We start from the raw sequence: 57,671 nt of genomic DNA on the forward strand, positions 1-57,671 counted from the left end.
CTTCTCCTATGACGCCCAGGCTTGGTTCGGTCGTGACTATGACCGTCTGGTGATCAAGGCTGAGGGTGATCTGCTTGAAGGCAAGGTGCCGGAAGCCCGTACGGAAGTGTTGTGGGGGCATGCCTTCGCGCCGTTCTGGGACACCCAGTTGGGTCTGCGTAGCGACAGCGGCGGCGGGTCGGAGCGCCGTTGGCTGGCTGTAGGGGTGCAGGGACTGGCGCCTTACTGGTTCGGGGTCGACGCGGTGGCCTACATTGGCGAAGGCGGTCGGACGGCGCTGCGCCTGGGGGCCGAGTATGAAGTCCTGCTGACACAAAAGCTGATTCTCCAGCCACGCGTCGAATTCAACATCTATGGGCAACCGGATGAGGCGCGCGAGATCGGCAGCGGTTTGTCCAACGGCACGGCCGCGCTGCGCCTGCGCTACGAAATCAATCGTCAGCTTGCTCCTTACATTGGCGTTGAGTGGAAGGGCAAGTACGGCGCCACCGCCGATCTGGCGCGCACCGCCGGCGAGCGCACCGAAGAGTCGCGCTGGGTGGCCGGTGTGCGCTTCTGGTTCTGAACTTCATCCGCACGTTTCACGTTTTTCATCTTTTTCAACTTCATCAAAAAGGCAGTTTCAACATGCAAAAATCTCTTTCCATTCTTCTGCTCGGCGTGGCACCGGTTCTGGCGATCGCCGCGGGCGATCATGGTGGTCATGACATGGGCGCCATGAACGGCAACATGGCCGGCATGCATCAGGGCGAGCACAACTCGGCCGCCGGGCGGGCAGGCGACCCGGCCAAGGTCAGCCGCACCATCGAAGTGACCATGGACGACACCATGCGCTTCAGCCCGAACCAGGTTTCCGTCAAGGCAGGCGAGACGATCCGCTTCTTCGTCAAGAACGCCGGCAAGGTGCCGCACGAGATGGTGATTGGCACGACGAGTGAGCTCAAGGCGCATGCCGAGATGATGCGCCAGATGCCCGGCATGAAGCATGCCGAAGCCAATATGGTCAATCTGGCAGCGGGCAAGCGCGGCGGCATCGTCTGGCAGTTCGACAAGGCGGGCGAAGTCGATTTCGCATGTCTGATCCCCGGCCACATGGAAGCCGGCATGAAAGGCCAGATCAAAGTCGCGGATAACTAAACAGCCAGCAATGAAGATGGCCATGCACACACCCATTGAATTCAACCGCCGACGCTGATTGGCGGGGCGCTTGTGCTGCCACTGGCTGGGGCATGGGCAGCACAAGCGCCCCAGCGTCGAGGTCTGGAAAGACCCAGGCTGCGGCTGCTGCAAACAAAGCTGCCTACAGCGTGTTGCTGCTCAAAAAAGAGGGCAATTCCACGGTTTACCAAATGTATGAAGGAAACAAATCATGAAATCAATGAGGCAACTGCTCATCCTCGTATCGATCGCGTCGGCCGCGGCCTTCGGCAGTGCTTTCGCGCAGGCCACGATGGACCACAGCAAAATGGGCGGCATGCAGATGGTGGCCAGCAATGAAATGACCCAGGGAGAGGTCCGCAAGATCGACAAGGACGCCAAGAAGATCACGATCAGGCATGGCGAGATCAAGAACCTTGAGATGCCTCCCATGACCATGGTGTTTCAGGTCAGGGATCCGGCTTTGCTGGAGAAGGTCCAGACCGGCGACCAGGTTCAGTTCAAAGCCATGAAGGACAGTGGCTCACTGGTGGTGACCGATCTCCAGCCTGTCAAGTAATAAGTAATGCCGTGATTCCGGCAGGCCGGCAGGTTTCAATGGCCCAGGTGGCGGCGTTGAAGAAGGCAACTCGCGCGCCATGTGGATCAATTTGAGTTAAAGATTGACGAATATGGGGGCGTAAGAACTTTTGTGTAAACGGTCAATTGGCAGGAAACTGCTGCGCTCCCATGGAAATGCAAATCAATGACCGTCACGAACGAACTGATCGACAGCCTGCTGGCTGACTACAAAAAACCTGAAGACCTCATCGGTGAGAACGGCCTGCTCAAGCTGCTCACCAAAAAACTGGTGGAACGCGCCTTGCAAGCCGGGATGGCCGAGCACCTGGGCCACGCCAAGAATAACACGGGGGCCAACCCGGCAACACCCGCAACGGCAAGAGCAAGAAAACCCTCAAGGGCGACTTTGGTGAGCTGCCCATAGAAATCCCGCGGGATCGGCATGGCAGCTTCGAGCCGCAGATCATCCCCAAGCACCAAACCCGTTGGAGCGGCTTTGACGAGAAGATCCTGTCGCTCTACGCCCGCGGCATGACCGTGCGAGAAATCCAGAGCCACCTGGAAGAAATGTACGGTGCCGAGGTCTCGCCCACGCTGATCTCCTCGGTGACGGATGCCGTGATGGACGAAGCCAAGGCCTGGCAGGCGCGTCCGCTGGACGCGCTGTACCCCAGTCTACCTGGACTGCATCCATGTCAAAACCCGCGATGCCGAGGCTGTACGGGCCAAAGCCGTGTACCTGGCGCTGGGCATCAGCATGACTGGCGAGAAGGAAATTCTGGGCCTGTGGATCGCCCAGACCGAGGGTGCCAAGTTCTGGCTGCTGGTGGTCACCGAACTCAGGAACCGGGGCGTGCAAGACATCTTCATTGCCTGCGTGGATGGTCTCAAGGGCTTTCCTGATGCCATCGAGGCGGTGTACCCCAAGACGGCCGTGCAGCTGAGCCTGGTGCACATGGTGCGCCACAGCCTGAATTACGTGAGTTGGAAGCTGCGCAAGGCGGTGGCCGCTGACCTGAAGACCGTCTATGCCGCATCCACCGTGGATGAAGCATCCATCCGACTCAATGAATTCGAGGACAAGTGGGGTGCGGACTACCCGACCATCGTCAAATCCTGGCGCAGCAACTGGGCACGCATCACATCGTTCTTCGACTACCCGCCGGAGATACGGCGCATCATTTACACGACCAACGCGATTGAGTCAGTGAACATGAGCTTGCGAAAGATCACCAAGAACCGGGGTTCCTTCCCCAGTGACGACGCGCTGCTGAAGTTGTTCTATCTGGCCCTGGCCAACATCAGCAAGAAATGGACGATGCCGCTGCGGGACTGGAAGGCTGCATTGACCCGGTTTACCATCCAGTTCGAGGAGAGAATGCCCAAGCCTTAACACTCGCCCCGTTTACACAAAATTCGGGACACCCTCTTTGTTACCGCACGTCCGGTCGGCTGCGGCGACAAATTTGATAGCTCTGACCATCAGAAAAGCGTAGCAAATAGCGGAGACTTGTGGGGTTTAGATGCGAACCCGCCGTCTATGATGTCCTAATATCTCTCTGGTGATCAGTTATCGCTTTGAAGACTGTTGTAAGCCAAAGAAGGCGGGGAACTCCATGAATCTTGCACTAACTCCATTGAGCTCAATACAAGCCGTTGTCGGAATGAGCCAACCGCTCGTTAAGAGCCCGAGTGCTGTTGGCGCCGGATTTGCCGACGCAATATCCCAGGCATTGAAGGACACGAGTGCCCTCCAGAAAGAGTCTGGGCGCCTCACCAAGGAGTTCACCCTCGAAAACCCAACGGTAAGCCTGGAGCAGACTATGCTGACAGGGGTCAAATCGAATATTTCCTTCCAGGCGAATTTGCAAGTTCGAAACCGTTTAGTTCAGGCCTACACAGAAATTTCAAATATGCAAATTTGAGCGGTCAGCGTTGAAGATACTTGCTTCTGGAGGTAACTGGTGATCTTCGCTAGCCCTCTTTCTCCCATGAATATGAGAGACACGCGCGTCCCCAGAGCAACACCTGCGGCTCACACTTATCTGACTGCAGGGTAAGTCGGCGCTCAAACGGTGCTAGCCGTAGGCATGCCGAACTGCGCAATTTTTCGTAGAGCATGGTGATCACCACCGAATTTGCAGATCGCCTCACAATGTTCGCGCAAGTCATCAAACGGTAAATAGCCGAACTTGCCAGTGTGAGTCAACCCACTAAAAGAGGGGCGCGCAAGATGCGCCATGACCTCCTGCCCTCGCGATTTGGGTGCAGCGATATAACAATGACATGCGTCATGGTCCATCCCGGAAACCAAGTCTCTCATTCGCAATATGCCCGAGTAGATGGATGTGCTTTTTTCAACCTCGAATGCCGCTACGATCCGATTCGAAGTACGGCCCAACCAGAGCACGTCAATCAGTCCAACGGTATCTCGTACTGCGAGGCTACCGCTTAAGACAGGCATCTCCGGGATGGTCATTTTCGCAAATGAGTCGCCGCAGCACGAACGGTGTCGGTCATTTCTTGCAACGTGGACATCAAGTTCAAGCGTGCGCCCCATGCGAATCAGTATACGGTCACGCGCCAAGCGCGACTGCTTTAGTGACGACGAGGGAAGGAACGCGCTCCCCGCCGATCAGGCGAGGACACGCCACTGCGGGCGTTCTAAGCGTTCGAAAGGTGGCGACGTAAGACGCGCCCAATAGTCCGCTATGTCTAGGGACGAACTGGACATCGGCGGGAAAGTCACCTCTCCAGGCAGGGCTGATGAACACCCGGCATGGCAGGATACGCAATCAGGGTCGCCAGCACCAGTTTTGGCTGGATCGGGTGCTGCTTCTTTTCCATCAGCAGCCTTGTGCTGATGGTCATGATGGCCGAAGTGCCTGGCCGCCGCACCGGTTTCGTGCTGGCAATACACGCTTACTGCCGCCCAGCTGAGTTGCAGCGGGAGCAGGATCAGCAGAAGGATGGGGAGCCAGCGGCGCATGGTCGGCATTCTAGCGGGTCTGGCCCACACCTTGCACAGCCCCTGCACAGCCAGGAGAAAGCTTGGAGTGGCCGAGCTGAAGCAGGTCCGTGGCGCGGACGGAGCCGGAACCCGTCATCGAGGGTCTGCCGCGGTGTTCCATGATGTTCTTTCAGGGTTTGGTCTTCAACAGGCGCAGGCCGTTGAAGACCACGATCAAGCTCGCGCCCATGTCGGCGAACACGGCCATCCACATGGTGGCGCTGCCCAGGACGGACAGCACCAGGAAGACCGACTTGATACCCAGGGCCAGCACGATGTTCTGCCACAGCACCGCGCGCGTGCGCCGTGACAACCGGATGAGTTCCGGGATGCGCCGCAGGTCGTCATTCATGATGACCACGTCGGCCGCCTCCATGGCCGTGTCCGTGCCCGCTGCACCCATGGCGATGCCAATGTCGGAGCGTGCCAGGGCCGGGGCATCGTTGATGCCGTCGCCTGCCATCGCGGTGGGGCCGTATCGACCTTGCATGTCCTCGATGGCTATCAGCTTGTCTTCGGGCAGCAGGTTGCCGCGGGCATCGTCGATGCCGGCCTGCCGGGCGATGGTCTGCGCGGTGGCCGGGTTGTCGCCCGTCAGCATCACCGAGCGCACCCCCAGGGCATGAAGCGCGGCCAGGGCCTCGCGTGAACTCTCCTTGATGGTGTCGGCCACGGCAAAAATGGCCAGTACCTGGCTGTCCATGGCCAGCATCGTCACGGTGCGACCTTGGGTCTCGTGTTCCGCCAGCCGTGCTTCGATGGCCGGACTGCACAGGCCCTGCTCTTCGATCAGGCGATGGTTGCCCAGGATCAGCGTCTGCCCGTCGTTGCGGGCCTGGATGCCCCGGCCGGGCAAGGCCATGAACTGCTCCAGTTGTCCATTGCTTCGATCCAGACCTTGCGCGATGGCCTTGGACACGGGGTGATCCGAGTGGGCCGCCAGGTCACCCGCCCAGCGCAGCACCTGTGTTTCCTGGAGCAGCGAGGGCAGCACCTCGGTGGCCACCAGTTTGGGCTTGCCTTCGGTAATGGTGCCGGTCTTGTCCAGAGCGATAACCTTGATCTTGTGCGCGCCTTCCAGGTAGACCCCGCCCTTGATGAGGATGCCGCGTCGCGCTGCTGAGGCCAGGCCGCTGACCACCGTGACCGGCGTGGCGATGACCAGGGCACAGGGGCAGGCAATGACCAGCAGGACCAATGCCTTGTACAGGCCTTCGGTCCAGCTCAATCCCATCAGCCAAGGAGACAAGATGGCCACGGCCACGGCGAACGCGAACACCGCCGGCGTGTAGATGGCCGCGAGCTTGTCCACGAACTGCTGAGTTGGCGCGCGGCTACCCTGGGCCTGTTCCACGGCCTGGATGATGCGGGCCAGCGTGGTGTTGCTGGCGGCGGCGGTCACGCGCACTTCCAGCGCGCCAGTGCCGTTGATGGTGCCTGCGAAGACCAGGTCACCAACCGCCTTGTCGATGGGCATGCTTTCGCCTGTCACGGGCGCCTGGTTGACCGCGCTGTTGCCATCGACGACCATACCGTCAAGCGGAATGCGCGCGCCGGGCTTGACCCGCACTATGGCATTCAGCGCCACGTCGGCAGCAGCCACCAGTTGCCAGTCGCCGCCGGGCTGGCGAACCTCAGCCGTATCCGGCGTGAGATCCAGCAGGCTTTTGATGGCGTTGCGTGCCCGGTCCACGGCCTGCGCCTCGATAAGTTCCGCGATGGCGTAGAGCGCCATCACCATTGCCGCCTCCGGCCACTGGCCGATCAAGAAGGCGCCTGTAACGGCCACTGTCATCAGCGCGCTGATGTTCAGCCGCCCCTGCCGCAAGGCGGCAAATCCCTTGCGGTAGGTAGAGAAGCCGGCCAGCCAGATGGCCGCCGCCGCCAGGGCCATGCCGGCTCCTTTGTAGACAGCTGTCTCAGGCGCGAAGAAGTCCAGCAGCTCGGCCGCGATGGCGAGCAGCAGGGACGCACCCAAGCGCCACAAGCCTTCGGACATGGGCGCATGCGGGTCGGCCTGCTCCTCCACCGTCACGGGCTGGGGATCGAAGCCGGCTTGGCGTAAGGCCGCGAGGGCGCGCGGCATGGTCTCAGCCGGCGCATCGATGCGCAGGGTGCGTGCGGCGAGCTGGAAACCAAGACCGCGCACACCGGTGATGCCGGCCAGTGCGTGCCGGATTTCGCTTTCTTCGGACGCACAGTCCATGGTCGGGATGCGGAACACCGCACCATCTCCGCCAGGCTGCTCAACATTGGCCTTGGATGACGCGGGCGCCACACTGCAGGCGCTGCTACAAGCACATCCGGGGTTTTTGCCTTGTTCTGGGATTTTCTGAAATTGCATTTCCACTCCTTGTTGGGTTTGATTGGGAACCCTGTAGCGGCTTTAGAGTCAAGCCCGTAAGATGCAATAATCTTGGTCTGATTCTGCCTTGCCATGCTAGAAGCTTTTCGCGTCTCTTCTTTGTTCATCCTCACCGCTTTGGCGGAGATCGTGGGCTGTTACCTGCCCTGGCTGGTGCTGGTCCAGGGCCGCAGCCCTTGGCTGCTGCTGCCTGCGGCGCTGGCACTGGCGTTTTTTGCCTGGCTGCTCACTCTGCACCCGCAGGCTGCCGGCCGCACCTATGCGGCCTACTGTGGTGTCTATGTGATGATGGCCCTGCTTTGGCTCTGGCGTGTCGATGGCGTTACGCCCACGCGCTGGGATCTTGCAGGCGGCGCCATCTGCCTGCTGGGCATGGCCCTCATTGCTTTCCAACCCCGCACGGCCGGAGCCTGAGATCGGGAGTCGTTACATGAAGATCGGTGATCTGTCGAAATTGACGCAAACCCAGGTCGAGACCATTCGCTACTACGAGCGCGAAGGCCTGCTGCCCAAGCCGGCCCGGACCGAGGGAAATTATCGGATTTACGGGCACGGCCATGCCGAACGGCTGGCGTTCATACGGCACTGCCGCGGCTTGGACATGACACTCATCGAAATCCGGCAACTGCTGCATTTCAAGGACGCGCCGCAGGAGAACTGTGGCGAAGTCAACGCTCTGCTGGATGCCCACATCGGCCATGTAGTGGCTCGCATCCGTGAATTGCGCGCCCTAGAGAAGGAGCTGAAAGCCCTACGTGAGTGTTGCCGCGAAGCCCTGCAGGCAGCAAATTGCGGCATTCTCAGTGAGCTCTCCCGGCCCCTTGAGCGCAGGGCCGGATCCATTACCGGGCATGTGCACAGAACCCATAGCGGCTGAGCTAAGGAATCATCTCAGTGAATCGCGCCGCATACTACCTGCAACAATCAAAGCCATGAGCAACCTTGATCATTACTTGGTTGCTGCTGAGCGGGAAAATACCCGCCGTAGTTATGACTCGGCCATTCGGCACTTTGAGGTCGAATGGAAAGGGCTGCTGCCGGCGACAGCCCGCACCTTGGCTGAATACCTCTCCCACTTTGCCAGCACTTTGTCGATCAACACCCTGCGCCAGCGCCTCGCGGCGCTGTCGCGTTGGCACACCGACAACGGATTCCAAGACCCCACCAAATCGCCGCTAATCCGTCAGGTGCTCAAGGGGATTCGGACGTTGCACCCAACGACCGAGAAACGCGCACGCCCCCTGGAGGTGGAAGCCTTGCATCAGATGGACGAATGGCTAGTTTCCTCTATCGGCCATGCCGAATCCTCGGGCGACCGGTTGGCCTTGATGCAGCACACGCGCAATCGCAGTCTCGTACTCCTCGGATTTTGGCGCGGATTTCGTGCAGATGAATTGGCACGCCTGCGCGTGAAGGATGTGCAGATCACGCCCGGTGAAGGCATGACCTGCCACCTGTCGCGTAGCAAGGGGGACCGCCAGCTGGCTGGCCGAACCTATCCTTGTCCGGCCTTGTCGCGACTGTGCCCAGTCACAGCTTACGAAGCCTGGATCCGCCTGTCCGGGATTTCTGACGGGGCGGTCTACCGCAAGATTGACCGATGGGGAAAGCTGGCCGATGACGGCTTGCATCCCAACAGTCTGATCACGCTCCTGCGCAAAATCCTCCAGTCGGCGGGCATTGCCGCCGCGGATGAATACAGCAGCCACTCCCTGCGCCGAGGTTTTGCGGGATGGGCCCGTTCCAGCGGGTGGGATTTGAAGGATCTGATGGAGTATGTCGGCTGGAAAGACATCAAATCAGCCATGCGCTATCTGGAGGGGGATACCGCATCCCTGCAAGAGCGTTTCGAGCGTGGTTTGGAATCGCTGACGCCGGTAGACAGTTCCCTCACGTCGCCGCAATCCACCACCCAAGAAAATCCGGTATCCCGCGCCACAGTCCAGGTGACCATGGCCTTGGATCGCTTCACACCGCAGTCCCGCGGCTTGACTCGTGCACGTCGACTGATTGAAGAAATCTGCTTTGCCCGCTATGCCATGCAGAGCCTGGATGCGCGGGGAACCCGCTATGAACTGACGGTTCCCTGCCCGAGCCGGGAGGAATTGGACGAGTCCATTTATGCCATGCTGGACGAGATGTACCGGATCGCCAATGACAACCAATGCTCACTGGAAGTGTCCCTGCACGAACCGGCGACTGATACTTATTGGGATTGAAGCCGCGCTGCAAATAGGCATCCGATCCGGCCCAGTCCAGCCCGCCCATGACGACAATCACCGAGACAGCCTATCCATGCCTGAAATCCGACCCCACCGAAAGAGAGCTGACCGAGGTCTACACCCCCACTGCGCCTGAAAAATCGTTTGTAGCCAGCATTGCCAAGCGGTCAATACCGCAGGTCGCTGCTCTGATTTATCTCAAGGTCTTCCAGCGGGCAGGAACCTTCATTCGCCTGGATGAGGTGCCCCCCACAATCCGGGAGCACATCGTCAAGGCCTGTGGCGTGCTCAGGCCCCCCACTTGGACCGAACTGCGCCGATTCGACGCATCTGGCCCTCGAACGGCCATGATCAAAGCGCTCAGACGGTTTCTGAACGTTCGCCCCCTCGATGAGGCAGGCAAGGCATGGCTCGAACAGGTGGCGGATCAGGCCGCCGAAACCAAGAACGCAGTCGCCGACATCATCAATGTGATGCTGGAGGAACTGGTACATCACCGCTATGAACTGCCGGCGTTCTCCACCTTGGACCGCATGGCATTCCGGGCCCGGGAAGCCAGCAACAACCGCAATTTCTCGGCCATCGCCAGGCAGCTCACGCCCCAGGCTACAAGGTTGATTGACGGACTGCTCAAGACGGCCCGCGGCGAATCCGTCTCACCTTGGCAGTTGCTCAAACGTGAGCCCAAACGACCGACCAACAAGGAAACCCGCGAATACATCCAGCATATCCGGCGCCTGCAACACCTGGTGGACCAGTTGCCCAAGCCGGAGGTGCCCATCCCGAAGCTCCAACAGTTCAAGGATCTGGCTCGTGCGCTGGATGCCTCCGAGATGGCTGAGCTCAAGCCGATGAAGCGGCATGCTTTGGCCGTGATCTTCATCCGTGCGCAGCACGCCCAGGCATTGGACGATGCGGCGGATCTTTTCATCCGCCTGATGCAGAACCTGGAAAACAACGCGCGGCAAAAGCTCCTGCAGTACCAGCAGGAGCGGGTCCTGAAAACGGACATGCTGATCGGCCAGCTCAAGGAGATCCTGGGTGCCTATCAACTCCATGGGTCCGACACCCAGCGGGTAGAAGCTATTGGCTCCACGCTGGTGGCCGAGGTGGAAGATCTCCTGGACGAATGCGAGCAGCATCTGGCCTATGCCGGGCGCAACCATTTCCCGTTCATGGTCCAGCCCTACAAAATGGTCCGGGCGCAGCTGATCAACTGCATCGAGATCGCAGCCCCGCAGTCCAGCAGCGAGGATCAGGTCATCGTGAAGATGATCTCCGTCCTGTATGCCTTGCGCAGCAACCGGGCCGACATGGTGTCACTGGAGTCCCTGGGTCTCGACGAGGAGCGGGACTTCCGGTGGATGTCCGCCCAGTGGCGCAAGCTGGTGCTGGTCAAGCCAGCCGACGGCAAAGGCAAGGCCGCCTGGATACAGCGCCGGTATTTCGAACTCGCGGTCATGCATGCTGTCAAGGACGAGATCAAATCGGGCGATCTGTTCATCAAGTATGGCGAGCGCTACGACGACTACCGGGAGCAATTGGTCGATGACCAGACCTTTGCCGCGGAGGTGGACGACTACGGGGCCGTGACGGGAATCGAGACCGATCCTGCAACGTTCGTGGCCAAACTCAAGGCGGCCATGCTCCAGCGTGCGACCGAGGTGGACGCTGCTTTCCCGGAAAACGCCCATGCCGACATCGTTGACAGCCGACTCATTTTGAGAAAACCCCCGCGCTCGGAGGAGATCGAGGCCGTCAGGGAGGTCGACGCCCTGATCACAGAGCGGATGGAGCCCGTCAGCATCGTGGACGTGATGATTGACACCGAACGCTGGCTGGATCTGCACAAGCTGTTCCGTCCCTTGGCTGGCACCGACAGCCGCCTGGAAGATCGGCGCATGCGTGTCATCACCACGCTGTTTTGCTACGGCTGCAATCTGGGCCCGGTGCAGACCGCAAAATCCATCAAAGGCCTGAGCCGCCGGCAGATCACCTGGCTGAACCTCAAATACGTCACCGATGATCTTCTGGACAAGGCCATCGTGAAGGTGATCAATGCCTACAACAAATTCGAATTACCGGGGTATTGGGGCACCGGCAAGCATGCATCGGCTGATGGCACCAAGTGGAACCTCTACGAGCAGAACATGCTGTCGGAATACCACATCCGCTACGGCGGGTACGGCGGCATCGGCTACTACCATGTGTCCGACAAGTTCATCGCCTTGTTCAGCCATTTCATTTCCTGCGGGACGTACGAGGGCATCTTTATCCTGGACGGGTTGATGAGCAATCAGTCCGACATCCGGCCGGACACGATTCATGGGGATACCCAGGCACAGAGCTACCCGGTGTTCGCTCTGGCGCATCTTCTGGGCATCCAGCTCATGCCCCGGATTCGTGGGATTTCTGATCTGAAGTTCTTTCGGCCGCAACGCGGGATCGTCTTCAACAACATCAATGATCTGTTCGGCGATGTGATCGACTGGAAGATGATCGAAACCCATCTGCCGGCCATGCTGCGTGTCGCCGTTTCCATCAAGACCGGCAAGATCACGCCATCGGCCATCTTGCGGCGTCTGGGCACCTACAGCCGAAAGAACAAGCTGTACTTCGCTTTCGTGGAATTGGGCAAAGTCATCCGGACCATGTTCCTGTTGAGCTATATCGGCGACGTCAACCTGCGCAAGGTCATTCATGCCGAGACCAACAAGAGCGAGCAGTTCAACAGCTTCGCCGGCTGGTCGTTTTTTGGTGGGGAAGGCATCATCGCGGAAAACATCCGCCATGAGCAGCGCAAGGTCGTCAAGTACAACCACCTGGTGGCCAACATGATCATCCTGCACAACGTGGCTGGAATGAGCAGGGTCCTGAAAGAGCTCCGGGAAGAGGGCACGGAAATCACGCCAGAAGTTTTGGCCGGGCTGGCTCCATTCAGGACAGCCCATATCAACCGGTATGGGGATTACACGCTGGATTTCCGCCGAAAGAGCGAGCCACTCGACTTCAGGATGTCGATAATCTCTGACAAATCAATAACTTAGGTTGTTTTTAGCGGGGATTTACATGAATCCCGGCCGAGCCTCTGATTGTGTCACCGCAGGCGCGAACGCGGCCTGAAGCTCCCGCCCGCTTGTCAAAGCGGCTTGACCTGCCCCAGGTCCGGCTTGTCCAGCCAGGCCTGGAATTCGTCGGCCAGTTGCCGGCTCATCTGCACCGCGGTGCCCCAGGCCTTGACGCGGCCGGCCAGGTCGTTGCCGTAGTGTGTGAAGTCATTGCGGTCGGGCAGCTTGCCGTTGGGCAGGGTCTTGATCCATTCCGGGTCGGGCGCCAGCAGCACCATGGTGTCCAGGTGATGCGTGGCACGGTGGCGCCACTTCAGCCCTTTGTCGAGCCAGCCCGGCACCACGGCTTGCTGGAAATGCGGGTAAAGCACCAGGCCTTTTGAGCCTCCAGCCCTTTCCTCGTCTGCGCCAGCCGCTTCCAAATTGATAGCATGATGCGCTGCCGTGTAATTGAGGTGCAGGTGGTAATCGGTGATGCCGCCATCCCAGTAAGCCCCGGCTGGTGCGCCGTTGATGTGCTGCACGGCACGCAGCACAAAGGGAATGGAACAGCTGGCCTGCAGGGCCGACATGAAGTTGGCTTCGCTCAAGGCGACCCGACGCGTGCGGTAGTCGTCGGTGGCAAATGGCAACTCGGCCCCCGGCGAGGAGAACACCACGCGCTCCAGCCAGGCCCCCATGGCCTTGCGGTGCACCGTGTTGGCAAGAAAGGCGCCGAGGTAACCCAGCGGTGTGCGCAGGGCATGTTCCCGCCCCAGCAGATGACGCCCCCGCGAGGTGAGGATGTGCAGGTGGTAGCGCGGGTGGTTCAGTACCTCCTGGACACGCCCGCCATAAAACGCCTGCAGGTTCTGCCCAAAACGTTCGCTGATGAGCTCGGCCGGTGGGCGCTTCTGCCCCGGCTGCAATTCGTAGTGCTGACGGATGTAGTCGTGCTCCAGCCGCTCGAAAGCCGCCACCGGCTTGTCCAGACAGGCCGTGGCCATGCGCCAGGCGCCGATTGAGGCGCCCACCAGATCCACGGTGTGTGTCGTCGAGGCCAGCCAGTCGCCAAAGATGAAACGGTCGAGCGCACCCAGAATCAACCCCTTGGGTCCGCCAGCTGCTGCCGGAATGGTGACCACATCACGGGCCTGCAGGCCGCCTTGTTCCAGATGGCGCCGCGCCTGCGGGCCGGCATAGATGCGTAGCGCTTTCATGTGATCGATCAAAAAGGCGGTTGTCTGTCAGGCGCGCGTTGAACTCAGGAATAGGCCGACCAGTCGAACGGGTCCTGCTGCAGCACCATGTCGATGTCCAGCCCCAGCACATCCCCCACTTCACCGGGAAAGGTAACGGCCATGGCCCGTTCGCTGAGGTTGGCCTCGCGCGCGCGGGCGCGCCAGGTGGCCAGGTGGATGATGCCGGCCAGCGGCTCGTAGACATGGTTCTCGAACGGTGCGTACTGGTGTTCCAGCGCATCGACGATTGCTTGCGGGAACTGCCGGCGCCGGGCATAGGCGGCCCCGACCTGGGCATAGCTGTAGCCGAACTGCTTGAACTCGGCCCGGGCACGTTTGATGTCCAGTGGCGGCACTTCCTTGTCCAACGCCGCAATGTCGACCGCCATGCCGACATGCATCACCAGCTCGCCCACGGCGTGAATCAGGCCGCAGGTAAAGGCCGCACCCTGGTTCTGCCGCACCACGCCGGCCAGGGAGCGCGAGAGCTTGGCCACATTCAGGCTGTAGGCCCAGAACTGCTGCAGGTTGATGCCCGGCACCGCCTTGAGCGACGCCGCGGTGGCGGCCTCCGCCGCCATGGCCCGGATATGGGACAAGCCCAGAATGGCCAGGGCTTCCGGCACGCTGTTGACCTTGCCCGGCAGTTTGAAAAACGGCGTATTGGCCGCCTGCAACAGGCGCGTGGTGAGCGCCGGGTCGGTGCTGATGAGTTGCGACACCTGGCGCAGGTCGGGCTCCTCGCGGTCCAGCTCTCCCAGCAGCAAGGCGATGACCTTCGGGATGCTGGGCAGGACGATGGGCTGCGCCAGCAAGGCGCTCAGCTCCATGACGACGGTCTCCGTTGATAGTTCCTGCCCATGGGCTGATTATGGCTTGCCCGACTGTCTGCGCCCTGACGGCCCTCAGCGCTTGAGCTTGGCGAAGGCCGAGGCCATGGCCGACTGCGGTGCCGGCTCGTTGTAGCGACGCGGCTGCTGGCCGCGCCCGGCGCCTTCGAAACGGTTCTCGCGCGGTCCATCACGCCGCGCCGGTGCCGCATCGAGCTTCATGGTCAGGCTGATGCGCTTGCGTGCCACATCCACTTCCAGCACCTTGACCTTGACGATGTCGCCGGTCTTCACCACCTCGCGCGCGTCGTTGACGAACTTGTTGCTCAGCTGGCTCACATGCACCAGGCCGTCCTGGTGCACGCCCAGGTCAACAAAGGCGCCGAACTGGGCCACGTTGCTGACCGTGCCTTCCAGCACCATGCCCTCCTGCAAATCCTTGATGTCGTCCACGCCGTCGTTGAAACGCGCGACCTTGAAGTCCGGGCGCGGGTCACGGCCGGGTTTTTCCAGCTCGCCCAGGATGTCCTTGACGGTGATGACGCCAAACTGTTCGTTGGCAAACAGCTCAGGCTTGAGCGTCTTGAGCATCTCGGCACGGCCCATCAGTTCAGCCACCGGCTTGCCGGTCCTGGCCAGGATCTGTTCCACCACCGGGTAGGTTTCCGGGTGCACGCCGGTCATGTCCAGCGGGTTGTCGCCGCCACGGATGCGCAGGAAACCAGCGCTTTGTTCAAAGGTCTTGGCGCCCAGGCCGGTGACCTTGAGCAGGTCCTGCCGGTTGTGGAAGGCGCCGTTGGCCTCGCGCCAGCGCACCACCGCCTTGGCCACACCCGCCGACAGGCCGGAGACACGCGACAGCAGCGGCACGCTGGCCGTGTTGAGGTCGACACCGACCGAGTTCACGCAGTCTTCCACCACCGCGTCCAGCGTGCGCGCCAGCTCGCTCTGGTTGACATCGTGCTGGTACTGGCCGACGCCGATCGACTTGGGGTCGATCTTCACCAGCTCGGCCAGCGGGTCCTGCAGACGGCGCGCAATGCTGGCCGCACCGCGAAGGCTCACGTCCACGTCGGGCATTTCCTGCGATGCGAATTCACTGGCGGAATAGACCGAGGCACCGGCCTCGCTGACCACCACCTTCTCGATCTGGCGCTCGGCCTTGGCCGCGAGCTTGATCAGGTCGGCCGCCAGCTTGTCGGTCTCGCGGCTGGCAGTGCCGTTGCCAATGGCGATCAGGTTCACGCCATGTTTCTCGACCAGGCGCGCCAGCGTGTGCAGCGAACCTTCCCAGTCACGCTTGGGTTCGTGCGGGTAGACGGTGGCGGTGTCGACCAGCTTGCCGGTGGCATCGACCACGGCCACCTTGACGCCAGTGCGGATGCCCGGGTCCAGGCCCATCACCACGCGCGGGCCGGCGGGCGCCGCCAGCAGCAGGTCGCGCAGATTGTCGGCAAAGACCTTGATGGCCACTTTCTCGGCGTCTTCACGCAGGCGGGCAAACAGGTCGCGTTCGGTGGACAGGCTGAGCTTGACGCGCCAAGTCCAGCCCACGCACTTGCGCAGCAGGTCGTCAGCGGGCCGGCCCTGGTGGCTCCAGCCCAGGTGCAGCGCGATCTTGCCCTCGGCCAGCGACGGTTTGCCCGGTTCGGGTTCCACGGGCAGCACCAGCTTGGCATCCAGAATGTCCTGCGCCCGGCCGCGGAACACAGCCAGGGCACGGTGCGAGGGCACGCGGCCGATCGGCTCGTCGTAGTCGAAATAGTCGCGGAACTTGGCCACGTCCGCGTTGTTCTCATCCTTGCCGTCCATCAGACGGCTCTTGAACAGCCCTTCGCTCCACAGCCATTCGCGAAGGCTCTGCACCAGCGCGGCATCTTCGGCCCAGCGCTCGGACAGGATGTCGCGCACGCCGTCGAGCACGGCGGCCACGGTGGTGAAATCATCGCCGGCTTCGGTTTTTTGCGGCAGCACAAAGGCTTGCGCCTCGGCCGCCGGGTCCAGCACCGGATTGGCAAACAGCTTGTCCGCCAAGGGCTCGATGCCGGCTTCGCGCGCGATCTGCCCTTTGGTACGGCGCTTCGGCTTGTAGGGCAGGTAAAGGTCTTCCAGTTCCTGCTTGGTGGTGGCCGCATGCAGCGCGGCCTGCAATTCTGGGGTGAGTTTGCCCTGCTCTTCGATGCTCTTGATGATGGCTTCGCGCCGTTCGGTCAGTTCGCGCAGATAACCCAGGCGGTATTCGAGTTCACGCAACTGCGTGTCGTCCAGCCCCTCGGTGGCTTCCTTGCGGTAACGGGCGATAAAGGGGACGGTGGCACCTCCGTCGAGCAAGGCCACGGCGGCCGCGACCTGTCTGTCCAGTACCCGGAGTTCCTGCGCGATTTGCGCGATGATTTTCTGCATGACTCTACGAACCGCCGGTCAATGCCGGCCCTTCAAAACGAAACGAAGTTCGCGAGTGTGCCACAGAGCGGCGACCCGGTTTTCAGGGCCACCGACCCAGACAAAAAGGTAAAAATGGCAACCGGCTATTGCCGGGCACGCTCGTCATCCTGACGTCGTCCCGCCTGCCGCCTGTCCACACCGCTCCAGTGGCGCCGCCGGTCAGCTCCGGGCGCATCACTGCGGCGGTCGCCTGGCACGGCATGGAGTTGCAGCTCCAGAATCACATCCTGCTGCTGGCTCGTTTGTCCGCGGCGTTTCGGGACAAATCGAAACGGGGCAAAACCATCCGCACCGTCCGTGGGCGTGTCGCTTGCCCGGGTGCGGCGGCTTTCGCCCAGGGGCGATGGCCCATGGGCGGCCACGGCCGCAATCCAGGCCTGATCTGCGCGCTGGATGATGTGTGCCAAGGCCGGCTCGCCCTGCGCCAGCAAGAAATGGTGGTAACCCGTGATGTCGTCTTCCCGGCTCAGGCCTGCTTGGGTGGCCTCTCGCGGGTACATGCGTTCACTCCAGGCTCTGAAATTCATGCCTGCCAGCGCCAGACGCGAACGGCTGTCGCTGTGAAGCAGCGGCTTGCAGATGTTCTGGATGAAGGCCTGGTAGGCGTGGTCAAAACTGCGTCTCACAAGCTCGAGCGCCTGGGCTGGGTCTCCCATGTCGGCGGCCAGCTGGCGACGGGCCGACAGCATCAGGGCGCACATGCCCAAGACCGTGGACGACGCTGTGTCCGGCCAGGCCGGGTGATGCGCCTCGAACAGCGCCTGTGCGGCCTGACAGACCTCAGACAGCCGTCGATGCACCGCTGGAACGTTCTCCTTCGCCAGCTCGCTGCCCAGATGGCGCACAAAACTGGCCGCCCAGGCGTTCGCCGTTGAACTCCGGAACGACACCTTGGCCGCGGCAAGCGCTGGCCACTCCTCCAGGGCAGACGTGCTCATGTGCAATCCTCTCTGTGGCTGTGTTCCCCCGAACGGTTGTCACAGTTTTTTACACATTTCAAATCACGTCGTGGCGACTGTCAAGATGCGCCGCCCCACGCCCCGGGCCAAGGAAGCCGCGCGCCGTCAGACGGACCGCAAGGCGCGGCGCAGATCGACGCCCAGCTCCGGCTTGTGCGCAAAGGGGTCGGTCGGGTTGCGCGCCTGCATGATGTCTTCCAGCCGCGTCTGTACCGAGCCAAGGGCCTTGGGGTGGCTGTAGATGTAGAACTGGTTGGCGGCGATGGCATCGAATACCTTCTGCGCCACCTCGGCTGCCGTCACCTTGCCGGAGTTCACGGCCTTGTCACTCATGGCCTGGCCGATCAGCTGGCTGCGCGTCGGCTTGGCGGCGGGCAATTCGCCCGGGCGGTTGCGCTCGCTCTGGTTGATGCCGGTGGGCACAAAGTACGGGCACAGCACGGAGGCGCTGACCTGCTCCGTCACCAGGGCCAGGTCCTGGTACAGGGTTTCGCTCAAACTTACCACCGCGTGTTTGCTCGTGTTGTAGATGCCCATATTGGGCGCATTGAGCAGACCGGCCATGCTGGCGGTGTTGACGATATGCCCCCGGTAAGCCGGGTCCTTCTTCGCCGCGTCGAGCATCATGGGCGTGAACAGGCGCACACCGTGGATCACGCCCCAAAGGTTGACGCCCAGTACCCAATGCCAGTCCTGTACCGTGTTTTCCCACACCAGGCCTCCGGCGCCAACGCCGGCATTGTTGAAGACGAAATGGGGTGCCCCAAAGCGCTCCTGCACCCGGCGCGCCAGGTGCTCCATCTGCGCCGCATCCGACACGTCCACCTGCTGCGCCAGCACCTCGGCGCCGGCCGCCGTCAGCTCGGCCGCCGCCTTGTTCAGCGCATCCTGCTGCACATCCGCCAGCACCAGCTTCATGCCACGCTGCGCACCGATGCGGGCGCACTCCAGGCCAAAGCCTGAACCGGCGCCGGTCAGCACCGCCACCTTGTTCTTGAAATCTGTGATCATTCCTGTCGTTCTCCGTTGTTATGCGGGCATTGCCCGCTGCAAGATCGCATCAAAAACCGTTCCCGCCCCCAGGCTGCCAAAGGTATGGCCCCAGTTGCCGGCCAGGCGCGAATCGCAGAAGGCAGCAAACACCTCGGCCGGCGCGCTTTGTGCCAGCAGTGCCGCCTGTACCGCCAGCGCCACGTCCTGTGCCAGCCGGCGTGCCTCCATCTCACTGGCCATGGCTTCGACCCGGTGCGGCAGGCTGTGTGCCAGCCGGTCCAGCGCCGGGTGCATGCCGCGCGCCGGGGCTAGTTCCTGTTCCAGCGCGCTGGCGACATCACCCTTGCGCAAGGCGCGCAGCAGGTCCAGCGCCATGATGTTGCCGGCACCTTCCCAGATCGAATTGACCGGCATTTCGCGGTAGATGCGCGCCATGACGCCCTCACCACCCTCTTCCACATAACCACTGCCGCCCAGGCACTCCATTGCTTCCTGCGCAAAGTAGCTGCCGCGTTTGCAGATCCAGAACTTGGCAATCGGCGTCAGCAGGCGTGCCATGAGCTGCTCATGCGCTTCGCCTTGATGGTCAAATGCGCCTGCAAGCCTCATGGATAATGCGCAAGCCGCTTCACTTTCGATAGCAAGATCAGCCAGCACATTGCGCATCAGATCGTGTTCGACCAGGCGCTTGCCGAAGGCCTGGCGCTGGCGCGTGTGGTGCAGCGCCAAGGCCAGTGCCTGGCGCATCAGCCCGCTGGTGCCCAGGGCGCAGTCAAGCCGGGTCATGGTGCCCATCTCCAGGATCTGCGGCACGCCACGCCCTTCCTCGCCCACCAGCCAGGCGCTGGCCTGCACGAACTCGACTTCGGAGCTCGCATTGGCCTTGTTGCCCAGCTTGTCCTTCAGGCGCTGGATATACAGGGCGTTGAGCGAGCCGTCCGGCAGCACACGCGGCAGGAAGAAGCAGCTCAGGCCGGCCGGTGCCTGTGCCAGCACCAGGAAGGCGTCGCACATTGGCGCCGAGAAAAACCATTTGTGGCCTGTGAGCCGGTAACGCTGGCCCCAGGCATCGCTGCCGTCCAGCACGGCCTGCGTCGTGTTGGCCCGCACGTCCGAACCACCCTGCTTCTCGGTCATCCCCATGCCCATGGTCACACCGAGCTTCTGCGTATAGGGTTTGAGCACCGGGTCGTAGGCGCGACTGGTCAGGCGTGGCCCCCACTCGGCATAAATCGCCTCATTGCGGCGCAGCGCGGGCGTGGCCGCGTAGGTCATGGAGATCGGGCACAGGATGGACGGCTCCAGCTCGGTGAAGAGCATGAAACCCGCCGCGCGCAGCACATGTGGCGCCGGCGTGAGCGCCGACGGGCCGCCCCTAGGCGCGAAGGCCCCCTCGGGGGGCAGCGAGGACACGCCAGTGCCTAGCGTGGGGGCAACATTCCCGGCCCACGGTGTGCCGTGCAGGCCAGCATCCACCGCCGCAGTCATCAGTGCGTGGTAGCTCGGATGGAACTCGACCTGGTCGATGCGCCGGCCAGAGCGGTCATGGCTGCGCAGCTGCGGCGTGTGCACATTGGCCAGCCGCGCATGGGTCTGCATCTCTGCCGTCCCGATCTCGGCGCCAAGCCTACGCAGCGGCGCCGTGTCCAGCTGCGGGGCGTTGAACTTCAACGCATCCTGCAACGGTGGGTTGGTCTCGAACAGGTTGTAGCCCACCAGCGATTCAGGCTGATTGAAGACCTCGTGCGTCATAACACTCATGCCGATCTCCTGTCCAGGGCCACCGCGGAACCGGCTATGCCGGGCCGCTGGTGGCGCCCCCTGGTGGGGGTGACGCCGCAGGCGGCGCCGGGGTGGTTCAAAGTTTGACCAGTTGCTTGCCGAAATTCTTGCCCTTGAGCAGGCCCAGGAACGCTTCCGGGGCCGCCTCGATGCCCTGGGCGACCGACTCGCGCGGCCGCAGTTTGCCAGTGCCGACCAGCGTGCCCAGCTCCTTGAGCGCCTCCGGCCAGACTTCCATGTGCTCGCTGACGATGAAGCCCTGGATCTTGAGCCGGTTGACCAGGATCAGCGCCGGGTTGGCCAGCGGCAGCGGCTGGCCGTCGTAGCCGGCGATCATGCCGCACACCGCAATGCGGCCGTGCGCGTTCATGCGCAGCAACACGGCGTCCAGTACCATGCCGCCGACGTTCTCGAAGTAACCGTCGATGCCGTTCGGGCAAGCCTGCTTGAGTGCTTTTGCCAACGAGTAGGCGTCCTTGTGCTCCTTGTAGTCGATGCAGGCATCGAAGCCGAGTTCATTGACCACATAGTCGCATTTGTCCTTGCCGCCGGCGATGCCGACCACGCGGCAGCCGCGCGCCTTGGCCAGTGCACCGTAGGCGCTGCCCACGGCACCGGCGGCGGCGCTCACCACCACGGTGTCGCCCGCCTTGGGGTCGATGATCTTCACCAGGCCGTACCAGGCCGTCACGCCCGGCATGCCAACGGCACCAAGGTAATGGCTCAACGGCACATGGGTGGTGTCGACCTTGCGCAAGGCGCCGGGTTGCGCGGCATCGACCACGCTGTACTCCTGCCAACCGCCCATGCCGACCACCTTATCACCGGCGCTGAACTTCGGATGGCGGCTTTCCACCACCTCACCCACGGTGCCGCCGATCATCACCTCGCCCAGCGGCTGCGGCTGCGCGTAGCTCTTGCTTTCGTTCATGCGGCCGCGCATGTAGGGGTCCAGGCTCAGGTAGTGGTGGCGCACCAGCACCTGGCCGTCCTGCAGCGCAGGCGTCTCGGTGCTGACGAGCTTGAAGTTGCTGACCGTGGCTTCGCCTTGCGGGCGGTTGTCGAGCAGGATCTGGCGATTGGTAGGCATGGTGTCTCTCTTGATGAATCAGTCGGTGGAAATGACGTTCAATGCGTTGCTGCCCTTGGGGCCGGTGGGCAGGCGCTTGACGTACTTGAAGGTGCCGGTGGCATGGGCGCAGACCTTGCCCTCGGCGTCATAAATCGTGGCCTCGGTAAAGGCCAGAGTGGCGGTACGGTGGATCAGCCGTCCTTTGCCGGTGAGCTTGCCACGCGCGGCCTGCATGAAGCTGGTCTTCATCTCGATGGTGACCACGCCCATGTCGGGTTGCACGCTGCGCGCTGCCGTGGCCATGGTGACGTCCATCAGCGTCATGCTGGCGCCGCCGTGCGTGACGGCAAAGGAATTCAGATGCTCGGGCTGGGGTTCGTAGTGCAGTTCGGACTGCCCATCCTCAAAGCGCTCCAGGGTAAAGCCCAGGTGTTCGACAAAAGGAATGCGGACGCCAAAAGGAATACTCATGTCAATCAATCTCGCTAGCAACCAGAGGAGTGCTTCGCATGTAATAACCAAATCGGGAAACGCCGCGGAACCGGCTTCGCCGGGCCGCTGGCGTTGCCCCCTTGAGGGGGGAGGCGGCCACACGCAGTGGGCCCGCAACGGGGGGGGAGCATGCTCTACCCGCCGGTCACGCAGCTGACACCGCCATCAACGGCGAGCCACTGGCCGGTGATGTGCTTGCCGGCATCCGAGGCAAACAGCACGCACAGGCCCTTCAGGTCCTCGTCATCGCCCAGGCGCTGCAGCGGCGCATGCTTCTTCAACTCCTCCTCGCCCCAGGCCTCCAGCGTGCCGGCCGTCATCTTGCTCGGGAAGAAGCCCGGGCAGATGGCATTGACGTTGATGCCGTACTTGCCCCACTCGGCCGCCAGCGCCCGCGTGAAGTTGATCACCGCCCCCTTGGAGGTGTTGTAGGCGATGGTGGTCATCTGCGGCGGGTTGCCGCCCAGGCCGGCAATCGAGGCCACGTTGATGATGCGCCCGGATTTGCGCGCAATCATGCTTTTCTTGCCGATGGCCTGGCTCAACAGGAAATAGCCACGGATGTTGAGGTTCATCACCTTGTCCCAGGCCTCGATCGGGTGGTCTTCCGCTGGCGCACCCCAGGCGGCACCGGCGTTGTTGACCAGAATGTCCACGTCGCCCAGACGCTGCAGTGTCTCGTCGGCCAGGCGCTGGATGTCGGCCTCCTTGGCACAGTCGGCTGCGACCCAGCGCGCATCGATGCCGGCAGCCTGCAGTTCGGCCACAGCCACCTCCAGTTCATCGGCCTTGCGGGCGCTGAGCATGATGCGGGCGCCGGCCTCGCCCAAGGCGTGGGCCATCTGCAGGCCCAGGCCGCGCGAGCCGCCGGTCACCAGGGCGGTCTTGCCCTTGAGGTCGAAAAGTTGCTGAATGGTTCTTGTCATTTGTCTTCCTTGGAGTGAAGTTGAATCCCTCTGTCTAGGCGAGGGTTGTGATCAGGGTCAGGCCTGCGTTGATTCCTTCAGCCGCGATCGCACATAGATCAGCAGCACACCAATGGCGACGAAGACGCCGCCCACGCTCTGGATGCCGGTAGCCTGCTCCGGTTCGGCCGCGGCCAGAAACATGCCGAGCACGATGGCCAGCAAGCCACCATAAATGCAGATCCACACCAGCCGCTGAACCCACATCAGGGTAGCTTTTGAAGCCATCAGAACGCCTCCTCCGGAAAATCGGCGCAGGTCATGTCGCGCGCCTGCACCACGTTAAGCCAAGCGTCGATTTTCGGCAATTCGTAACGGAAGAAAAAGCGGGTGGCCAGTAGGCGGCCCTGGTTGGCCGTGTCGGATGCCGTACCGAGTGCCGCCAGTGCCACATCGAGCCAGATCCAGGCCAGCACCGTGTGGCCGAAGGCCTGCATGTAAGGCACGGCATTGGCCAGCGCCTCACTCGGCTGGCCGGTGGACCAGGCCGCGCGCGTGGCCGCGCCCACCTGCTGTAGCGCCTGCTCCAGCTGATCGGCGAATTCCGTAAGTTCCGGATGCCGGCGGGCCCGGTCGATGGTGTTGCCGATGCGGTCGGCCAACAAAGCCAGACCGGCACCGTTTTCCATCAGCACCTTGCGCCCCAGCAGGTCCAGCGCCTGGATGCCGTGTGTGCCCTCATGGATCATGTTCAGCCGGTTGTCACGCCAGTACTGTTCCACCGGGAAGTCGCGCGTGTAGCCGTAGCCGCCATGGATCTGGATCGCCAGCGAATTGGCCTCCAGACACCACTCGCTGGGCCAGCTCTTGGCAATCGGCGTCAGCACCTCCAGCAGCAGGCGGGCTTCGTCAGCCGCCTGCGGGCTGCCGGTGTGCTGCTCGTCCACCAGGCGGGCGCAGTACAGCTGCAGCGCCAGCGAACCTTCGCACCAGGCTTTCTGCGCCAGCAGCATGCGCTTGACGTCGGCGTGCTCGATGATGCGGATCTGTGGCTTGGCCGAATCTTTGCCTGCTGGTCCGATGGGGCGGCCCTGCGGCCGGTTCTTTGCATAGTCAAGACTGGCCCGGTAGCCGGCCATGCCCAGCATGGTGGCCGCCATGCCGATGCCGATGCGCGCCTCGTTCATCATGTGGAACATGCAGCGCAAACCGTCACCCGGCCGTCCCACCAGGTAGCCGATCGCCCCCGCCCCACCCCGCACCGGGTACTTGCCTTCACCAAAGTTGAGCAAGGTGTTGGTGGTGCCGCGCCAGCCGCACTTGTGGTTCAGACCGGCCAGTGCCACGTCGTTGCGCTCACCGGTAAGGTGACCTTGCGTGTCGACCAGCTTCTTCGGCACGATGAACAGCGAAATGCCCCGCGTGCCCGGCACGGGCTTGCCGTCCGGGCCGGGGATCTTGGCCAGCACCAGGTGGATGATGTTCCCGGTCAGTTCATGTTCGCCGGCCGAGATCCACATCTTGTTGCCGGTCAGACGGTAACGCGGGCCGAGCGGATCACCCTCGAAGTCTGTACCGTCCGGCACGGCGCGGGTGGCGATGTCGCTCAGGGAGGAGCCGGCCTGCGGTTCGGAGAGGCACATGGTGCCGGAGAAACGGCCGGCAAATTCGTTGCGCGCAAACACCTCTTTCTGCAGCGGCGTGCCATGCGCCATCAGCAGGTTGGCGTTGCCGGAGGTCAGCATGCCGGAGCCGATGCTGATCGAGGCCATGGCAAAAAAGGAGTTGGCCGCAGACTCCACCGTGTACGGCAGCTGCATGCCGCCAATCTCATAGTCCTGCGCCGCGCTGAGCATGCCGGACGCGGCATAGGCCTTCTGAGCCTCGTAGGTGGCCTGCGGCAGGATGACTTGCTCACCGTCGAAACGCGGTTCCTCGATGTCCACCGTACGGTTGAACGGCGCGTATTTTTCGCGCGCGATACGCTCGCAGGTTTCCAGCACGGCATCAAAGGTCTCGCGCGAGTGATCGGCGAAACGGGTGCGCTGGTTCAGCGCTTCGGCATCGAGCCATTGGTAAAGCAGGAATTCGAGGGTCTGGCGATAGCTCATGTCGTTATACCGATGGGGCTTGCGGCAAGGCCGTGATGGTGCCTTGCGCCACGGCACAGAGTTTCTCTGCGCCATTCTTCAGCACGAAGACATCGCAGCGGCACACGGCCTGGCTCTTGCCGTGGTGCACCGCATGGGCGCGCGCGATCAGGCGCTCGCCCACGGCAGGCCGCACGTAATTGATCTTGAATTCGGAGGTCACCACCGGCACGCGCATGGCGGTACCGCCGGCATAGGTCAACGCGTTGTCGGCCGCGTAGCTGACCACCCCACCGTGCACGAAACCATGCTGCTGGCGAATGGCTTCGGTCACCGGTACGTGCAACTCGCACTGTCCAGGTGACAGGGCGTGCAGTTCGGCACCGATCAACCGGCTGAAAGGCTGCTGGGCCAGCACCTCACGCCCCATCGCCAGGAAGGTTTCGGGTGAAACCTCCGGCGACCAGGGCGCTTGCGAGGTGCTCATGGCTGATTACAGCACTTCGAACACGCCGGCGGCGCCCATGCCGCCACCGATGCACATGGTGACCACGACACGCTTGGCGCCGCGGCGCTTGCCTTCGATCAGGGCATGGCCGGTCAGGCGCTGGCCGCTGACGCCATAGGGGTGGCCCAGGGCAATGGCGCCGCCATTGACATTCAGGCGATCGGCCGGAATGCCCAGCTTGTCGCGGCAGTACAGCACCTGCACGGCAAAGGCCTCATTGAGTTCCCACAGGTCGATGTCGCCGACCTTCAGGCCCAGCTTGGACAGCACCTTCGGAATGGCGAACACCGGGCCGATGCCCATTTCGTCCGGCTCGCAACCCGCCACGGCAAAACCGAGGAAACGGCCCAGCGGCTTCAGGCCGCGCTTGGAAGCCAGTTCTTCGCTCATCACCACGCAGGCGCCGGCGCCGTCGGAGAACTGGCTGGCATTGCCGGCCGTGATCAGGCCGCCGGGCAAGGCCGAGCGCAGGCCGCTGATGTTCTCCTTGGTCGTGCCTTCGCGCGTGCCTTCGTCCTTGGACACCGTCACCTCCTTGGTGATCAGGCCCAGCGTCTTGTCGGCAATGCCGGCGGTGACGGTGATGGGGGCGATTTCGGCATCGAACAGGCCGGCGGCCTGCGCAGCGCAGGCCTTCTGCTGGCTGGCGGCACCGTATTCGTCCATGGCGTCACGGCCGATGTTGTAGCGCTTGGCCACCATCTCGGCCGTTTCCAGCATGGACCAGTAGATCTCGGGTTTGGTCTTGGCCAACGACAGGTCGCGCAGCATGTGCAGGTTCATCTCCTGCTGCACGCAGGAAATGCTCTCCACGCCACCGGCCACATAGACGTCACCTTCGCCGGCAATGATGCGCTGGGCGGCCAGCGCAATGGTCTGCAGGCCGGAAGAGCAGAAGCGGTTGACCGTCATGCCCGAGACGGTGACCGGGCAGCCGGCCTTGAGTGCGATCTGGCGTGCGATGTTGGCGCCAGTCGCGCCCTCGGGGTTGGCGCAGCCCATGATCACATCCTCGACCTCGGCAGCGTCGATGCCGGCTCTTTGAATCGCGTGCTGCACGGCATGGCCGCCCAGGGTGGCGCCATGGGTCATGTTGAAGGCGCCCTTCCAGCTCTTGGCCAGGGGGGTGCGTGCGGTGGAAACGATAACGGCGTTCGTCATGTCAAATTCTCCAGGTCTGCGGCTCAGCCGTTGAATGTCTTGCCTTCGGCCACGAGACGGGCCAAGAGCGGTGCGGGTTGCCAGAACTGGGCATCGTCCAGCGGGTTCTTCGCAAAACGCTTCATGCTCTGCGCCACGTTGAACAGGCCCACGGTGTCGGCGTACTGCATCGGGCCGCCGCGGTGGATCGGGAAGCCGTAGCCGGTCAGGTAGACCATGTCGATGTCGCTGGCACGGGAGGCAATGCCTTCTTCCAGGATGTGGGCCGCTTCATTGACCAGCGAGTACACCAGGCGCTGCACGATTTCCTCGTCGGAGATCTTGCGCGGCGTGATGCCCATGTCCTTGCGGTGCTTCTCGACCATGTCCACCACCAGCTGGCTCGGGATGGCGTCGCGCTTGCCCGGCTTGTAGTCGTACCAGCCGGCCCCGGTCTTCTGGCCGAAGCGGCCCAGCTCGCACAGCAGGTCCGCTGTCTTGCTGTATTTCATGCCCGGCTTTTCCTGGTAGCGGCGCTTGCGGATGGCCCAGCCGATGTCATTGCCGGCCAGGTCGCCCATGCGGAACGGGCCCATGGCAAAGCCGAACTTCTCGATCGCCTTGTCCACCTGGGCCGGGGTGCAGCCCTCTTCCAGCAGGAAGCCGGCCTGGCGGCTGTACTGCTCGATCATGCGGTTGCCGATGAAGCCGTCGCAGACACCGGAGACGACCGCGGTCTTCTTGATGGTCTTGGCCACCGCCATGACTGTGGCCAGCACATCCTTGGCGGTCTTCTCGCCGCGCACCACTTCCAGCAGCTTCATCACGTTGGCCGGGCTGAAGAAATGCAGGCCGACCACGTCCTGCGGACGCTTGGTGAAGGAAGCGATCTTGTTGACGTCCAGCGTCGAGGTGTTGGAAGCCAGGATGGCCCCCTTCTTCATCACCTCGTCCAGCTTCTTGAAGACGGCTTCCTTGACGCCCATTTCTTCGAACACCGCTTCGATCACGAGATCGGCATCCTTCAGGTCCTCATAGTTGAGCGTGGTGCTCAGCAAGGCCATGCGCTGTTCGTACTTGTCCTGCTTCAGTTTGCCCTTGCCGACCTGGGCTTCGTAGTTCTTGCGGATGGTGGCAATGCCGCGGTCCAGCGCTTCCTGCTTCATCTCCAGCATCTTGACGGGGATGCCGGCATTCAGGAAGTTCATGGTGATGCCGCCACCCATGGTGCCGGCGCCGATCACGGCCACTGACTTGATCTCGCGCTTCGGGGTGTCATCCGGCACATCCGGAATCTTGGAGGCCGCACGCTCGGCCGCGAAGAGGTGGCGCAGTGCCCGGCACTCGGGCGTCCACATCAGGTTGATGAAGATCTCGCGCTCGAACACCATGCCGTCGTCGAACTTCTTCTTGGTGGCCGCTTCCACCGCATCGACGCACTTGGCCGGAGCCGGAAAGTTCTTGGCCATGCCCTTGACCATATTGCGCGCGAACTGGAAGTAGGCATCACCCTGCGGGTGCTTGGCTGGCAGGTTGCGCACCAGCGGCAGCGGACGCACATCGGCCTTCTCGCGCGCCAAGGCAATCGCCTCGTCCAACAGGGTTTCGGCGGACTTGGCCATCTTGTCAAACAGTTTCTGGCCCGGCACCATGGCCAGCATTTCGCTGGGCACGGGCTCGCCGCTGACGATCATGTTGAGCGCCGGCTCCACCCCCAACGCACGCGGCAGGCGTTGCGTACCGCCGGCGCCCGGGATCAGGCCCAGCTTGACCTCCGGCAGTGCGATCTTGCAGCCCGGGGCAGCAATGCGGTAGTGGCAGCCCAGCGGCAATTCCAGACCGCCGCCCATGGCGATGGTGTGCATGGCCGCCACCACCGGCTTGTCGGAGTTCTCCACCGCCAGGATGACGCTCAGCAGATTCGGTTCCTGCAAGGCCTTGGGGGTACCGAACTCCTTGATGTCGGCACCACCGGAGAAAGCCTTGCCGGCACCGGTGATGACGATGGCTTTGACGGCCGCGTCGGCGTTGGCTCGCTCCAGGGCGTCGGTAATGCCTTGCCGGGTGGCAAGACCCAGGCCGTTGACGGGGGGATTGTTCAGCGTGATCACGGCCACATCGCCGTGTACTTGGTATTCAGCGCTCATGCTTGCGTTCCTCGGGTTTCTAAAAATAGAACGGTCGTTCGATTTTGGATTCTAAGAGCTTTGTGCTGCAGCGCAATGCACACTTGTCGCAGGAGGGACAAACCTGTCGGAACAGGTCAGACTTCCAGCCACTCCTTGCGGGTGTAGGCATCGTTGCGCAGGCTTTCGGGTGTGCCCTCGAACACGATGCAACCATGCCCCATCACCAGCGCGCGGTCGGAAATCGCCATTGCGATGGTGAGTTTCTGCTCGATCAGCAGCACCGAAATGCCGCGCTCCTTGAGCTTCTTCAGATACTCGCCGACCAGTTCCACGATCTTGGGCGCCAGGCCTTCGGTCGGCTCGTCGATGATGATCAGGTCCGGGTCGCCCATCAGCGTGCGGCACAGGGTCAGCATCTGCTGCTCACCGCCCGACAGGACGCCCGCCTCAGTGTGCTGGCGCTCCTTCAGGCGCGGGAACATGGCGTACATGTCGTCCATGCTCCAACGGCCGTTCTTGCCTGCCCGCTTCTGCCCGAGCTGCAGGTTCTGCTGCACGGTCAGCTTCGGGAAGATGTCGCGGTTCTCGGGCACGTAGCCCAGCCCAAGGTGCGCAATCTCGAAGGTCTTGCGGCCCTGAATGTCCTGTCCCTGCCACTGGATGCCGCCTTCGCAGTCCACCAGGCCCATGATGGCCTTGGCCGTGGTGGAGCGCCCCGAACCGTTGCGCCCCAACAAGGCCACGATCTCGCCAGCCTCGACCTCGAAACTCACACCATGCAGCACATGGCTCTTGCCATAGAAGGCGTGCAGATTGTCAACTTTCAGGATGCTCATCAATGTCCTCCGGCCTGGGCATCGGCCACGGCCGAGCCGAGATAGGCCTCTTGCACCTTGGCATTGGCGCGCACGGCCTCGGGCGTGTCGAAGGCGATCACCTCGCCATAGACCACCACCGCGATCTTGTCGGCCAGGCCGAACACCACCCCCATGTCATGCTCCACCGTCAGCAGGGTCTTGCCTTCGGTGACTTCGCGGATCAGGTGGATGAAACGCGCCGTCTCGCTCTTGCTCATGCCGGCGGTCGGCTCGTCGAGCAGGATCACACTGGCGCCACCGGCGATGGTGACGCCGATCTCCAGTGCCCGCTGCTCGGCGTAGGTCAGGTTCACCGCCAGCACATCCCGCTTCTTGTCGAGCCGGATCATCTCCAGCAGCTGCTCGGTGCGTTCGTTGGCATCTTCCAGGTCGGCCAGGAACTTGAAGAAGGTGTAGCGGTAGCCCAGGCTCCACAACACCGCGCAGCGCAGGTTCTCGAACACGCTGAGCTTGGGAAAGATGTTGGTGATCTGGAAGCTGCGAGACAGCCCCATGCGGTTGATCTCGTAGGGCTTCTTGCCATCGATGCGCTGGCCATGCAGCAGCACTTCGCCGCTGCTCGGCCCGAAGCGACCGCTGATGAGGTTGAACAGCGTGGACTTGCCGGCCCCGTTCGGGCCGATCACGGCCACCCGCTCGCCGGCCTGGACAGCCAGATTGACGCCGCGGATGATTTCGGTCTTGCCGAAACTCTTGCGGACGTCTTTCAACTCCAATGCGCAGGTTTGTGCTTGGCTCACAGCGTCTCCCTCCGCTTGATTTCCTTTTCAATCTCTTCCTGAACTTCACCCCATTCCAGAATGAACTGGCGGCGGCACAGCTCGAACAGGCCCAGGCCGGTCAGCAGCACGAACACCGCACCAAACCAGTGGTCCAGGCTGCTGGTGTTGAACTCGATGCCGACAAAATTGAGCATCGGCCCCATGGCGGCATTGAGCGGCAGGTGATAGATCATCTCGATCATCACGGCAGCCCCCAGCAGCACCACCAGGGCGGACACGCCCAGCGCCAGGTAGCTGACCCACAGGCGTCGCAACAGTCCGAAGGACGCTACGCGCAGATTCATCATGATCAGGCTGGCAATGCCGCCCGGCGCGTACATCACCATGAAGAGGAAGATCAGGCCCAGATAGAGCAGCCAGGCCTTGGTGAACTCCGACAACAGCACAAAGGCAATCACCATCAGGATGCCGCCCAGGATGGGGCCGAAGAAGAAGGTGGCCCCGCCGAGGAAGGTGAAAAGCAGGTAGGCGCCCGAGCGTCCCGTGCCGACCACCTCGGCCGTGACGATCTCGAACAGCAAACTGCCCAGGCCGCCGGCCACACCGGCAAAGAAGCCGGAGATGATGAAGGCCAGGTAGCGCACACGCTGCGTGCTGTAGCCGATGAACTCCACGCGCTCCGGGTTGTCGCGCACAGCATTCAGGATGCGCCCCAGCGGCGTGCGCGTGAAGGCGAACATCAGTGCCACACAGACAAAGGTGTAGACCGCGATCAGGTAATAGATCTGGGTCGCCGGGCCGAAGGTGATGCCAAAGAAGGACTGGCCGGCCACCCGGTTGCCCGATACCCCGGCTTCGCCCCCGAAGAACTCGGAGAACATCAGCGACATGGCAAACACCAGCTCGGCCATGCCCAGGGTGATCATGGCAAACGGCGTGCCGGACTTGCGCGTGGTGACATAACCGAACAGCACCGCAAAGGCCAGGCCGGCCAAACCGCCGACAATGGGCAACAGGCTGACCGGGATCGGCAACGCCCCCTGGCTGACCATGTTCAGCGCATGGATGGCCATGTAGGAGCCCAGGCCGGAGTACACCGCATGGCCGAAACTCAGCATGCCGCCCTGCCCCAGCAGCATGTTGTAGGACAGGCAGGCAATGATGGCAATGCCCATCTGCGACAGCATGGTGACGGACAGGCTGCTGGTGAAGACCTTGGGCGCCAGCAGCAGGATCAGGGCGAACAGGCCCCAGACGATCCAGCGTCCGACGTTGTAGGGTTTGAATTCGTAGTAGTTCTTGGCCATGGTCTTATTCTTCGCGCGTCCCCAGCAATCCCTTGGGCCGGAAGATCAGAATCAGGACCAGGAACAGATAAGGCAGGATGGGGGCCACCTGTGACAAGGTGAGCTTGATGACCGAGTTGGCTTTCAGTGTTTCGCTGAGTTCGATGTTCAGCTGCTGCGCCAGGGTGATGAAGGAGTAGTCGAAAGCGACGGCAAAGGTCTGGATCACCCCGATCAACACCGATGCCAAAAAGGCGCCCGACAAGGACCCCAGACCGCCGACCACCACCACCACGAAGATGACGGAGCCGACCGTGGCCGCCATATTGGGTTCGGTCACGAAGGTACTGCCGCCGATCACCCCGCCCAGCCCGGCCAGGGCGGCACCGGCGCCGAACACCAGCATGAAGACACGCGGCACGTTGTGGCCCAGCGCTTCGGCCATCTCCGGGTGCGTCAGCGCGGCCTGGATCACCAGGCCAATGCGGCTGCGCGTCAGCAGCAGCCACAAGGCCACCAGCATGCACAGCGCCACCAGCATCATGAAACCGCGCGTGGCCGGGAACGGTGAACACACCACCCGGACTGCGGCATCGGCGGCCTGGCACATCTCGGCCGGCACCGTCCCCCAGACCAGGCTCAGGCCTTGCAGGGAGTGATGGATGAGCGTGAACATCGGCCCCTGCAGCAGCTCGGGCGGCCGAAATTCCAGCGAGGTCCGTCCCCAGATCAGCTGCACCAGCTCCAGGATGATGTAGGACAGGCCGAAGGTGATCAGCAGTTCAGGCACGTGGCCAAACTTGTGCACCTTGCGCAGGGCCAACCGCTCGAACACGGCTCCCAGCACGCCGACCACCAGCGGTGCGAGCACCAGGCCGGGCCAGAAGCCGGCCAGGTTGGCCACGGTGTAGCCGATGTAGGCCCCCAGCATGTAGAAGCTGGCATGGGCGAAATTGAGCACACCCATCATGCTGAAAATCAGCGTGAGCCCGGAGCTGAGCATGAACAGCAGCAGCCCGTAGCTCAAGCCATTGAGCATGGAGATGATGAAGAACTCCATTTGGAAAAACTTTCTGTGTCTGCAAGGCAGACGTCAATACATGTCCACCGGGAGGGTCAGCGCTTTCCCAGGCAGGCAAAAACAAGGGCCCGACCGCCTTGCACCAATCGGGCCCTTCCACTCATCCCGTCAGATCTCTCTCAGGGGCGCTTCATCTGGCAGCTGGTCGGCGTGCTGGCGATGTAGGCCGGGTACTCCTTCACAGGCGCCAGTGTCATGCCGGTGTTCTCCGGGCTGTAGGGGTACTTCTTGTCCGCCTTCTGCCAGACCGTGATGAACAGCGGCTGCTACAACTGGTGGTCGGTCTTGCGCATTTCGACCTCGCCGTTGTAGTTCATGTACTTGATACCTTCCATGGCCGCTGCCACCTTGACCGGGTCGGTGGACTTGGCCTTGGCCATGGCTTCCGTCAGTGCCGTGAAGGCCGAGGGAATGGCACCGGTGAACATGTCGTCCTTGTACTTGGCCTTGAAGTCGGCCATCCAGTTGCCCATCTGGCCACCCATGTTGTAGTGGCTGTAGGCCGCCTGGAACACGCGGCCGGCGCCACCGGTACCCAATGCGGTCGGGGTGCCCGTCACGCCGGTGTAGTAGGTGAAGAACTTGCCGGTATAACCGCCTTCGTTGGCCGCCTTGATCAGCAAAGCCAGGTCGGAGCCCCAGTTGCCGGTGATCACGGTGTCAGCGCCGGACGCCTTGATCTTGGCGATGTAGGGGGCGAAATCACGCACCTGGGCCAGCGGGTGCAGGTCTTCGCCGACGATCTGCACGTCAGGGCGCTTGCTGGCCAGGTTTTCTTTCGCGAACTTGGCCACCTGGTGCCCGTGCGAATAGTTCTGGTTGAGCAGATAGACCTTCTTGACGCTCTTGTCATCCTTCATGAAGGTGGTCAAGGCTTCCATTTTCATGGAGGTGTCGGCATCGAAGCGGAAGTGCCAGTAGCTGCATTTGCTGTTGGTGAAATCCGGGTCCACGGCGGCGTAGTTCAGGAACACAACTTCTTTGCCGGGGTTGCGCTCGTTGTGCTTGTTGATGGCGTCGATCAATGCCCCCGCCACCGACGAGCCATTGCCCTGGGCGAAATAGCGTATCCCCTGGTCCAGGCCGGCCTTCAGGGCGTTCAGGCTTTCCGCCGGGCTGAGCTTGTTGTCAAAGGAAATGAACTGGAACTTCACACCAGCAGGATTCTTCTTGCTGAACTCGTCGGCAAAAAACTGCCAGCTGTTCTTCTGGTTCATCCCCAGTGGCCCCATGAGGCCGCTTTGCGGATCAATCAGTCCGATCTTGACGGTCTCGCCCTTCTGAGCAAAAGCTGCGCCAGCCAAGGCCAATGCAGCCGAGGCTGCGACGATTTTCATGGTGAACTTCATCTAATGTCTCCTCGTTGTCAAAACAGCTTCAGCGTACAGGGATTCGCGCCGCAAGTTGCTAGGGATTGCCCTAGAACTATCGCGTTTGCGACTCGCGGCCCGAGCCCCGGTACGCTCCTCAGGTATTGGGCAGTTTGTAGTCCTTGAGCACGTCGCGCAGCTTGGTCTTGAGCATCTTGCCGGTGGCGCCCAGGGGAATGGCATCAACAAACACCACATCGTCCGGAATCTGCCACTTGGCGGTCTTGCCCTCGTAGAAGGCCAGCAGTTCTTCGCGTGTCACCTCGGCGCCCGGCTTTTTCACCACCACCACCGGGCGCTCGTCCCATTTGGGGTGCTTGACGCCGATGCAGGCCGCCATGGCCACTGCCGGGTGTGCCACCGCGATGTTCTCGACCTCGATCGAGCTGATCCACTCGCCACCGGACTTGATCACGTCCTTGCTGCGGTCGGTGATCTGCATGTAGCCGTCGGCATCAATGGTGGCCACGTCGCCGGTGGGGAACCAGCCATGCCCCTGCTCATCCTTGATCAACGGGTCGCCGCCCTCCCCCTTGAAGTACTCGCCCAGGATCCACGGCCCGCGCACCAGCAGGTCGCCATAGGCCTTGCCGTCCCACGGCAGCTCCTGGCCGTCGCCGTCAACGATCTTCATGTCGACACCGAAGATGGCGCGCCCCTGCTTGAGGCGGATCTTCATCTGTTCTTCCTCCGGCAGCTGCAGGTGCTTGTTCTTCAGCGTGCACAGCGTGCCCAGCGGCGACATCTCGGTCATGCCCCAGGCGTGCAGCACCTCCACGCCATAGTCTTCTCGGAAGGCGGCGATCATGGCAGGCGGGCAGGCCGAGCCGCCGATCACGGTGCGCTTCAAGGTGGAGAACTTCAGGTTGTTGGGCTTCATGTGGCCCAGCAGCATCTGCCAGATGGTCGGCACGCCGGCGGCGTAGCTGACGCCCTCGGCCTCGACCAGTTCGTAGATCGATTTGCCGTCCAGCGCCGGGCCGGGGAAGACCAGCTTGCAGCCGGTCAGCGCGGCGGAATACGGGATGCCCCAGGCATTGACGTGGAACATCGGCACCACCGGCAGCACCGCATCGCGTGCGCTCATGCACATCACGTCGGGCAGTGCAGCGGCATAGGCATGCAGGAGGGTGGAACGGTGGCTGTAGAGCGCGGCCTTCGGGTTGCCCGTGGTGCCGCTGGTGTAGCACATGCTGGAGGCCGTGTTCTCGTCGAATTCGGGCCAGTGGTACTGCTTGGACTGCGCACCGATCCATGCCTCATAGCTCTGCAGGCCGGGAATGCCGGTGTCTTGGGGCAGCTTGTCGGCATCACACAGCGCCACCCAGTGCTTGACCGTGCCGCACTTGGCGTGCACGGCCTGGATCAGGGGCAGGAAGGTCATGTCGAAACACAGCACCTGGTCTTCGGCGTGGTTGGCGATCCAGGCAATCTGGTCGGGGTGCAGGCGCGGGTTGATGGTGTGCAGCACACGGCCGGAGCCGCTGACGCCGAAATACAACTCCAGGTGGCGGTAGCCGTTCCAGGCCAGCGTGGCCACGCGATCGCTGAATTGCAGCTTGCAGGCATCGAGCGCATTGGCCACCTGGCGAGCGCGTGTTGCCACATCGCTCCAGGTGTAGCGATGGATATCACCCTCCACCCGGCGCGACACGACCTCGGCATCGCCATGGTGTCGATCGGCAAACTCGATCAGGGAAGAAATCAGCAAGGGCTGGCTCTGCATGAGTCCCAACATGTACACATCTCCTGGTAGTCAAACTCGTTTCCACTTTCGGGAATGGCCCTGCGGGCACATCCCTGGCCCGGAGTATCGCTCCGGTAGGGGTGCCAAACTATGGCACCGGCCCAGCTTGCATGCAATCTCTGTCGCCCGGCTGACACCTTCTTGGTAGAAACCCTCAATCCACATGCCAACTGCAGCACAATCGCGGCATGCTTTGCGATGCCCAACTCCTGGCCCGGCACTTTCTGGCCAACCAGCCCTGGTTCACAGCCCTGGACGCCTGCCAGCAGGCGGCGCTCGCCCAGCGGGTGGAAGTGATCCAGGCCAGCAAGGGGCAAACCGTGCTGAAAGCCGGCGAACCGGTGCAAGGCTGGTATGCCGTGCTGGGCGGCCTGGTCAAGCTGCAGACCGAAGCAGCCGATGGCCGCCGCTCGGCCTTCATCGGCGTGCCGGACGGCGAATGGTTTGGCGAAGGCTCGGTGCTCAAGAGCGAGTTGCGTCGTTATGCCGTGGTGGCCCTGCGCGACAGCTGGCTGATGTGCCTGCCGCGCGATGTCTTTACCGAACTGCAACAAGGCAACCTGCGCTTCAACCAGTACCTGGTGCAGCACCTGAACATGCGGCTGGGCCAGGCCATGACCTTGATTGAGGCCAGCCGCATCCGCGCCCCGGAGCACCGGGTGGCGCTCTACCTCAGCCGCCTGTTCTGGCGCAGCACGCGCCGGCTCTACCTGACGCAGGAAGAACTCGGCACCCTGGTCGGCCTGTCGCGCCAGACCGTCAACCGTGTGTTGCGCCAGCTCGCTGAGCGCGGCATCGTCTCCAGCGATCTGGGCCGCGTGGCCATCCTGGACGATGCAGCGCTGGGGCGTTATCTCGAGGAAACGGCCTCCGCCTGAACCCTGATGGCGATAGCCCTTCGGGCGGCAGGCCTGAAGCCACTGCGGGACAATGTCAGCATGACTGTCGACGCCCCTGCTCCGCCGGCGGCCAACGGCTTGCGCTGGCGCAACCGCTTTGCCGCCCTCGGCCCGGATTTCCATACCCGGCTCATGCCCACACCCCTGCCCGCACCCTACTGGGTCGGGCGCAGCGCCGCCGTGGCCGGCGAGCTGGGTCTGTCGAGTGACTGGCTCGCGTCCGACGCGGCCCTGGCGGCCTTCACCGGCAACCAAGGGCTGGAAGGCAGCACCCCGCTGGCCTCGGTCTACAGCGGGCACCAGTTTGGCGTCTGGGCTGGCCAGCTCGGCGATGGGCGCGCCCTGCTGCTGGGTGAGACCGACGGTGGCCTGGAAGTGCAACTGAAAGGTGCCGGGCGCACCCCCTACTCGCGCATGGGCGACGGCCGCGCCGTGCTGCGCTCCAGCATCCGCGAGTTTCTGGCCAGCGAGGCCATGCACGCGCTGGGCATCCCGACCACGCGCGCCCTGTGCGTCACCGGCTCGGACGCCCCGATCCGCCGCGAAACGATTGAGACCGCCGCCGTGGTGACGCGGGTGGCGCCGAGTTTCATCCGCTTCGGCCATTTCGAGCACTTCGCCTACAGCGGCCAGCATGAGCAACTGCGCCAGTTGGCCGACTTCGTCATCGACAGCTTCTACCCGGACTGCCGCCATACGGCCAAATTCGCCGGCAACCCCTATGCCGCCCTGCTGGAAGCGGTGAGCGAGCGCACCGCGGCCATGGTGGCGCAGTGGCAGGCGGTGGGCTTCTGCCACGGCGTGATGAACACCGACAACATGAGCATCCTGGGCCTGACCATCGACTACGGCCCGTTCCAGTTCCTGGACGCCTTCAACACGGCCCACATCTGCAACCATTCCGACACCCAGGGCCGCTACGCCTACAACCGGCAGCCCAATATCGCCTACTGGAACCTGTTCTGCCTGGGGCAGGCGCTGCTGCCGCTGATCGGCGAGCAGGAACTGGCGCTGGCCGCACTCGAGTCCTACAAGACCGTGTTCCCGGCCGAGCTGGAGGCGCGCATGCGGGCCAAGCTGGGCCTGCTGCAGCCCCAGCCGGGGGATCGCGCCCTGATTGACGGCATCCTCAAGCTGCTGGCGCAGGACCGGGTCGACTACACCATCTTCTGGCGCCGCCTGAGCCATTTCGCGGCCGATGGCAATGCCAGCCCGGTGCGCGACCTGTTCCTCGACCGTGCCGCTCTGGATGCCTGGCTGCTACAGTATTCGGAGCGCCTGGCGCAGTCAGATCAAGGCCAAAGTGCCGATTTGATGCTCAAAACCAACCCCAAGTTCGTGCTGCGCAACCACTTGGGCGAGCTGGCGATCCGGCAGGCACGCGAGAAGGACTTTGCCGGTGTCACCAGCCTGCAGGCCTTGCTGGAAAATCCCTTCGACGAACACCCGGGCTTTGAAGCCCAGGCATCTTTCCCGCCCGACTGGGCTTCAACGATTGAAATCAGCTGTTCATCATGAGCCATCCTGTCCAGAAAACCGAAGCCGAGTGGAAAGCCCTGTTGGCCGAGAAAGGCGCCGAACCGGCGGCCTTCGAAGTCACGCGCCACGCCGCGACCGAGCGCCCCTTCACCGGCCGCTATGAAGACCACTGGCAGCCCGGCCAGTACCACTGCGTCTGCTGCGGTGCCAAGCTGTTCGATTCAAATACCAAGTTCGATGCCGGCTGCGGCTGGCCCAGCTTCTGGCAGGCGGCCCTGCCCGGCGCGATCGAGGAACGGCGCGACACCAGCCACGGCATGGTCCGCGTCGAAACCCTGTGCGCCCAGTGCGGCGCTCACCTGGGCCATGTGTTCGAGGACGGCCCGGCGCCCACCGGCCTGCGCTACTGCATGAACTCGGCTTCCCTTGAGTTCAGGCCCTGAAAATTGAACACCCCCAGGCTGCGCGCACTGCGTGTCGCTCCTCCTCCCCCCTTGCAGGGGGCAACGCTAGTGGCCCGGCGAAGCCGGTTCCACGGCGTTTCCCGCTGGGACACTTCATATGCCGTTGCCTGTGTGAACGCCTGATAATCACTGCATGAAAATTCTGATCGACTTCTTCCCCATCCTGCTGTTCTTCGGGGCCTACAAGTTTTACGACATCTATGTCGCCACCGGTGTGCTGATGGTCGCGACCGTCGCTCAGATGGGCCTGATCTATGCCATCGACCGCAAGCTGCAGGCCATGCACAAGATCACGCTGGCGCTGATCCTGGTCTTTGGCGCCATGACGCTGCTGCTGCACGACGAACGCTTCATCAAGTGGAAACCCACCGTGCTCTACGCCGCCATGGCGATAGCGCTGGCGGTTGCCTTGTGGGGCATGAAGAAGAACTTCCTGAAGATCCTGTTGGGCAGCCAGCTGGAGCTCCCGGATGCCGTGTGGATGCGGCTGAACCAGGCCTGGATCGTCTACTGCGTCTTCATGGCAGCGCTCAACGGCTATGTGGCTGCGTTCTACAGCACCGAAGATTGGGTCAACTTCAAGCTCTGGGGTTACGCCATTCCGCTGCTGTTCATTGTGGCCCAGGGGTTTTACATTGCGCGCCATCTGCACGGCGGCAAGGGTGACGAAGCATGAGCGGCGACCTCTCCCAACTCGCCGAACACATGGCGCAGCAGCTGCGCAACACGCTGGCGCCCACGATGCTGGACGTGATCGATGAAAGCGGCGCCCACGCAGGGCATGCCGGCGCCAATGGCACCGGTTTCGGCACCCATTTCCGGGTTCGCATCGCCTCGCCGCTGTTCGAGGGCAAGACGCGCGTGGCCCGCCACCGCCTTGTGTATGATGCGCTGCAGGATTTCATCGCCCAAGGCGTGCATGCGATTGCCATTGAGACCCTGTGAACGCATGTGAGCACCCGGCCGACACCCTTGTTTTTTGTTTCCGTTCCTTTCCGTACCTAGTAGGACCCATGATGAAGAAGCAGATTTTTTCGGCCCTCGCCGCCGCGACCCTGTTGAGCGCCTTGGCCGTGCCGGCCGCAGCGCAGAACGTCGCCATCGTCAACGGCAAGCCGGTGCCGACGACGCGCGTTGATGCGCTGGCACAGCAGCTGGCCCGCGCCGGCCGCCCGGTGTCGCCTGAAATGATGGGCCAGATCAAGGATGAGGTCATTGCCCGCGAACTGTTCGTGCAGGAAGCGCAAAAGCTCGGCCTGGACGCCAGCGAAGACTTCAAGTCCCAGATGGAACTGACACGCCAGGCCATCCTGATCCGCGAGCTGTTCGCCACCTTCCAGAAGAACAACCCCGTCACGGACGCCGAGATCAAGGCCGAGTACGACAAGTTCGCTGCCGCCAACAGCGGCAAGGAATACCGTGCCCGCCACATCCTGGTGGAGAAGGAAGACCAGGCCAAGGCCATCATCGCCTCGCTCAAGAAGGGTGCCAAGTTCGAGGACATCGCCAAGAAGCAGTCCAAGGACCCGGGTTCCGGCGCCAACGGTGGCGACCTCGACTGGGCCAGCGCCGGCAGCTATGTGAAGGAATTCTCTGACGCCATGGTCAAGCTGGCCAAGGGCAAGATCACCGAGACCCCGGTCAAGAGCCAGTTCGGCTACCACGTAATCCGCTTGGACGACGTGCGCGAAGCGCAACTGCCCAAGCTGGAAGACGTCAAGCCGCAGATCGCCCAGCAACTGGGTCAGCAAAAGCTGATGAAGTACCAGGAAGACCTGCGCGCCAAGGCCAAGATCGAATAAGGCCCTGTCGGCATCCCGGAATCAACGCGGCCTCGGCCGCGTTTTTTCATGGTGCGTGCACGATGCGGGTCGCCACCCTTGACGCCGGCAGCATGCCTGTGTCCAATCGGCGCTCGACCATCATCACTCAAGGAGCCTCCATGACGACCGGCATTTCTTCCCTGTTGAGACCCCTGCTGCTCGGCAGCGCCTTGCTGGCTGCCGCACTCGGCGCCGCCGCACAGAACGGCAAGACCGAAGTGCTCTGGCTTGGCCAGGCCGCCACCCGCATCACCACCCCCGGCGGCAAGGTCATCGTGGTCGACCCCTGGCTGCGCAGCAACCCCAAGACCCCGGCCAATTTCAAGACGTTGGAAGCGCTGGGCAAGGTCGATCTGGTGCTGGTCACCCACGCCCACTTCGACCACTTTGCCGATGCCCCGGACCTGGCCAAGATGCACAAGATCCCGATGTACGGCCCGGCCGGCATGAACCAGACCGTGGCCACGCTGGGCATCCTGCCGGTCGAGCAGGCGCCGCGCTTCGGCAAGGGCGGCACCATCGAGCCCTTCGGCCCCAAAAGCGTGAAGATCACCGCCACCCACGCCGAGCACTCGTCGGAGCTGGCCTGGAAGAACCCGGCCACCAACAAGGACGAAGTGCATGTCGGCGGCGAACCGGTGGGCTTCATCATCGAGCTGGAGAACGGCTTCAAGATCTACCACATGGGCGATACCGGCCTGTTTGGTGACATGAAGTTCATCGGCGAGTACTACAAACCCGACCTGGTGCTGATTCCGATCGGCGGCCATTTCGTCATGAGCCCGGCCGATGCCGCCTATGCGGTGAAGAACTACCTCAAGCCCCGGTACGCCCTGCCCATCCACTACGGCACCATTCCGCAACTCAAAGGCACAACCGCCGAGTTCTCGGCGGCGCTGGGTTCCGAGTCCGGCAAGATGCTGGTGGTCAATCCGGGCGAGAAGGTCGAATTCTGAGCAGGCGGCTTGGGGCCACGCCCCGAGCCGGCGCAAAACCGTTCGGGCTGGGATAATTAACGGTTATGTCCATGCCCGACCACCAGCTCGAACTCCTGTCGCCCGCACGCAGTGCCGATATCGGCATTGAAGCCATCAACCATGGTGCGGATGCCGTCTACATCGGCGGCCCGTCCTTCGGTGCGCGTACCAGCGCCGACAATTCGGTGCAGGACATCGCCCGGCTGGTGAAGCATGCCCACCGTTTCAACAGCCGCATCTTCGTCACGCTCAACACCATCCTGCGCGACGACGAGCTGGAGCCGGCGCGCAAGCTGGCCTGGCAGCTCTTTGATGCCGGGGTCGATGCCCTGATCATCCAGGACATGGGCCTGCTGGAGATCGACCTGCCACCGATCCAGCTGCACGCCAGCACCCAGACCGACATCCGCACCCCTGAGAAAGCGCGTTTCCTGCAGGATGCCGGTCTGTCCCAGATCGTGCTGGCACGCGAACTGACACTGGAGCAGATCAAGGCGATCCGCGCGCAGACCGACTGCACGCTGGAATTCTTTGTCCACGGCGCACTGTGCGTGGCCTACAGCGGCCAGTGCTATATCAGCCATGCCCACACCGGGCGCAGCGCCAACCGTGGCGACTGCTCGCAGGCCTGCCGCCTGCCCTACCAGGTCATGGACAGCCAGGGCCGTTTCGTTGCGCACGACAAGCACGTGCTCTCCATGAAGGACAACAACCAGAGCGCCAACCTGGCGGCCTTGGTTGATGTCGGCATCCGCAGCTTCAAGATCGAGGGCCGTTACAAGGACCTGGCCTACGTCAAGAACATCACGGCCCACTACCGCAAGCTGTTTGATGAACTGCTGGAGCAGCGCCCCGATCTGGCCCGCGCCTCCAGCGGCCACACCAGCTTCACTTTCACCCCGGACCCGGACCAGAACTTCAACCGCGAGTTCACCGACTACTTCGTGCAGGGCCGCAAGGACGACATTGGTGCCTTTGACACCCCGAAGAACCCGGGCCGCCACCTCGGCTACGTCACCAAGGTTGGCCCGGATTTCGTGGAGTTGACCACAAGCGAGCCCGGCACCGTGCTGCACAACGGCGACGGCCTGTGCTACTACGACCTGCAGAAGGAACTGGTTGGCATGGCCATCAACCGTGCCGAGCCGGCCAGTGCATTGGCGGTGGACCAGTGGCGCGTCTACCCCAAAGACCCGATGACCGGCTTCAAGGATTTGCGCAAAGGCACCGAGCTCAATCGCAACCGCGACATGAACTGGGTGCGCATGCTGGAGAAGAAGTCCAGCGAACGCCGCATCGGTGTCTGGGTCAGGCTGGACGAAACTGCGGACGGTTTTGCCCTGCAGCTGACCGACGAAGACGGCCACAGCGCCAGCGCACGTGTTCAGGCCACCAAGACGCCGGCAAAGGATGCCGCCCAGGCTGAGCACACCTTGCGTGAACAGCTGGGGCGCTTTGGGGCAACGCTCTTCGAGCCGATCGACATGACCTTGAACCTGAGCCAGCCCTGGTTCGTTCCGGCTTCGCTGCTCAATGCCCTGCGCCGCGATGCGGTGGACGCACTGGAAACCGCCCGTGCCGCCGCCTACCAGCGCCCACCCCGTGCCCGCCCCGTGGAGCCGCCGGTGCCCTACCCGGAAGACACCCTCACCTACCTGGCCAATGTGTACAACGAGAAGGCGCGCGATTTTTACGCCAAACACGGCGTGAAAGTGATTGCCGCAGCCTACGAGAGCCAGGAAGAGGAAGGCGAAGTCAGCCTGATGATCACCAAGCACTGCGTGCGTTTTTCCTTGAGCCTGTGCCCCAAGCAGGCCAAGGGCGTGACCGGCGTGCAAGGCACGGTGCGCGCCGAGCCGCTGACGCTGATCAACGGCAAGGAAAAGCTGACACTGCGTTTTGACTGCAAGCCGTGCGAAATGCATGTGGTCGGCAAGATCAAGACCTCGGTGCTGAACCAGACCGCCCGCGAAGCGGCGGCAGCGCCATTGAAGTTCTACCGGACGCGTCCCGCCAGACCTGTTCCGCGTACCGCGACGACCTCATGAGCTTGCGGCGCGTCATCACCCTGTGCACGCTGCTGGCCGCTTTGACGGCATCTGCCAACGCCCCGCTTGACGGCCTGCTGTTGGGCAGCAGCGAAGCGGAGTTGCAGGCCCGCTTCGAGTCGCTGGTCCGGATGCGAAAACCTGTGCCGGGCCCGAACGGCTTGCGCGGCCTGTGGGCGCTGCCCGACACCCCGATCTCAGGCTTGCCGTTCCAGACCACCTTCTATTTCAAGGACAAACGCGTTTCCCGCATTGAGCAACGTTGGACATCCTCCGCCGACAGCTGTAGCGATGCGTCGGTTTTCACCGCCGTCGTGATCGACATCGGCACAAGATACGGCAACGGCCTCATCGCCCACGATGGCAGGGACGGCGATGGGATGCGTCAATCCGTGGTCTGGCAGTCGGAGGCGTTCGATACCATGGCTTACGAATCGCTGTCAGCGAGCGAATGCAGCATTCTAGTGATCTACAAGCCGCACGTGATCAAAGATGCCTCGGAATTGTGAGCGCCGCCGCTCAGGCCATGCCCTGCTCGACAACGACACGATTTCGCCCTGTGGCCTTGGCCTCATAAAGCGCGCCATCGGCACGCTGCAGAACAGCGTCCGGGTTCACGTCAGCCGGATGAAGCAACGCAATGCCGATGCTGGCCGTCAACGCCACTGACTTGCCATCAATCTCGACGCTCGATTCAGCCAGTTTCAGGCGCAGGCGTTCGGCGATGCGCTGGGCCGCCTCCAGGCTGGCGCCCGGTAACAGGATGGCGAACTCCTCGCCGCCCAGGCGGCCGCAGCTGTCGATCGAGCGCAGCTCGGCATGCATCAGGGCTGCAAAATGCTGCAACGCCATGTCACCGCCGGCGTGCCCGTAGGTATCGTTGATTTGCTTGAAGTGGTCAATGTCGAGCATGAGCACGCAGGCGCTCTGGGTCATCTTGCGTTGAACACGCTGCTGCTCTTCGGCCAGCCGGGCCATGAACTGGCGCCGATTGGGCAAGCCGGTCAGGGCATCCATGCTGGCCAGTGCCTTCAGCTCGGCTTCGAGCCGCTTGCGTTCGGTGATGTCGATGCGGTTGCTGACGATATAGCCGCTGGGTGTCCGATGCTCGATCACCAGCACCCAACGGCCGTCGGTCAACTCTTGCCCCAAAGGCTGCCCATTGGCTTGTTCGTGGATTCGAACGCGTTCAGCCACCCAGGCATCGATCCGATCTTTTGCCTTGACATACAGCCCCCGCTCTGCCGAGAGGCGTGCCAACTCTCTGAAAGTGGTGCCCGGGTGGACCGTGTCGCGGCAATCGCCGAGCATGTCGAGGTAGGCCTTGTTGTAGATGACCAGTTTGCCCTTCGGGTCAAAAATCGTGAAACCCAGGGAAATGTTGTCCACGGCTTCATTCATCAGCCGATGCATGATTTCGACCTCTTGCTGCGCTGCCAGTCGGAGCCGTTCCTCCCGGCGCATCCGCAGCAGGAGCCCCCCCAGCACCAGCAGCAAGATGCAGCCGCCGCCCACCATGTAGAGCACATTCGTGTCCCAGGCACGCAAGGCACTGCGCTCCGCAATCCCGACGACGATATAGAAGGGAAACTGCTCCAGCTTGCGAAACGCGTAGATGCGGTATTCGCCATCCGTCACGGCCTTGAAACGCTCACGCCCCTCTGTCTCGCCCGCGTCGATGCGAGCCTGAATCGGATTGCGCACCGGTGTGTTGATGTCCGAGCCGCGCATGGGGTAGCGGATCACCAGGTTGTGGTTGTCGCTGCGCCGAATGAACACCACGCTGCCCTTGTCCAGCTGCAGCGACTTGAAAGCCTGCTCGAGGTAGGCCAGATTGAGCGTGCCGGAGAGAACGGCTTTCAGCTGACCGGAGGAATCTCTCACCGCCATGTAGGCCGCGACTGTCTGCAATCCGGAAACCGTGCCGCGGATGGCATCGGAATAGGCAATGTTGACGGAAGGGTCGTTCTTCAGAAGCTGGAAACCCGGCCGTTGCGCGATGCTGGCACGTTTTTGCAGCATGGCCGGCGGCACCGAGCCATACAGGCTGTTGCCCTCGGCATCCCAGACATAAAAGCTCCCCAGCTCCGGGAAATTCTCTGTCAGGGGTATCAGGATCTGCGCCACCCGCTCGCGGTAAGACTCTACCGCGCCAATCTGCAGCGCCTCTTTGGGAAGTTGGCCTGCGATATTGCTCAGGCTGCCTTCAATCCGGCGGAAAATCGCTCGAATCTGACCATCCAGTGCGAAGGCCAGATTTTCTGCATCGTGATGGGCCCGGCTCAAGGCCGACTCGTAACCCACCCGCAGTTGGTAACCGAGCATGAGCACCAGCAGCCCCAGCCCCAGCAGCAAGACCCTGAAGACGGAACGATTCGCCATGCTTCGTCGTCAATCCCGCAGCTTCGTGTGCCCGCAATGCCTGCGGGCCTGACGCGGCCTGCCCTTCATCAACCGACCCACTTGCGGGCGTTGCGCCACACCTGCATCCAAGGGCTGGCAACGCCTGCATCCAGATTGGTCCAGCTCATCTGGATGTTGCGGAACACGCGCTCGGGGTGCGGCATCATGGCGGTGAAACGGCCGTCCGCGGTGGTGACCGCGGTCAAACCACCGGCACTGCCGTTCGGGTTGAACGGGTAGGTCTCGGTGGCCGCACCGTGGTTGTCAACAAAACGCATGGCCGCAATCGCCTTGGCCGCGTTGCCGCGGTAGGCGAAGTTGGCGTAGCCCTCACCGTGTGCCACGGCAATCGGCAGGCGGCTGCCGGCCATGCCCTGCAGGAACAGCGACGGCGACTCCAGCACCTCCACCATCGACAGGCGCGCCTCGAAGCGCTCGCTGCGGTTGGTGGTGAAGCGCGGCCAGTCTTGTGCGCCTGGGATGATGTCGGCCAGCTCGGCAAACATCTGGCAGCCGTTGCACACGCCCAGGCCGAAGGTGTCGGTGCGGCCGAAGAAGGCCTTGAACTGTTCGGCCAGCACCGGATTGAAGGTGATGGAGCGCGCCCAGCCAATGCCGGCGCCCAGCGTGTCACCGTAGGAGAAACCACCGCAGGCGACAACCCCCTTGAAGTCCTGCAACCTGGCGCGGCCGCTCTGCAGGTCGGTCATGTGCACGTCATGGGCCTCGAAGCCGGCCTCATGGAAGGCGTAGGCCATCTCGACGTGCGAATTGACACCCTGCTCGCGCAGCACGGCCACCTTGGGGCGGCTGGTCAGCAAGGCGGGCGCCAGCTGTTGCGCCGGATCGAACGTCAGGTGCACATGCATACCCGGGTCGTTGGGCGCACCGGCGGCTGCGTGCTCGGCATCGGCACAGGCGGTGTTGTCGCGCTGCTGGCAGATCTTCCAGCTCACGCTGTCCCACACCTGGTGGAGATCGGCCAGCGAGGCACTGAAGACGGCCTTGGCATCGCGCCAGACCTGGACCTCACCCACCCCGGCCGTGACGGCACCACCGGCGGGCCGGGTCTTGCCGATGACATGGCTGAATTTGGACAGGCCGTGTTCGCGCAGCACCTGCAGCACCGCATCGCGCTCGGCCGTGCGGACCTGCAGCACCACACCCAGCTCTTCATTGAACAGGGCCTTGAGCGTCAGTTCTTCGCGCCGGGCCTGAACCTGGGTCGCCCAGTTCTTGCTGTCCCCGGCGTCCATGCGGCTGTCGGAAATGCCATCACCCTCGGTGACCAGCAGGTCCACATTGAGCGCCACGCCGACATGGCCGGCAAAGGCCATCTCGGCTGCGGCGGCGAACAGGCCGCCGTCGCTGCGGTCGTGGTAGGCCAGGATCTTGCCCTGCGCACGCAGCGCATTGACGGCCTTGACCAGGTTGATCAGGTCCTGCGGGTCGTCGAGATCCGGCACTGTGTCGCCGGACTGGTTGAGCGTCTGCGCCAGGATGGAGCCGGCCATGCGGTTGCGGCCCTTACCCAGGTCGACCAGCAGCAGCGTGCTGTCGGCCTCGCTGGCATCGAGCTGTGGCGTGAGCGTGCCGCGCACATCAGCCAGCGTGGCGAAGGCACTGACGATCAGCGACACCGGCGAGGTAACCTTCTTTTTCTCGTTGCCGCTACCGGAGGGGCTTGCAGGGACTTGCCATTGCGTGCGCATGGACAGGCTGTCCTTGCCGACCGGAATCGACACGCCCAGCGCCGGGCACAGCTCCATGCCGACGGCCTGCACGGTGGCGTACAGCGCGGCGTCTTCACCCGGTTCGCCGCAGGCGGCCATCCAGTTGGCTGAGAGCTTGACGCGCGAGAGTTCGATCGGTGCGGCCAGCAGGTTGGTGATGGCTTCGGCCACCGCCATGCGGCCGGAAGCCGGCGCATCGAGCGCGGCCAGCGGCGTGCGCTCGCCCATGCTCATGGCTTCGCCGGCAAAACCGGCGTAGTCGGCCAACGTCACGGCCACATCGGCCACCGGCACCTGCCAGGGGCCGACCATCTGGTCGCGGTGCGTCAGGCCGCCCACGGCGCGGTCGCCGATGGTGATGAGGAAACGCTTGGAGGCCACGGTCGGGTGGCTCAGCACGTCGATCACCGCTTTCTGCAGATCGACACCGGTCAGGTCCAGCGGCTTGAATTGGCGCGCGATGGTCTTGACATCGCGGTGCATCTTGGGCGGCTTGCCCAGCAGCACGTTCATCGGCATGTCGACCGGGCTCTCGGCCCCCTCGTCGGCCAGCACCAGCTGGCGCTCTTCGGTGGCCACGCCGACCACGGCAAACGGGCAGCGCTCGCGCTCGCAGAAGGCCTTGAACTGTTCCAGCGATTCCGGCGCAATCGCCATCACATAACGTTCCTGACTCTCGTTGCACCAGATTTCCTTCGGGGCCAGGCCGGACTCTTCCAGCGGCACGGCACGCAAATCAAAGCGCGCACCGCGGCCGGCATCGTTGGTCAACTCGGGAAAGGCATTCGACAGGCCGCCGGCACCGACGTCGTGGATGGCCAGGATCGGGTTCTTGTCGCCTTGGGCCCAGCAGTGGTTGATGACCTCCTGCGCCCGGCGCTCGATCTCCGGGTTGCCGCGCTGCACCGAGTCGAAGTCGAGCTCGGCCGCGTTGGCGCCGGTGGCCATGGAGCTGGCGGCACCACCGCCCATGCCGATGCGCATGCCCGGGCCGCCAAGCTGGATCAACAGCGTGCCAGCCGGGAATTCGATCTTCTTCGTCAGCTGGGCATCGATGACACCGACACCACCGGCGATCATGATGGGCTTGTGGTAACCGCGCTGCACCGTGTCGACATCGCTGGTGACAGTCTGCTCGTACTCGCGGAAATAACCGGCCAGGTTGGGACGGCCGAATTCGTTGTTGAAGGCCGCGCCACCGAGCGGGCCCTCGATCATGATCTGCAGCGGGCTGGCAATGTGCTCGGGCTTGCCGCCGGCCTCATCGGACCAGCCGCCCCACAGCTTGGAGACGGTAAAGCCGCTCAGGCCGGCCTTGGGCTTGGAGCCGCGGCCGGTGGCACCCTCGTCGCGGATTTCGCCGCCGGCGCCGGTGGAAGCACCCGGGAATGGCGAGATGGCGGTCGGGTGGTTGTGGGTTTCCACCTTCATCAGCACATGGTTGAGAGCGCTCTCTTTTTGATAGCTGTCGGCGCTGTAACCGGAAGGGCTGGAGGCCATTTTGGCCACGAAACGCTCAACCGGATTGCCTTCCATGATGGAGGCGTTGTCGGAATAGGCCACCACCGTGTGCTGCGGGCTGGTCTGGTGGGTGTGGCGGATCATGCCGAACATGCTGCGTTCCTGGCGCACACCGTCGATTGTGAAGTCGGCGTTGAAAATCTTGTGGCGGCAGTGTTCGCTATTGGCTTGGGCAAACATCATCAGCTCGACGTCGGTCGGGTTGCGCTTCAGGTCGTTGAAGGCCTTGACCAGGTAGTCGATCTCGTCGTCGGCCAGCGCCAGGCCGAACTGCACGTTGGCCTTTTCCAGTGCGGCGCGACCGCCACCCAGGATGTCGACATGCTCCATTGGCGCCGGGTGCAGCTCGGTGAACAGCTCACAGGCCTGCTCGCGCGTGGTCATGGCGCTTTCCGTCATGCGGTCGTGCAACAGTGCCGCCACCTGGCCCAACTGCTCCGGCGTCAGGCTGGCCTTGCCCAGCAAGGGGGACTTGAGCGTCAGCCGGTATTCGACGATGCGCTCCACCCGGTGCACGGCCAGGCCGCAGTTGTGGGCGATGTCGGTGGCTTTGGAGGCCCAGGGCGACACGGTGCCGAAACGCGGCGACACCACGATCAGCGGTCCGTCCGTGGGACCGGTATAGGGATCGCCATACGTCAGCAAGGCACCAAGCTGGTGCTTCAGGTCGGCATCGGGGGCCGTATCACTGGCCACCAGATGCACGAAGCGCGCGGCAATGCCGCTGATCTTGTCGTGGATGGCCTGCAGGCCGGGCAGAAGTTGCTGGACGCGGAAAGCGCTGAGCGCGCTACCGCCTTCGAAAGAGCTGATATGCAGGGTCACTGTGGTGGCCTTGATGAGGGTGGCGGACGGTGGTCCGTGGAAACCTGTGATTTTAGCTCCGACGTCACAAGCCCTACGGGCAATTGTGAGTCTGCGCTGAAGTCCTGGCGGACTTTACCGTTCCCGCCTGCGGGAATCCTCGGCCAATGGGATAATTCACCCCCATGACGATCACCTACAAAGACGAAGCCGGCATTGCCGGCATGCGCGTGGCCTGCCGCCTGGCCGCCGAAGTGCTGGATTTCCTCGCCCCCCATGTCAAGCCCGGCGTGACCACCAACGAACTCGACATGCTGGCCCATGGCTACATCGTGGACGTGCAAGGCGCGATTCCCGCGCCGCTGAACTACGCCCCCTCGGGCTACAACCCCTACCCGAAGTCGATCTGCACCTCGATCAACCACCAGGTCTGCCACGGTATCCCGAACGACAAGCCGCTCAAGAAGGGCGACATCGTCAACATCGACATCACCATCATCAAGGACGGCTGGCACGGCGACACCAGCCGCATGTTCCAGGTCGGCGAGACCTCGATTGCGGCCAAGCGCCTGTGCGCCATGACCTATGACGCCATGTGGCACGGCATCATGCAGGTCAAACCTGGCGCACACCTGGGCGACATCGGCTGGGCGATCCAGAAATTCGCCGAAAGCAACGGTTTTTCCGTGGTGCGCGAGTTCTGCGGCCACGGCATCGGCCTGGGATTCCACGAGGAGCCGCAGGTGCTGCACTACGGCAAACCCGGCACGCTGGACGAACTCAAACCCGGCATGACCTTCACCATCGAGCCCATGATCAACGCCGGCAAGCGCGACATCAAGGAGCTGGGCGACGGCTGGACCATCGTCACCAAGGACCACTCGCTGTCGGCCCAGTGGGAACACACCATCCTGGTCACGCCCACCGGCTACGAAGTACTGACGCTGTCGGCCGGCAGCCCGCCGGTACCGGCTTTCGTGACGGCGGCTGCGAAGGCCTGACCTTCTTCTCGTCTGGCCTGATTCCTGCTTCATTTTGGTGATGCAAACCATCCAGACCTTGAGAGACCAGTACCGCGCCCGCAAGGCCGAACTGCTGAAGAATGTCACCGAGAGTGGCGCCTCCACGCGCCATGTGCGCAGCACGCTGCGCCAGTTGGCCCGCCTGGCCGACAGCACGCTCAAGACCCTGTGGAAGCAGGCTGGCTTCGGCCAGCCCTTTGCCCTGGTTGGCGTCGGCGGCTTCGGCCGCGGCGAACTGTTCCCACATTCCGATATCGACGTGCTCCTGCTGCTGCCCGAAGGACTGTCTCCCGACAGCGACGAGGCCCTGCGCCAGCGCATCGAGTCCTTCATCAGCAGTTGCTGGGACGCCGGCCTGGAAATCGGCTCCAGCGTACGGTCCGTATCTGAATGCCTGGCCGAGGCGGCCAAGGACGTGACGGTGCAGACGGCGTTGCTGGAATCGCGCCTGATTGCCGGCAACACCGAGCTGTTCAAGACCTTCCGCTGGCAGTTCCGCCAGAGCCTGGACGCGCGCGCCTTTTTTGTCGCCAAGACACTGGAGATGCAGCAGCGCCACAGCAAGTTCGAGGACACCCCCTACTCGCTCGAGCCGAACTGCAAGGAATCCCCCGGCGGCCTGCGCGACCTGCAGATCATCCTCTGGGTGGCCCAGGCTGCGAGTTACGGCAAGTCCTGGGACGAACTGGCCAAATCCGGCCTGGTCACCCCCTTCGAGGTACGCCAGCTCAAACGCAACGAGGCCATGCTGCAGCTCATCCGCATGCGCCTGCACCTGATTGCCGGCCGGCGTGAAGACCGGCTGGTGTTCGACCTGCAGACCGCGGTGGCCAACACCTTTGGCTACGGACTGCCGGCCCCCACGCTCGGCACTGACGTCTCCACCCTGCCCCCCGAGGGGGCTGTTCCGCCTCGGGGCGGCCCGTCGGCGAAACGATCAGACACCAACGATGTCCGGACCAAGGTCCGCGCCAGCGAAGCGCTGATGCGCCACTACTACTGGGCCGCCAAGGCGGTGGCGCAGCTCAACCAGATCCTGCTGCTCAACATCGAGGAGCGGCTCAACCCCACCGTGCAGCCGCCGCTGCCGATCAACGAGCGCTTTGCCGACAAGGCCGGCCTGATCGAGGTGCGCAGCGATGACCTCTACCAGCGTGAGCCGCATGCCATCCTGGAAACCTTCCTGGTCTACCAGACCACCGAAGGCGCCAAGGGCCTGTCGGCACGCACGCTGCGTGCGCTGTACAACGCGCGCGGCCTGATGGACAGCCGCTTCCGCAAGGACCCGGCCAACCAGCAGACCTTCATGCGCATCCTGCAGCAGCCCCAGGGCATCACGCACGCCATGCGCCTGATGAACCAGACCTCGGTGCTGGGGCGCTACCTCTGGACCTTCCGCCGCATCGTTGGCCAGATGCAGCACGACCTGTTCCACGTCTACACCGTGGACCAGCACATCCTGATGGTGCTGCGCAATGTGCGGCGCTTCTTCATGGCCGAGCATGCGCACGAGTACCCGTTCTGTTCGCAACTGGCCGCTGGCTGGGACAAGCCGTGGATCCTGTATGCGGCAGCGCTGTTCCACGACATCGCCAAGGGCCGTGGCGGCGATCATTCTTCGCTGGGCGCGGTCGAGGTGCGGCACTTCTGCCGCCAGCATGGCATCGCGCGTGATGATGCCCAGCTCATCGAGTTCCTGGTCAAGGAACACCTCTCGATGAGCCACATTGCGCAGAAGTCCGACCTGACCGACCCGGATGTGATTGCCGCTTTCGCCAAGCAGGTGGGCAGCGAGCGTTACCTGACGGCGCTCTACCTGCTGACCGTGGCCGACATCCGGGGCACCAGCCCCAAGGTCTGGAATGCCTGGAAAGGCAAGCTGCTGGAAGACCTGTACCGCTACACCCTGCGCGCCCTGGGCGGCCTGGTCCCCTCACCCGATGCCGAGGTGGAGGCACGCAAGCGTGAGGCGCTGATCCAGCTGGCGCTGCACTCGCTGCCCTTCGAAGCGCACAAGCCGCTGTGGGACACGCTGGACGTGAGTTACTTCATGCGCCACGACGCGGCCGACATCGCCTGGCACACGCGGCAGCTGTCACGCCATGTCGGCTCTGACAAGCCCATCGTGCGGGCCCGCCGCTCCCCGGTGGGCGAAGGGCTGCAGGTGCTGGTCTACGCCAAGGACCAGCCCGACCTGTTTGCCCGCATCTGCGGCTATTTCGACCACGCCGGCTTCAGCATCCTCGACGCCCGCATCCACACCGCGCGCAACAACTATGCGCTCGACACCTTCCAGATCGTCACGTCCGCCATGCCCGACCACTACCGCGAACTGACCAACATGGTGGAGGCAGAACTGGCTCGCACCATCATGGAAGGCGGTCCGCTGCCCGCACCCAGCCGTGGCCGCCAGTCGCGACGCGTCAAGAGTTTTCCCTTCATGCCGCGCGTCAGCCTCCGGCCGGACGAAAAAGCCCAACGCTGGCTGCTCAGCATCACCGCCAGCGACCAGACCGGCCTGCTGTACAAAGTGGCACGCGTGCTGGCGCAGCACGGGATCAACCTGCAGCTGGCCAAGGTCAACACCCTCGGTGAACGCGTGGACGACAGCTTCCTGATCTGCGGCCAAGCCCTGCAGAACAACCGGGCGCAGCTGGAAATCGAGACGGAACTGCTGGACGTGCTGTCGTCATAAAGCACCCGCGCTCCCAATGCGGGTGGTTTGCAGTCCTCCAAGGAGACCCTCGCGACTTGGAATGACCCAGCGGCGCTCAATCGCTCCAAGGCGAGAACTCAGTCGTCCTGGCCCGCATCCAGACCGGGAAACAGCACCTCGGTGAAACCGAACTGCGTGAAATCGCGCACCCGCATCGGATAGAGCTTGCCAATCAGATGGTCGCACTCGTGCTGCACCACGCGGGCGTGAAAACCCTCGACCGTACGGTCGATCGGGTCGCCATACTGATCGAAACCGGTGTAGCGGATGCGTTGCCAGCGCGGCACCACGGCACGCAGGCCCGGCACCGACAGACAACCTTCCCAGCCCTCTTCCTCAGCCTCACCGATCGGCGTGATGACCGGATTGCACAGCACAGTGCGCGGCACCACAGGCGCGTCAGGGTAGCGCGGGTTGAACTCGCCACTGCCAAAGATCACCACCTGCAGGTCCACGCCGATCTGCGGCGCCGCCAAGCCGGCACCGTTGGCCGCCTGCATGGTGTCGAGCAGGTCGGTGATGAGCAGATGCAGCGCGTCGCTGTCGAATTCGGTCACGGGCTGAGCGACGCGCAACAAGCGCGGGTCGCCCATCTTGAGGATGGTACGGACGGTCATGGGAATTCGGAATTGGTAGCACTCAAGCATACAAGAGCGGCACAATCACGCCATGACCCCGCCCCGCCCATCCGCACCGAGTCCCCAGGTCCTCGCCGTCCCGCTGTCGGCCCTGCTGCGCTGGGTCTATCTGGTGCTGGCGCTGCTGTTCCTGCTGCTGGGTCTGATCGGCATCTTCCTGCCGGTGCTGCCGACCACGCCCTTCATCCTGCTGTCGGCCTGGGCGGCGGCACGCAGTTCACCCCGCCTGCTGGCCTGGCTGGAGGAGCACACGGCCTTCGGCCCCATGATCCGCGACTGGCGCCACGGCGGCGTGGTGCGCCGGCGCTCCAAATGGATGGCCACCGGGGTCATGGCGGCCAGCGGAACCTACCTGCTGCTGAGTTCGCACTCGCGCTGGGCCGCCGGGCTGGCCATCGCCTGCATGACGGCCGTGGCACTGTGGCTGTGGCAGCGCCCGGAGCATCATGACGACACGCCCCCGCAGCAGGACTGATGCACTTCAGCCCGCCGATGCCTCCAGCAAGGCGAGCAGCCCAGCCTCGTCCAGGATGGCGATGCCCAGCGCCTGTGCCTTCTCCAGCTTGCTGCCGGCCTCGGCCCCAGCCACCACGTAGTCGGTCTTCTTGCTGACCGAGCCGGCCACCTTGGCGCCAGCGGCTTCCAGCATGTCCTTGGCCTGGTCACGACTGAGTGTCGGCAAGGTGCCTGTCAACACAAAGGTCTTGCCGGCCAGCGGCTGCACCTCGGCAGGTGCTGGTTCGCCTTCTTCCCACGTGACGCCACAGGCACGCAGTTGCTCCACCACCTCGCGGTTGTGCGGCTGCTCGAAGAAGGTACGGATGCTCTGCGCCACCACCGGGCCGACGTCGGCCACCTGCAGCAACTGTTCCTCGCTGGCGTCCATGATGGCGTCGAGCTTGCCGAAATGACGCGCCAGTGCCTTGGCCGTGGCCTCGCCCACATGGCGGATGCCCAGGCCAAAGAGGAAACGCGGCAAGGTGGTCTGCTTGGACTTCTCCAGCGCCTCGACGATGTTCTGCGCCGACTTGTCGGCCATGCGCTCCAGGCTGGCCAGCGCCGTCAGGCCCAGACGGTACAGGTCCGGCAGGGTGTTGACCACACCACTGTCCACCAGCTGGTCCACCAGCTTGTCGCCCAGGCCTTCGATCTCGACCGCACGACGATGCGCAAAATGCAGGATGGCCTGCTTGCGCTGGGCGCTGCAGAACAGGCCGCCGGTGCAGCGGTAGTCGGCCTCGCCCTCTTCCCGCGCCGCGGCCGAGCCGCACACCGGGCAAGTGCGCGGCATGGTGAAGATCTCGGCGCCCGGCAGGCGCTTCTCCGGCAGAACCGCCACCACTTCGGGAATGACGTCGCCGGCACGGCGCACGATCACGGTGTCACCAATGCGCACGTCCTTGCGCCGCGCTTCGTCCTCGTTGTGCAGCGTGGCGTTGGTCATCGTCACGCCGCCCACGAACACCGGCGCCAGCTTGGCCACCGGCGTGAGCTTGCCGGTGCGGCCCACCTGCACCTCGATCGCCTGCACCGTGGTCAGCATTTCCTGCGCCGGGTACTTGTGCGCCACCGCCCAGCGCGGCTCACGCGTGACGAAACCCAACTGCTGCTGCAGGTCCAGCCGGTTGACCTTGTAGACCACGCCGTCGATGTCGTAGGGCAGGCTGTCGCGCAGCTCGCCCATGCGACGGTGGAATGCTATCAAATCAGGAGCACCTCGCGCAATCACCACGTGCTCGCAGACCGGAAAACCCCATGATTTCAGCAACTGCAGCCACGCGAAGTGGGAAGCCACCTGGACCGCCCCGGGCGTGACCTCGCCCAAGCCGTAGGTAAAAAAGCTCAAGGGCCGCTGGGCGGCAATGGCCGGGTCGAGCTGGCGCACCGCACCGGCCGCCGCATTGCGCGGATTGACGAAGGTCTTCTCGCCTTTCTCGCGCTGCCGCTCGTTGAGGGCATTGAAGTCGTCGCGCCGCAGGTAGACCTCACCACGCACCTCCAGGATGGCCGGCACGCCATCCGGCAAACGCAATGGGATCTGACCGATGGTGCGGATGTTCTGCGTCACATCCTCGCCCACCTCGCCATCACCTCGCGTGGCGGCCTGCACCAGCACACCCTGCTCGTAGCGCAGGTTGATGGCCAAGCCGTCGAACTTGAGTTCGGCCACGTACTCGACGGCGGGTTCGGTCTCGCCCCAGCCCAGTTCACGCCGCACCCGCGCATCGAAGGCCTCCGCGCCGCTGGCTTCGGTGTCAGTCTCGGTGCGGATGCTCAACATCGGAACGGCATGGCGCACGCTGGCGAACTGCGCCAACGGTTTGCCGCCGACACGTTGCGTTGGCGAATCGGGCGTCACCAGCTCCGGATGCGCTGTCTCAATGGCCTGCAACTCGCGGAACAGACGGTCGTACTCGGCATCCGGGATTTCCGGCTCGTCGAGCACGTAGTAGCGGTGGGCGTGGTGGTGCAGCAGGCGATGCAACTCGGCCACGCGAGCCCGGTCAGGCCCAGGCGGCGGCGTATCGAACAAATCCGGTGTGGTCATGTCGTCAGGAAGACGGACGAAGGTCAAGAAAACAGACGGCGCGCCAAAGTAGAGCCGGCGGAGAGCTCGCGCGCATCCAGCGTGTCGTAGAGTTTTTCGAGCTCGGCCCCGATCTGATCGAGCGCCTCAGTGCTCAAGGGCTGGCCGTTGTCGTCGGTCAACAGGCCGTCCATGGTGGCGGCCAGCGATTCGGCCACCTCACGCATGCGCGCGAAAGGGTGTTCGCTACGATCCACCTGGGCCACGTCCAGGCTCAGGCTGAGCTCGCGCAAGGCGGACTGGTCAAGGTCTTCGGACAAGGCGGCCTGAGAATCAAACGCCAGGCCCAGCAGGGGCGGCTGGCCGGGCACAGCGGCCGGCAGCACCATGCGGCCGGCAATGGCCCCCGGTACAAAACCCAGGCGTGCGGCGCACTGGTGCACATAACCCGGGCTCCAGGCTGCATTGCGCGCGCGCAGCGTGAAGCCGAGCTGGGCGTCATGCGCGCTGGCAAAGTTGTCGAGTTCACGGGCGCGTGCCACTTCGTCCAGCATCTCCGGAAACTCCGGCGTGCCGCCCACGAC

At 63.2% G+C, this 57,671-nt stretch carries 47 protein-coding genes and 2 pseudogenes (1 of these 49 running past the window's edge); 21 read left to right on the forward strand and 28 right to left on the reverse strand.

Translation table 11 applies throughout. The annotated features are described in order from the left end of the window. From CDE01S_RS10735 to fliE, 5 genes and pseudogenes are all read left to right on the forward strand, one after another. The coding region (locus tag CDE01S_RS10735) for a copper resistance protein B (RefSeq protein ID WP_169802253.1) at window positions 1–565 on the forward strand (565 nt) is incomplete at its 5' end. Window positions 566–627: 62 nt separating this feature from the next. Further along, a complete protein-coding gene (locus CDE01S_RS10740; RefSeq protein ID WP_066706947.1) occupies window positions 628–1,137 on the forward strand; it encodes a cupredoxin domain-containing protein in 510 nt (169 codons plus the stop codon). A gap of 232 nt (window positions 1,138–1,369) precedes the next feature. After that, a complete protein-coding gene (locus CDE01S_RS10745; protein WP_066706949.1) occupies window positions 1,370–1,717 on the forward strand; it encodes a copper-binding protein in 348 nt (115 codons plus the stop codon). Between the two features lie 186 nt (window positions 1,718–1,903). Then, window positions 1,904–3,112: pseudogene (locus CDE01S_RS10750) on the forward strand (IS256 family transposase). 223 nt (window positions 3,113–3,335) lie between these two features. Further along, on the forward strand, window positions 3,336–3,644 hold the full coding sequence (fliE, locus tag CDE01S_RS10755) for a flagellar hook-basal body complex protein FliE (protein ID WP_066706959.1): 309 nt from the start codon (window positions 3,336–3,338) through the stop codon (window positions 3,642–3,644). Between the two features lie 143 nt (window positions 3,645–3,787). Here the strand turns inward: fliE and CDE01S_RS18850 are convergent, their stop codons facing one another. The 3 genes from CDE01S_RS18850 to CDE01S_RS10760 all read right to left on the reverse strand — a co-directional run bounded on the left by CDE01S_RS18850 (window position 3,788) and on the right by CDE01S_RS10760 (window position 7,073). Next, window positions 3,788–4,279: a type II restriction enzyme NmeDI-related protein gene (locus CDE01S_RS18850; RefSeq protein ID WP_157077106.1), complete on the reverse strand. Its 492-nt coding sequence runs from the start codon at window positions 4,277–4,279 to the stop codon at window positions 3,788–3,790. Between the two features lie 185 nt (window positions 4,280–4,464). Next, window positions 4,465–4,590, reverse strand: a complete 126-nt coding sequence (locus tag CDE01S_RS19170; protein ID WP_281179354.1) for a hypothetical protein — start codon at window positions 4,588–4,590, stop codon at window positions 4,465–4,467. A 269-nt stretch (window positions 4,591–4,859) separates the two neighbouring features. Beyond that, complete coding sequence (locus tag CDE01S_RS10760; RefSeq protein WP_066706962.1) at window positions 4,860–7,073, reverse strand: heavy metal translocating P-type ATPase; 2,214 nt, start codon at window positions 7,071–7,073, stop codon at window positions 4,860–4,862. Window positions 7,074–7,166: 93 nt separating this feature from the next. Here CDE01S_RS10760 and CDE01S_RS10765 point away from each other — a divergent pair, with 93 nt between their 5' ends. The 4 genes from CDE01S_RS10765 to CDE01S_RS10780 are packed head-to-tail and all read left to right on the forward strand — an operon-like array spanning window position 7,167 to window position 12,363. Next, on the forward strand, window positions 7,167–7,508 hold the full coding sequence (locus CDE01S_RS10765) for a YnfA family protein (RefSeq protein WP_066706965.1): 342 nt from the start codon (window positions 7,167–7,169) through the stop codon (window positions 7,506–7,508). 16 nt (window positions 7,509–7,524) lie between these two features. Then, window positions 7,525–7,971 (forward strand): Cd(II)/Pb(II)-responsive transcriptional regulator, encoded by a 447-nt coding sequence (cadR, locus tag CDE01S_RS10770; protein ID WP_066706967.1) that lies wholly within the window; start codon window positions 7,525–7,527, stop codon window positions 7,969–7,971. A gap of 55 nt (window positions 7,972–8,026) precedes the next feature. Further along, window positions 8,027–9,313 (forward strand): site-specific integrase, encoded by a 1,287-nt coding sequence (locus CDE01S_RS10775; protein ID WP_084382838.1) that lies wholly within the window; start codon window positions 8,027–8,029, stop codon window positions 9,311–9,313. A 47-nt stretch (window positions 9,314–9,360) separates the two neighbouring features. After that, a complete protein-coding gene (locus tag CDE01S_RS10780) occupies window positions 9,361–12,363 on the forward strand; it encodes a Tn3 family transposase (protein ID WP_066706969.1) in 3,003 nt (1,000 codons plus the stop codon). A gap of 92 nt (window positions 12,364–12,455) precedes the next feature. Here the strand turns inward: CDE01S_RS10780 and CDE01S_RS10785 are convergent, their stop codons facing one another. From CDE01S_RS10785 to CDE01S_RS10880, 20 genes and pseudogenes are all read right to left on the reverse strand, one after another. Further along, window positions 12,456–13,583: a patatin-like phospholipase family protein gene (locus CDE01S_RS10785; protein WP_066706971.1), complete on the reverse strand. Its 1,128-nt coding sequence runs from the start codon at window positions 13,581–13,583 to the stop codon at window positions 12,456–12,458. Window positions 13,584–13,627: 44 nt separating this feature from the next. After that, the gene (locus tag CDE01S_RS10790) at window positions 13,628–14,434 is read right to left on the reverse strand and encodes an HDOD domain-containing protein (RefSeq protein WP_066706974.1); all 807 of its coding nucleotides are present in this window, start codon (window positions 14,432–14,434) and stop codon (window positions 13,628–13,630) included. Window positions 14,435–14,509: 75 nt separating this feature from the next. After that, window positions 14,510–16,837, reverse strand: coding sequence for a Tex family protein (locus tag CDE01S_RS10795; RefSeq protein WP_066706977.1), 2,328 nt, complete (start codon window positions 16,835–16,837; stop codon window positions 14,510–14,512). Window positions 16,838–16,962: 125 nt separating this feature from the next. Then, the gene (locus CDE01S_RS10800) at window positions 16,963–17,817 is read right to left on the reverse strand and encodes a hypothetical protein (RefSeq protein WP_066706979.1); all 855 of its coding nucleotides are present in this window, start codon (window positions 17,815–17,817) and stop codon (window positions 16,963–16,965) included. Between the two features lie 126 nt (window positions 17,818–17,943). Continuing rightward, window positions 17,944–18,849, reverse strand: coding sequence for an SDR family oxidoreductase (locus CDE01S_RS10805; RefSeq protein WP_066706981.1), 906 nt, complete (start codon window positions 18,847–18,849; stop codon window positions 17,944–17,946). A gap of 18 nt (window positions 18,850–18,867) precedes the next feature. Continuing rightward, entirely contained in the window at window positions 18,868–20,592 is a 1,725-nt protein-coding gene (locus tag CDE01S_RS10810) for an acyl-CoA dehydrogenase family protein (protein WP_066706983.1), read from the reverse strand. Between the two features lie 97 nt (window positions 20,593–20,689). Next, a complete protein-coding gene (locus CDE01S_RS10815) occupies window positions 20,690–21,703 on the reverse strand; it encodes an NADP-dependent oxidoreductase (RefSeq protein WP_066706986.1) in 1,014 nt (337 codons plus the stop codon). 18 nt (window positions 21,704–21,721) lie between these two features. Beyond that, a complete protein-coding gene (locus CDE01S_RS10820; RefSeq protein WP_066707075.1) occupies window positions 21,722–22,156 on the reverse strand; it encodes a PaaI family thioesterase in 435 nt (144 codons plus the stop codon). A gap of 155 nt (window positions 22,157–22,311) precedes the next feature. After that, window positions 22,312–23,103 (reverse strand): SDR family oxidoreductase, encoded by a 792-nt coding sequence (locus tag CDE01S_RS10825; protein WP_066706989.1) that lies wholly within the window; start codon window positions 23,101–23,103, stop codon window positions 22,312–22,314. Window positions 23,104–23,160: 57 nt separating this feature from the next. After that, window positions 23,161–23,370 carry a hypothetical protein gene (locus CDE01S_RS10830; protein ID WP_084382839.1) on the reverse strand — a complete coding sequence of 70 codons (210 nt, stop codon included), beginning with the start codon at window positions 23,368–23,370 and terminating at the stop codon, window positions 23,161–23,163. Beyond that, the gene (locus CDE01S_RS10835; protein WP_066706994.1) at window positions 23,370–25,193 is read right to left on the reverse strand and encodes an acyl-CoA dehydrogenase; all 1,824 of its coding nucleotides are present in this window, start codon (window positions 25,191–25,193) and stop codon (window positions 23,370–23,372) included. The genes CDE01S_RS10830 and CDE01S_RS10835 overlap by 1 nt, the downstream gene beginning before the upstream one ends. A 4-nt stretch (window positions 25,194–25,197) precedes the next feature. Next, window positions 25,198–25,659 carry a PaaI family thioesterase gene (locus CDE01S_RS10840; RefSeq protein ID WP_066706996.1) on the reverse strand — a complete coding sequence of 154 codons (462 nt, stop codon included), beginning with the start codon at window positions 25,657–25,659 and terminating at the stop codon, window positions 25,198–25,200. 6 nt (window positions 25,660–25,665) lie between these two features. After that, a complete protein-coding gene (locus CDE01S_RS10845; protein WP_066706999.1) occupies window positions 25,666–26,841 on the reverse strand; it encodes an acetyl-CoA C-acyltransferase in 1,176 nt (391 codons plus the stop codon). 23 nt (window positions 26,842–26,864) lie between these two features. After that, on the reverse strand, window positions 26,865–28,967 hold the full coding sequence (locus tag CDE01S_RS10850) for a 3-hydroxyacyl-CoA dehydrogenase NAD-binding domain-containing protein (RefSeq protein ID WP_066707002.1): 2,103 nt from the start codon (window positions 28,965–28,967) through the stop codon (window positions 26,865–26,867). A 116-nt stretch (window positions 28,968–29,083) separates the two neighbouring features. Continuing rightward, on the reverse strand, window positions 29,084–29,779 hold the full coding sequence (locus CDE01S_RS10855; RefSeq protein ID WP_066707077.1) for an ABC transporter ATP-binding protein: 696 nt from the start codon (window positions 29,777–29,779) through the stop codon (window positions 29,084–29,086). A gap of 5 nt (window positions 29,780–29,784) precedes the next feature. Then, window positions 29,785–30,567: an ABC transporter ATP-binding protein gene (locus CDE01S_RS10860; protein WP_066707005.1), complete on the reverse strand. Its 783-nt coding sequence runs from the start codon at window positions 30,565–30,567 to the stop codon at window positions 29,785–29,787. Next, on the reverse strand, window positions 30,564–31,856 hold the full coding sequence (locus CDE01S_RS10865; RefSeq protein WP_066707008.1) for a branched-chain amino acid ABC transporter permease: 1,293 nt from the start codon (window positions 31,854–31,856) through the stop codon (window positions 30,564–30,566). Before CDE01S_RS10865 ends, CDE01S_RS10860 begins: the two co-directional genes overlap by 4 nt. A 4-nt stretch (window positions 31,857–31,860) precedes the next feature. After that, the gene (locus CDE01S_RS10870) at window positions 31,861–32,895 is read right to left on the reverse strand and encodes a branched-chain amino acid ABC transporter permease (protein WP_066707011.1); all 1,035 of its coding nucleotides are present in this window, start codon (window positions 32,893–32,895) and stop codon (window positions 31,861–31,863) included. 140 nt (window positions 32,896–33,035) lie between these two features. After that, window positions 33,036–34,265: pseudogene (locus CDE01S_RS10875) on the reverse strand (branched-chain amino acid ABC transporter substrate-binding protein). Between the two features lie 118 nt (window positions 34,266–34,383). Continuing rightward, window positions 34,384–36,024 carry a 3-(methylthio)propionyl-CoA ligase gene (locus CDE01S_RS10880; protein WP_066707014.1) on the reverse strand — a complete coding sequence of 547 codons (1,641 nt, stop codon included), beginning with the start codon at window positions 36,022–36,024 and terminating at the stop codon, window positions 34,384–34,386. Between the two features lie 197 nt (window positions 36,025–36,221). Between CDE01S_RS10880 and CDE01S_RS10885 the strand changes: the two genes are divergently transcribed. The 9 genes from CDE01S_RS10885 to CDE01S_RS10925 all read left to right on the forward strand — a co-directional run bounded on the left by CDE01S_RS10885 (window position 36,222) and on the right by CDE01S_RS10925 (window position 44,232). Continuing rightward, window positions 36,222–36,911: a Crp/Fnr family transcriptional regulator gene (locus CDE01S_RS10885; protein ID WP_066707017.1), complete on the forward strand. Its 690-nt coding sequence runs from the start codon at window positions 36,222–36,224 to the stop codon at window positions 36,909–36,911. Between the two features lie 60 nt (window positions 36,912–36,971). Next, on the forward strand, window positions 36,972–38,450 hold the full coding sequence (locus CDE01S_RS10890; protein WP_066707079.1) for a protein adenylyltransferase SelO: 1,479 nt from the start codon (window positions 36,972–36,974) through the stop codon (window positions 38,448–38,450). Beyond that, a complete protein-coding gene (gene msrB / locus CDE01S_RS10895; RefSeq protein WP_066707019.1) occupies window positions 38,447–38,854 on the forward strand; it encodes a peptide-methionine (R)-S-oxide reductase MsrB in 408 nt (135 codons plus the stop codon). The genes CDE01S_RS10890 and msrB overlap by 4 nt, the downstream gene beginning before the upstream one ends. A gap of 154 nt (window positions 38,855–39,008) precedes the next feature. Further along, window positions 39,009–39,551 carry a septation protein A gene (locus tag CDE01S_RS10900; protein ID WP_066707021.1) on the forward strand — a complete coding sequence of 181 codons (543 nt, stop codon included), beginning with the start codon at window positions 39,009–39,011 and terminating at the stop codon, window positions 39,549–39,551. After that, window positions 39,548–39,820, forward strand: a complete 273-nt coding sequence (locus CDE01S_RS10905; RefSeq protein WP_066707024.1) for a BolA family protein — start codon at window positions 39,548–39,550, stop codon at window positions 39,818–39,820. The genes CDE01S_RS10900 and CDE01S_RS10905 overlap by 4 nt, the downstream gene beginning before the upstream one ends. A 71-nt stretch (window positions 39,821–39,891) precedes the next feature. Next, entirely contained in the window at window positions 39,892–40,677 is a 786-nt protein-coding gene (locus CDE01S_RS10910) for a peptidylprolyl isomerase (RefSeq protein WP_066707082.1), read from the forward strand. A gap of 140 nt (window positions 40,678–40,817) precedes the next feature. Further along, window positions 40,818–41,654, forward strand: a complete 837-nt coding sequence (locus CDE01S_RS10915; protein ID WP_066707027.1) for a metal-dependent hydrolase — start codon at window positions 40,818–40,820, stop codon at window positions 41,652–41,654. Between the two features lie 65 nt (window positions 41,655–41,719). After that, window positions 41,720–43,723, forward strand: a complete 2,004-nt coding sequence (locus CDE01S_RS10920) for a peptidase U32 family protein (protein ID WP_066707030.1) — start codon at window positions 41,720–41,722, stop codon at window positions 43,721–43,723. After that, a complete protein-coding gene (locus CDE01S_RS10925; protein ID WP_157077107.1) occupies window positions 43,720–44,232 on the forward strand; it encodes a hypothetical protein in 513 nt (170 codons plus the stop codon). Before CDE01S_RS10920 ends, CDE01S_RS10925 begins: the two co-directional genes overlap by 4 nt. Before the next feature lie 10 nt (window positions 44,233–44,242). On the opposite strand, the gene CDE01S_RS10930 is transcribed toward CDE01S_RS10925, so the two are convergent. Together CDE01S_RS10930 and purL are read right to left on the reverse strand one after the other, a co-directional pair. Further along, entirely contained in the window at window positions 44,243–46,105 is a 1,863-nt protein-coding gene (locus tag CDE01S_RS10930; RefSeq protein WP_066707035.1) for a sensor domain-containing diguanylate cyclase, read from the reverse strand. Between the two features lie 68 nt (window positions 46,106–46,173). Next, window positions 46,174–50,205 (reverse strand): phosphoribosylformylglycinamidine synthase, encoded by a 4,032-nt coding sequence (gene purL, locus CDE01S_RS10935; protein ID WP_066707037.1) that lies wholly within the window; start codon window positions 50,203–50,205, stop codon window positions 46,174–46,176. Window positions 50,206–50,369: 164 nt separating this feature from the next. On the opposite strand from purL, the gene map reads away from it, so the two are divergent. Further along, on the forward strand, window positions 50,370–51,185 hold the full coding sequence (gene map / locus CDE01S_RS10940) for a type I methionyl aminopeptidase (RefSeq protein ID WP_066707039.1): 816 nt from the start codon (window positions 50,370–50,372) through the stop codon (window positions 51,183–51,185). A 40-nt stretch (window positions 51,186–51,225) separates the two neighbouring features. After that, complete coding sequence (locus tag CDE01S_RS10945) at window positions 51,226–53,901, forward strand: [protein-PII] uridylyltransferase (RefSeq protein WP_066707084.1); 2,676 nt, start codon at window positions 51,226–51,228, stop codon at window positions 53,899–53,901. Between the two features lie 98 nt (window positions 53,902–53,999). Here the strand turns inward: CDE01S_RS10945 and def are convergent, their stop codons facing one another. Next, window positions 54,000–54,539 carry a peptide deformylase gene (gene def / locus CDE01S_RS10950; protein WP_066707041.1) on the reverse strand — a complete coding sequence of 180 codons (540 nt, stop codon included), beginning with the start codon at window positions 54,537–54,539 and terminating at the stop codon, window positions 54,000–54,002. Window positions 54,540–54,591: 52 nt separating this feature from the next. On the opposite strand from def, the gene CDE01S_RS10955 reads away from it, so the two are divergent. Then, complete coding sequence (locus CDE01S_RS10955) at window positions 54,592–55,035, forward strand: YbaN family protein (RefSeq protein ID WP_066707043.1); 444 nt, start codon at window positions 54,592–54,594, stop codon at window positions 55,033–55,035. Window positions 55,036–55,041: 6 nt separating this feature from the next. Here CDE01S_RS10955 and ligA read toward each other — a convergent pair whose 3' ends face one another. Next, window positions 55,042–57,108, reverse strand: a complete 2,067-nt coding sequence (gene ligA / locus CDE01S_RS10960; RefSeq protein WP_066707045.1) for an NAD-dependent DNA ligase LigA — start codon at window positions 57,106–57,108, stop codon at window positions 55,042–55,044. A gap of 23 nt (window positions 57,109–57,131) precedes the next feature. Beyond that, window positions 57,132–57,671, reverse strand: the 3' portion of a protein-coding gene (locus tag CDE01S_RS10965; RefSeq protein ID WP_066707047.1) for a cell division protein ZipA C-terminal FtsZ-binding domain-containing protein. Its footprint extends 495 nt past the window's final position; the window shows 540 of its 1,035 coding nt (coding positions 496–1,035); its start codon lies off the right edge, out of view; it ends in the stop codon at window positions 57,132–57,134.

The organism is Curvibacter delicatus NBRC 14919, from assembly GCF_001592265.1.
Taxonomy (GTDB): Bacteria; Pseudomonadota; Gammaproteobacteria; order Burkholderiales; family Burkholderiaceae_C; genus Hylemonella; species Hylemonella delicata.

What these genes read in the sequence shown, in the direction of transcription:
- CDE01S_RS10740 (WP_066706947.1), top strand. Translation starts at nt 628, where the DNA reads ATGCAAAAATCTCTTTCCATTCTTCTGCTCGGCGTGGCACCGGTTCTG.
- CDE01S_RS10745 (WP_066706949.1), top strand. Translation starts at nt 1,370, where the DNA reads ATGAAATCAATGAGGCAACTGCTCATCCTCGTATCGATCGCGTCGGCC.
- fliE (WP_066706959.1), top strand. Translation starts at nt 3,336, where the DNA reads ATGAATCTTGCACTAACTCCATTGAGCTCAATACAAGCCGTTGTCGGA.
- CDE01S_RS18850 (WP_157077106.1), bottom strand. Translation starts at nt 4,279, where the DNA reads ATGGGGCGCACGCTTGAACTTGATGTCCACGTTGCAAGAAATGACCGA.
- CDE01S_RS19170 (WP_281179354.1), bottom strand. Translation starts at nt 4,590, where the DNA reads ATGACCATCAGCACAAGGCTGCTGATGGAAAAGAAGCAGCACCCGATC.
- CDE01S_RS10760 (WP_066706962.1), bottom strand. Translation starts at nt 7,073, where the DNA reads ATGCAATTTCAGAAAATCCCAGAACAAGGCAAAAACCCCGGATGTGCT.
- CDE01S_RS10765 (WP_066706965.1), top strand. Translation starts at nt 7,167, where the DNA reads ATGCTAGAAGCTTTTCGCGTCTCTTCTTTGTTCATCCTCACCGCTTTG.
- cadR (WP_066706967.1), top strand. Translation starts at nt 7,525, where the DNA reads ATGAAGATCGGTGATCTGTCGAAATTGACGCAAACCCAGGTCGAGACC.
- CDE01S_RS10775 (WP_084382838.1), top strand. Translation starts at nt 8,027, where the DNA reads ATGAGCAACCTTGATCATTACTTGGTTGCTGCTGAGCGGGAAAATACC.
- CDE01S_RS10780 (WP_066706969.1), top strand. Translation starts at nt 9,361, where the DNA reads ATGACGACAATCACCGAGACAGCCTATCCATGCCTGAAATCCGACCCC.
- CDE01S_RS10785 (WP_066706971.1), bottom strand. Translation starts at nt 13,583, where the DNA reads ATGAAAGCGCTACGCATCTATGCCGGCCCGCAGGCGCGGCGCCATCTG.
- CDE01S_RS10790 (WP_066706974.1), bottom strand. Translation starts at nt 14,434, where the DNA reads ATGGAGCTGAGCGCCTTGCTGGCGCAGCCCATCGTCCTGCCCAGCATC.
- CDE01S_RS10795 (WP_066706977.1), bottom strand. Translation starts at nt 16,837, where the DNA reads ATGCAGAAAATCATCGCGCAAATCGCGCAGGAACTCCGGGTACTGGAC.
- CDE01S_RS10800 (WP_066706979.1), bottom strand. Translation starts at nt 17,817, where the DNA reads ATGAGCACGTCTGCCCTGGAGGAGTGGCCAGCGCTTGCCGCGGCCAAG.
- CDE01S_RS10805 (WP_066706981.1), bottom strand. Translation starts at nt 18,849, where the DNA reads ATGATCACAGATTTCAAGAACAAGGTGGCGGTGCTGACCGGCGCCGGT.
- CDE01S_RS10810 (WP_066706983.1), bottom strand. Translation starts at nt 20,592, where the DNA reads ATGAGTGTTATGACGCACGAGGTCTTCAATCAGCCTGAATCGCTGGTG.
- CDE01S_RS10815 (WP_066706986.1), bottom strand. Translation starts at nt 21,703, where the DNA reads ATGCCTACCAATCGCCAGATCCTGCTCGACAACCGCCCGCAAGGCGAA.
- CDE01S_RS10820 (WP_066707075.1), bottom strand. Translation starts at nt 22,156, where the DNA reads ATGAGTATTCCTTTTGGCGTCCGCATTCCTTTTGTCGAACACCTGGGC.
- CDE01S_RS10825 (WP_066706989.1), bottom strand. Translation starts at nt 23,103, where the DNA reads ATGACAAGAACCATTCAGCAACTTTTCGACCTCAAGGGCAAGACCGCC.
- CDE01S_RS10830 (WP_084382839.1), bottom strand. Translation starts at nt 23,370, where the DNA reads ATGGCTTCAAAAGCTACCCTGATGTGGGTTCAGCGGCTGGTGTGGATC.
- CDE01S_RS10835 (WP_066706994.1), bottom strand. Translation starts at nt 25,193, where the DNA reads ATGAGCTATCGCCAGACCCTCGAATTCCTGCTTTACCAATGGCTCGAT.
- CDE01S_RS10840 (WP_066706996.1), bottom strand. Translation starts at nt 25,659, where the DNA reads ATGAGCACCTCGCAAGCGCCCTGGTCGCCGGAGGTTTCACCCGAAACC.
- CDE01S_RS10845 (WP_066706999.1), bottom strand. Translation starts at nt 26,841, where the DNA reads ATGACGAACGCCGTTATCGTTTCCACCGCACGCACCCCCCTGGCCAAG.
- CDE01S_RS10850 (WP_066707002.1), bottom strand. Translation starts at nt 28,967, where the DNA reads ATGAGCGCTGAATACCAAGTACACGGCGATGTGGCCGTGATCACGCTG.
- CDE01S_RS10865 (WP_066707008.1), bottom strand. Translation starts at nt 31,856, where the DNA reads ATGGCCAAGAACTACTACGAATTCAAACCCTACAACGTCGGACGCTGG.
- CDE01S_RS10870 (WP_066707011.1), bottom strand. Translation starts at nt 32,895, where the DNA reads ATGGAGTTCTTCATCATCTCCATGCTCAATGGCTTGAGCTACGGGCTG.
- CDE01S_RS10880 (WP_066707014.1), bottom strand. Translation starts at nt 36,024, where the DNA reads ATGTTGGGACTCATGCAGAGCCAGCCCTTGCTGATTTCTTCCCTGATC.
- CDE01S_RS10885 (WP_066707017.1), top strand. Translation starts at nt 36,222, where the DNA reads ATGCTTTGCGATGCCCAACTCCTGGCCCGGCACTTTCTGGCCAACCAG.
- CDE01S_RS10890 (WP_066707079.1), top strand. Translation starts at nt 36,972, where the DNA reads ATGACTGTCGACGCCCCTGCTCCGCCGGCGGCCAACGGCTTGCGCTGG.
- msrB (WP_066707019.1), top strand. Translation starts at nt 38,447, where the DNA reads ATGAGCCATCCTGTCCAGAAAACCGAAGCCGAGTGGAAAGCCCTGTTG.
- CDE01S_RS10900 (WP_066707021.1), top strand. Translation starts at nt 39,009, where the DNA reads ATGAAAATTCTGATCGACTTCTTCCCCATCCTGCTGTTCTTCGGGGCC.
- CDE01S_RS10905 (WP_066707024.1), top strand. Translation starts at nt 39,548, where the DNA reads ATGAGCGGCGACCTCTCCCAACTCGCCGAACACATGGCGCAGCAGCTG.
- CDE01S_RS10910 (WP_066707082.1), top strand. Translation starts at nt 39,892, where the DNA reads ATGAAGAAGCAGATTTTTTCGGCCCTCGCCGCCGCGACCCTGTTGAGC.
- CDE01S_RS10915 (WP_066707027.1), top strand. Translation starts at nt 40,818, where the DNA reads ATGACGACCGGCATTTCTTCCCTGTTGAGACCCCTGCTGCTCGGCAGC.
- CDE01S_RS10920 (WP_066707030.1), top strand. Translation starts at nt 41,720, where the DNA reads ATGTCCATGCCCGACCACCAGCTCGAACTCCTGTCGCCCGCACGCAGT.
- CDE01S_RS10925 (WP_157077107.1), top strand. Translation starts at nt 43,720, where the DNA reads ATGAGCTTGCGGCGCGTCATCACCCTGTGCACGCTGCTGGCCGCTTTG.
- CDE01S_RS10930 (WP_066707035.1), bottom strand. Translation starts at nt 46,105, where the DNA reads ATGGCGAATCGTTCCGTCTTCAGGGTCTTGCTGCTGGGGCTGGGGCTG.
- map (WP_066707039.1), top strand. Translation starts at nt 50,370, where the DNA reads ATGACGATCACCTACAAAGACGAAGCCGGCATTGCCGGCATGCGCGTG.
- CDE01S_RS10945 (WP_066707084.1), top strand. Translation starts at nt 51,226, where the DNA reads ATGCAAACCATCCAGACCTTGAGAGACCAGTACCGCGCCCGCAAGGCC.
- def (WP_066707041.1), bottom strand. Translation starts at nt 54,539, where the DNA reads ATGACCGTCCGTACCATCCTCAAGATGGGCGACCCGCGCTTGTTGCGC.
- CDE01S_RS10955 (WP_066707043.1), top strand. Translation starts at nt 54,592, where the DNA reads ATGACCCCGCCCCGCCCATCCGCACCGAGTCCCCAGGTCCTCGCCGTC.
- ligA (WP_066707045.1), bottom strand. Translation starts at nt 57,108, where the DNA reads ATGACCACACCGGATTTGTTCGATACGCCGCCGCCTGGGCCTGACCGG.